This window comes from Lysobacter gummosus, from assembly GCF_001442805.1.
In the GTDB taxonomy this organism is placed as follows: domain Bacteria; phylum Pseudomonadota; class Gammaproteobacteria; order Xanthomonadales; family Xanthomonadaceae; genus Lysobacter; species Lysobacter gummosus.
This window is the reverse complement of the sequence record NZ_CP011131.1, coordinates 1033321-1090991: the sequence shown is the minus strand read 5'-3', so window position 1 is coordinate 1090991 and position 57671 is coordinate 1033321. Positions and strand designations below refer to the sequence as shown.

Below are 57671 nucleotides of genomic sequence, written 5' to 3'. Positions count from 1 at the left end.
ACATCTGGCGCCGGGCGTATTCGATCTTGAATTTTTCCCGCAGCAGGCTGCCCGGGTCGTCGGGCACGCGCTTGAGCCAGGCGTCGTTGGCCTGCCGGCGCTCGCGCTGCGCCGGCGTGCGCGCCGGTTCGCGTTCGCCCTTGGGCCCCTTGTCGCCTTCTTTAGCCTGGCGTTCGAGCTCGCGCTGCATGCGCTCGCGCTGCTCGGCGTCGGCCTTGCGTTGGGCTTCCTTGTCGTCGGCCGGCGTCTTGCCCTGGTTTTGCGCCGGATCTTTTTCGTTCTGGCCCTGCGGCTGGGGTTGCGGCTTGCCCTGGTCGGGCTTGGGCGCCTTGCCGTCGTCGGAGGGCTTTTGCTCCTGCGGTTTGTCGCCGGAGGGATTGGGCTGCTTGGCGTCGTCGCCGCCCTTCGGCGGCTTGCGCTTCATCGCCGCTTCGACCGCGCGCTTGTTGGCGATCGCATCGGCCATGCCGGGCTGCTGCTTGAGCGCGCGATCGTACGCCTGGATCGCTTCGGGGTACTGCCCTTGACGCGCCAGCGCGTTGCCGAGGTTGTATTGCGCATCGGCACCCTCACTGCGCTTGTACAGATCGGCGGCCTGTTCGAACTGGCCCTGCTGATAGGCCTGATTGCCTTGCGCGATACGTTGGTGCGCGGCCTGGTCGGCGCGAGTCCACAGCGATTGCGCGTGACCGGGCGCCATCGGCAGCCACAGGCACAGCAGCGCGACCGCGGCGACGCCGCTGCGGCGACGGAACGCCAACAGCGCCAGCAGCATCAACAGCGGCAGCAGCCAATAGCCGTCGTCTTCGCGGGCCAGGCGTTTCTCGCCCTGGGCCGCGCCGACGTCGCCGCGCTCGGGCGCGAGCACGCCGAGTTCGCGCAGATCGCTGTCGTCGCGGGCGATGGTGGCGTAGCGGCCCTCACCTTCGGCGGCCAGCGCGCGCAGCGAGTCCAGGTCCAGGCGCGCCATCACGATGCGTCCGTCCGGGCGCTGGAACGGCGCGCCGCTGTTGCTGCCCAGGCCCAGCACCGAAACCCGGTAACCGTCGCCGGCCGCGGCATTGGCGGCGCTGCGCTCGCGCTTGTCGGCGCGATCGGTGATCAACAAAATCTGCCCGCGCGCGAAACCGCCCTGCTTCAACAATTGCGCCGACCATTTGATCGCGCGGTCGGCGCGCTGGCCGTCGCCGGGCATGATGTCGGGCGCGAGCGAATCCAGGAACACGCTCAGATTGCGCGGATCGTCGGTCAGCGGCGCGACCGTATAGGCATCGTCGGCATACACCACCAAGGCCATCTGGCCGCCGTTGCGACGCGCCAGCAGCGACGACAGCTTGGCCTTGGCCTGCGCCAATCGGGTCGGCGGCAGATCGGCGGCGAGCATGCGGCTGGACAGATCCAGCGCGATCACCAGCGGCGTCTGCCCCTGCCACAGCGGCTGCGCGCTCTGCGACCAGCTCGGCCCGGCCATCGCGATCACCGCGAACAGATAGGCCAGCGCCGCCGCCACCGCGGCGACATTCGAACGCCGGCCGCCGCCGGCTTCGAGCAAGTGCGGCAGCAGATGCGCATCGACCCGACCGCGCCAGACGTTGCGCGAGCGGCTGCGGCGCAGCCACAACCAGCCCAGCAACGGCAGCGCGAGCAAGGCCCACAGCCAATACGGACGCAGCCAGATCAGCGGGGCCAGATGGCCGAATAAATCGTTCCAGGCCGAATTCATGCCGTCCTCCGCCGCGGCCACGCGAACGCCAGCAAGGCGAACACGAACGCGCCGCCCAACGGCCACGCGTAGCGCTCCAGCCGCGGACGCACCGCCTTGCCCGGACGCTGCACCGGTTCCAGGCGATTGATCTCGGCGTAGATGCCGACCAGCTGGGCGGTGTCCTGGGCGCGAAAGAAACGCCCGCCGGTGACTTGCGCGATGCGGCGCAGGGCGGCTTCATCGACTTCCGCGCCGCCGCCGGCGGTGGGAATCTTGATTCCGAACAACGACATCGAGCCGTCGCCGCCGAAGGCGATGGTGTGGATGCGCACGCCTTCGTCGCGGGCGATTTCCGCCGCGCGGATCGGGTCGGCAGTGCCGGGCGTGTTGACGCCGTCGGTGAGCAGGATCAACACGCGCTCGTCGCTGGGTTGGTCGCGCAAGCGCCGCACCGCCAGGCCGATCGCTTCGCCGATCGCGGTTTCCTGCCCGGCCAGGCCGACCAGGCTGTCTTCGAGTTGATCGCGCACCGTGGCCAGGTCCAGGGTCAGCGGTGCGAGCACGTAGGCGTGATTGCCGAACACCACCAGGCCGATGCGGTCGCCGACGCGGCGGTCGAGGAAATCCGCGAGCACGGCCTTGGCCGCGGTCAACCGGTCCACCGCGCGGCGGCCCAGGCTCATGTCGAGTTCGCTCATGCTGCCGGACAGATCCAGCGCGAGCATCATGCCGCGGCCGACCTGGGGCGGTCGGATCGCTTCGCCCAATTGCTGCGGCCGCGCCGCGGCCACGCACAGCAGCGCCCACGCGATCCAGGCCAACGCGCCTGCGCCGGCGCCGCCGCGCAGGCTGCGTCCGCCGGCCGCGGCGACCGTATCCAGGCGCGCGCCGAACGGGACTTTCAACGCCGCCGAGCCGTCGCGCGCGGCCGGCAGCAGCCAGCGCACCAACAGCGGCAACGGCAGCGCCGCCAGCAACCACGGCCAGGCGAACACCTCGCGCCATTCCGAAAGCATCACAGCCAAGCTCGCCATCAGCGCACGCCCATCCATTGCAGGAACCGGCGCCGCGCGATCTCGCGCAAGGCCGCGGCCTGGGCGGCATCGACCTGGCGCCGATAACCGCCGTCGAGCAGCAGACGGCCGCTGCCGGCGGCGAAATCCTGGCGCTTGCTGCCGCGGTCGAGAAATTCAAGCCACTGCTGGCCCTGCAGGCGGTCGGCGTCGCGATCGCGACGGCGCGCGGCGCGGCGCAGCAGTTCCGATATCGCCGCGACCTCGGCCGCGGGCGTGGCGGCCTGGGCCAGGGTTTGATCGAAGAGTTGCTCGATCTCGCGGCGGCGGCGGGTGCGGCGACGGCGCCACAGATAGGCCGCCATCGACACGATCGCGATCGCCGCGATCAGCGCCCACCAGCCCGGCGCCAGCGGCCACCACGAGGGCGCGGCCGGCAGGTGCACATCGCGCAGAACCAGCGGCGCGGCCATCACGCCACCAACGGCCGCGCGCGGCCCAGCAGCGGCAGCCAGGATTCGCTGGCCGCATCGCTCGACAAGGCCTGCACGCGCACGCCGCGCACCGGCAGTTTTTCCAATGCGACCTCGACCGGCGCGACGAAGCTGTCGTGCCAGCGCTGGCGCTGCGCTTCCACGCCCAGGTCGAGTTCGATCCGCTGGCCGTCGCGGCTGAACGGCAACGTGCCGCGCGGCGGTTGGGTTTCGATCGGATCGGTCAGCAGCAGCACGACCACTTCATGATGCTGCGCCAGCACCGCCCAGCGGCGCTGCGGCAGGGCCGCGACACTGCCCGGGTCGGCCAGCACGATCAGGCGCGAACCGGGCCGCAACAAGCGCGCGGCGTGATCCAGGGCGACGCCCAGGCCGGCGTCTTCGGCCGGCGCCTGTGCGTACCAGCGCACCATCGCATCGAGCACGCGCAAGGCGCCGCGCGGGCCCGAGCCCGGGTTCACCGGCGGTTCGCGCAGACTGCCGCGCAGCGCGGCGATGCGGTCGCCGTCGCGTGCCGCGGCCCAGGCGGCGATCGCACCGGCGCGCGCGGCCTGCACCGACTTGAAGCGCACGCGGGTGCCGAAGTACAGCGATGGAGCGGTGTCGGCGACGATCAGCGTCAGCCGCTCGCGCTCGGCCTGGAACAATTTCGTGTGGGCGCGGCCGGTGCGCGCGGTCAGGCGCCAGTCGATGTGGCGCGCGTCGTCGCCGTGCGAGTACTCGCGCGACTCGGCGTATTCCATGCCGCGGCCGCGCAGCGGCGACAGCGCCTGTCCGCTGACGCCGTGGCGGCCGTGGCGCGCGCTGCGGCGGCCGCTGACGGCGGCGCGCAAGGCGACCAATTCGGCCAAGCTCGGAACGACTCCATCACTCATCAACCGATTCCACGTCCGCTAACGCCGCTGTCCGCAGTGTTCATTCCCGATCCCTGGTCCGGCAGCTCATCGATCCATCCGGCGCCACGCGGGCCGCCGTCACCCATCCCGAATCCCGAATCCCCGCCCTCAAGGCAACGGCACCTTCTTGAGCAGTTCGCCGAGCAGGCGATCGCCGTCCCAGCCTTCGGCGGTGGCTTCGTAGCTGGGCAGGATGCGATGGCGCAGCACTTCCGGCGCGATCGCGCGCACGTCGTCGGGGGTGACGAAGTCGCGTCCGGCCAGCCAGGCGTGGGCGCGCGCGCAACGCTCCAGCGCGATCGAGCCGCGCGGGCTCGCGCCCCAGGCGATGCGGCGTGCGAGCGCGGGGTCGTAGCGGCCGGCGTCGCGCGAGGCGAGCACGATCTCGACCAGATAGCGTTCCACCGCCGGCGCCACGTGCAAGTCCAGCACCGCCGCGCGCGCGGCGAACACGTCGGCCAGCGGCATCCGCGTCACCGGCTCGGTCACCGCCTTGAGCGTCTGCCGCGCGCGTTCGCGCGCCAGCCGCAGGATTTCGGTTTCCGCCGCCGCTTCGGGATAGCCGATGCGCACGTGCATGAGGAAGCGGTCGAGCTGCGCCTCGGGCAGCGGGAAGGTGCCTTCCTGTTCGATCGGGTTCTGGGTCGCCATCACCAGGAACAGCGGCGGCAGCGCATAGGTGGCGCGGCCGACGGTGACCTGGCGCTCGCCCATCGCTTCCAGCAAGGCCGACTGCACCTTGGCCGGCGCGCGGTTGATTTCGTCGGCGAGCAGGATCGGATGGAAGATCGGTCCGGGCTGGAATTCGAAGCGGCCTTCCTGCGGGCGCCACACCTCGGTGCCGGTCAGATCGGCCGGCAGCAGGTCGGGAGTGAACTGCACGCGGGCGAATTCGGCCTCAAGGCGCGCCGCCAGGGCGCGCACGGCGCTGGTCTTGGCCAGGCCCGGCGCGCCTTCCACCAACAGATGGCCGTCGGCCAGCAAGGCGATTAGCAGCCGCTCGATCAACTCGGCCTGGCCGACGATCTCCAGCGAAAGGGCATCGCGCAGATGCTTGAACGCATCGTGCAAGCGGGCGATGTCGACGTCGGCGACGACGGTTTGCTGAGCGATCTGCGGTGCGCTGTCCATCCGGTATCCAGTTGCGAGCGGGGGGCGGGGCGGGAAAGGTTCGGGTCGATTTTGACCGAAGTCGGCCGCCGAGGTTCAACCCGGGGGCACGGTCGGCGGCCGGCGGGCAGGCGGGAGGCTCGATATCGGGCGCGTTCCGCCGGTTTCATTCGGCGCCAAGCGGCTTTGATGCGGGAGTGCCGAAGGTCGTGGCTGGCGGTCGAACCAAGGCGACGGCGGATTCGGTGGATCGCGGCCGGCGCCGGCCGCTCGCGCCTGAACGGCCGAACGCGGCAATCGCTGAGCGCCACAAACGCAAAGAGGGCCCGCAGGCCCTCTTTGCCGAAACGACGCCGCAATCAGCGCTGCGACACCTTCATCACCTTCGGCGTCACGAAGATCAGCAGCTCGGCCTTTTCCTTGCTGCGGCTCTTCTTCTTGAACAGATTGCCGAGGAACGGGATGTCGGCCAGGAACGGCACCTTGGACAGATCGGTGCGGTCCTTGAACTCGTACACGCCGCCGATCACGACCGTCTGACCGTCTTCGACCAACACCGCGGTGTTGATGTTGCGCTTGGCGATCCGCGGCACCTGACCGATCGAGGTGTCGATGAAGCCTTCGACCTCGTCCTTCTTGACGTTCATGTTCAGGAACACGCGGCCGTCGTTGGTGATGGTCGGGTTGACCTTCATCTCCATCAGCACGTCCTTGAACTGCACGTTCGGGATCGGAATGCTGTTGCCGCCCTGCTGCGGCGAGATGGTCACGTAGCCGACTTCCTGGCCCTGGCTGATCACCGCTTCGCGCTGGTTGCTGGTGACCACGCGCGGGTTGGAGACCACTTCGCCGCGACCTTCGGTCTGCATCGCGCTGAACTCCATGTCCAGGTTCACGAACTTGCCCAGGATGGTGAACGCGAGCGCGCCGCCGGAAGTGGCCGCGGGGAGGTTGGTGTTGAGGCTGGCCGGGAACAGGAACGCCGGGTTGGTGATGGTCTGCAGCAGCGAGCGGGCTTGATCGCGCAAGCTAGTGGCTTTGGCGTTATCGACGCCGTCGAACAATCTCGCGTCATCCGTCAGCTTATTGGCCTGTTGCGTGATCAGGCTGTTCTTGGCGGCGGTATTGCGATAGTTGTTGATGCTCTCCAGCGTACCGCTGGTGATCACGTCGCCCTTCTGGCCTGACACGCCGAAACGCGCGCCCAGATCGCGGGCGAAGCTTTCGTTGGCGATGACGATGCGGGCTTCGATCAGGACCTGATCGACCGGACGGTCGATGACCCGGATCAACTCCTTCATCTGCGCGACTTTCTTCGGAATGTCGCTGATCATCAAGGTGTTGGTGCGCTCGTCGGCGACCAAGCGGCCGCGCGGCGAGAGGAAGCCGTTTTCACTGTTCGCGGTTTCGCCACCGCTGCCACCACTGCCGATGCCCTTGGCCTCGGTCAACGCCTTATAGATCTGCGCGGCATTGTGATAGTTGACCTGCACATACTCGGTAGTCAGGTCGACGCGATTGTCGAGCGCGATGCGCGCGTCTTCGCGATCCTGCTCGTACTTGGCGACTTCGGCCTGCGGCGCGACCCACACCACGTTGCCGCTGCGGCGTTTGTCGAGACCCTTGGCCTGCAGGACGATGTCCAGGGCCTGATCCCACGGCACGTTGACCAGGCGCAGGGTCACGTTGCCCTGAACGGTATCGGCGGCGACGATGTTGAGGTTGGACTCTTCCGCGACCAGCTGCAGCACCGTGCGCACCGGCACGTCCTGGAAGTTGAAGGTCACCGGACGGCCGCCGTAAGTGCGGGCGACCGGGGCCGGAGCGCTGATGCTGCCGGAGGTCGGTGCCGCGCCGGATGCCGGCTTGGCGCCGCCGGCGGTGGCCGCCGCGCCTACCGCGCGATTGCCGCTCTGCGCCGTGCGCGGCACCACTTCGACGATGTAGTCGCGACCGGTCTGGTACGCCATCGTGTCGTAGGCACCGCTGGTGTTGAGCACCAGCTGCGCGCCGGTGCCGCTGGTGCGCGCGTCGATGCGCTGCACTGGCGTGGCGAAGTCGGCGACGTTGAGCGGACGCTGCAACGAAGCCGGCAGTTGCGCGTTGCCGACGTTGATCATCACCTGCGCGCCCTGGCTGCGCATGTCGGGCAATGCGCCTTCACCGCTAAAGCGCACGATCAGCTTGCCGGAGCCGCCGTCGCCGCGCTTGAAGTCGATGTTGGCGACCGAAATCGTGCCCGGTAGTTGCTTGGACGGGTCGTTGCTCGGCGTCGGTGCCACGGCCGGCGCGGCCGCGATCGCGGCCGGCGGCTGGACGGCGGGTGCCGTCGGAGCCGTCTGCGGCGCCGCTTGCGCGGCGCTGATGCCGGCCAGCAGACCGACCACCAGTCCGGCCATGCGGGGCCCGGCCATGCGGGTGCCGGAGGCCATGGGGCGTCGGTCCGACGGCATGTTGTTGGCGTTGAATACGATCATCATGCTATCCCCTAATCATTGATCTTCCAGCGCCACGGAAGCCGGACGTTCCAGCCAACCGCCTGCGCCATCCGGCACCAGTTCAACCAAGTCGATGCGTTCCTCAGTCACGGCGGTCACACGACCGTCGTTCTGCCCCATGTACGCACCGGGTCGAACACGATAAGTCACTTTGTCGGGCGCCATGACCAGCGCCACGATACCGCTGCCGCGTCCGAGGGTGCCGACCATGTCGAGACCATCGAGCGGGAACTGTTCCAGCGGCTGCTTGCGTCGCGCCTTCTCCGGACGCGGACCCGATCCGGTGTCCTCGTCGGTGAAGGCGGTGCTGAACGGATCGCGCAGATCCTGCGCGGCGTACTCGAAGGTCTCGAACTGTTGCATGACCGGCAGCGGATCCAGCGGCGGCGCCGGCTTGGCCTTGATCTCGGCGACCCACTTTTCGAGATTGGGCGCCTCGCCGGGCGTGCTGGTGATGCTGCGGAAGCAGCCGGTGCTGAGCAGGGCCAGACCGACCGCGCAGGCGGCGGCGAGCGAAGAGCGGTTAAGCACGAAGGAAGCGCGCATGTCAGGTGCCCTCCTTCTTGTCGCCGGCGGGCGCCGCCTTGCCGTCCTTACCGTCCTCCGGCTTGCTCTGCGCAGCCATCTCGTCTTCATCCAGATAGCGGTAGGTCTTGACCGTGCCGGCCAGCTCCAGGGGGCTGTTCGGGGTGATCCCGCCCAGCGCGTCCTTGCTGTTGCTGCCCTTGGGCTTCAGCGAAATGTCGTGCATGGTCATGATGACCACGCGCGGCAGCGAAGCCACGCCGCTGACGAAGGCGCCGAACTGGTGGTAGGTGCCCACCATGCGCAGCGCGATCGGCTTCTCGGCGTAGAACTCCTTCGGAACTTCCGCGCCGGGCTGGAACAGCTCGTTGGAGATGCCGGTGGCCAGCGCGGTCTGGGAGATGTCCACGATCAGGTCGGGCATCTCGGTCTTGCTGGGCAGCTGGCGCAGCATCTGCTGCAGTTGCTGTTCCATCTGGGTCAGCTGCTGCTTGAGCGGCTCCAGGTTGGCGGCTCGGCCCTGCTTGGTCTCGAAGGTGCCGCGCAGCTCGGTTTCCTTGCGCTCCAGGCCTTCCAGCTCGGTGCGCTTGTCGCTGACGAACAGCCACCAGGCCAGGCCGATGATCACGATGCCGACGACGGCGCAGAAGATGATCTGCGCCTGGCGCGGCCAACCGCCGATGTTGTTGAAGTCCAAGTTCTTCATCGAAGCCTTTCTGCTCACGACGCGGCTCCTGTCTTGGTCGGGGCGGCCGGCGCGGGCTTGGCCGGGGTGGCGGCGGGCTTGGCGGCCTCGGGCGCGGGCTTGGCCGGGGCGGCGGCGGGCTGTGAGGTTCCGGGCTTGGCCGTCGGCGCAGCCGCGGGAGCGGCGGCACCGGCAGGCGCGGCGGCCGGAGCGGAACCGGCCGGAGCCGTACCGCCCGCGGGCGCGGTGCCGGCAGCGGCGGCGGCCGCATCGGCCGGAGCCGCGACAGGCGCATCCGGAATGCCGTCGCCGTCCTCGTCCTTGGGCGCGTTCGGGTTGGCCAGTTTCACCGTCAGCTTGAACTCGTACGGCAGACCCTTACCACCACCATCTTTCGCCTCGATGATGGTCAGGTCCGGCTTGCTCATCCAGCCAGAGACCTCGAGGTTGCGCATGTAGGTACTGACGCGGGCGTTGGACTGAGCGCGACCTTCCAGGGTCAGCGTCTCGGCGTCCTGCTTGATCGCGGTGAGCACCGCGCCGTCGGGAATGGTGCGCACCAGCGAGTCGAACAGGTGCACCATCTGCGAGCGGTTGGACTGCAGTTTCTCGATCACTTCCTTGCGCGCGAGCAGCTTGGCCTTCTTCTTGTCGAGCTCTTCGATCTCGGTCAGCTTCTTATCGACTTCCGCGATCTGCCCTTCCAGGAAGGTGTTGCGGTTCTGCTGGCCGCTGATTTCGCTGCTGTAGTAGAAAACGATCAGCACCGACAGCGCCGCGGCGGCCAGGGCCGACAAGGCCAGGATGGCGCCGAATTCCTTCTGTCGTGCTTTGCGGCGCTCGGCGCGCCACGGGAGCAGGTTGATGCGTGCCATCAGTCGAAGCTCCTCAGGGCCAGGCCGCAGGCAATCATCAGTGCGGGTGCGTCCTGCGCCAGCGCATGGGCCTGGACGCGCGGGCCCAGAGTCATGTGCGCGAGCGGATTGGCCACGGTGGTCGGTACGCCGAGCTGTTCTTCGACCATCTCGGCGATGCGCGGAATCGAAGCGCCGCCGCCGGCCAGGACGATCTGATCGACGCGGTTGAACTCGCTGCCGGCATAGAAGAACTGCAGCAGACGGCTGACCTGCTGAACCATCGCTTCCTTGAACGGCTCGAGCACCTCGGCCTGATAGCTCTCCGGCAACCCGCCCTGGCGCTTGGCCAGGCCGGCTTCCTCGTAGCTCAGCCCGTACCGGCGCATGACCTCGTCGGTCAGCTGCTTGCCGCCGAACACCTGTTCGCGGTGATACAGGCTGCGGCCGTTGCGCAAGACATTGAGCGTGGTCATGGTCGCGCCGGAGTCCACCAGCGCCACCAGTCCGTCGCGCGGACTGCTGAGCGTGTCGGCGAGCAGGGCGAAGGCGTTCTCGATCGCGAAAGCTTCCACGTCCATGACCTTGGGGGTCAGGCCGCCGAGCTCCAGCGCCGAAGCACGGACTTCGACGTTCTCCGAACGCGAGGCCGCGAGCAGCACCTGGACCATGTCCGGGCTGCCCGGCATCGGGCCGAGGATTTCGAAGTCGTGGTTCACCTCGTCGATCGGATACGGCACGTAATTGGCCGCCTCCAGCTCGATCTGCGATTCCAGCTCGTCTTCGTCGAGATCGCTCGGCATGCCGATGACGCGGGTGATCACCGAAGAACCGGCGACCGCGGCGGCGGCGTGCTTCACGCGGGTCCCCGATCGAGCGACAGCGCGTTTGATCGCCTCGCCCACCGCTTCGACCTCGACAATGTTCTTTTCCACCACCGCATTGGGCGGCAGCGGTTCGACCGCATAATGCTCAACGCGGTAGCGATTGCCCACTCGTGAGAGTTGCAGCAACTTTACCGCGGTCGAGCTGATATCCACACCGACCAAGGCCGGCTGGCTTTTTGTGATGAGTCCCACAGTTATCTCCCCATGCCACAAGCGCTTACGCGCACTTCGTGTGGCCCCGGATTAGATAACGGACTTTTCACAGGCTGGCAACCACTTCTTTTGGGTTTGCCAACCCAGTCGTGCTTTTTTGACCCCTGGCGTCACGTGACCACCACCGTCAGTCAACAGGTCAAGTGCCAGATGCAACGAATCCGCCATGAGCCAGCGACATGCGATCGCAATCACGAGACGGGGCGTGCTCGCCAGGGCCCGGATGTCGCTCCAGGCCGCCGTTCATCGATCCTGCAATCGCCGCGCCGCCGCGATCCGTGCCGGCCGCTACAGTTCGCGCGGCCGCCTTATGCGGCAATGCGCGGCCGTTCACAGGTCTAGCAAGGGTCCTGGCAAACCGGTGAGTCTGGGTGAGCTCCGCCCGGCCCGGCGCCGCCACCTCTCCGCCCTGGCCGCGGGCCGACCCGCGCCCGGCCGTCACCGCCCCGGCCCAGCACAGTCTCTGTCCCACACCGATACAAATCGGGATCGGGGTCGCGATCCGCGCTCCTCTATACTTGCCCGTCACGACCACCGACTCCGGAACCCGATTCGATGTCCCGTATTCGCCGTTGGCTGCGCTGGGCGCTCTACGCGTTCATCGGCGTGGCCCTGCTGGGCGCCATCGCGCTCGGCACCTTGTATTACCTGATCGTCCCCAAACTGCCCGACGTCGAAACCCTGCGCACGGTGGAACTGCAGGAACCGATGTACGTCTACGCCCGCGACGGCCGCCTGATGGCGCTGTTCGGCGAGACCCGGCGCTATCCGATCGCGATCGAAGACGTGCCCGAGCGCCAGAAGCAGGCGTTCATCGCGATCGAAGATTCGCGCTTCTACAAGCACCACGGCATCGACTACAAAGGCATCGGCCGCGCGATCTGGCTGCTGGCGACCACCGACGACAAGCGCGTGCCGGGCGGCTCGACCATCACCCAGCAGGTCGCGCGCCAGTTCTTCCTGAGCTCGGAATACAGCTACAAGCGCAAGCTCGGCGAAATGCTGCTGGCCATGCGCATGGAACGCGAGCTGAGCAAGGACGAGATCTTCGAGCTGTACTTGAACAAGAGCTTCTTCGGCAACCGCGCCTACGGCGTGGGCGCGGCGGCGGAGTTCTACTACGGCAAGAAGATGAGCGAGCTGTCGCTCGACGAAATGGCCTCGCTCGCCGGCATTCCGAAGTTTCCCTCCAGCGGCAACCCGCTGAGCAATCCCGAGCGCGCCAAGCTGCGCCGCGACTACATCCTCGACCGCATGGCCGAGCAGCGCTTCATCACCGCCGCCGAGGCCGCCCAGGCCAAGGCCGTGCCGATGCACGCCACCCCGCACGAGCGCCCGGTCGAGGTCTACGCGCCGTACGTGGCCGAAATGGTGCGTCAGGAAATGGTCGCCCGCTACGGCGCCGAAGCGCTGACCAAGGGCTACCACGTCACCACCACCATCGACCCGACGTTGCAGATCGCCGCCGACAAGGCCATCCGCGACGGCCTGGCGGTGTACGACCGCCGCCACGGCTGGCACGGCGTGGAACAGCATTTCGACCTCGCCCCGAGCGAGGACGCCACGGCCGCGCGCGTGCGCCTGCGCGGCATTCCGGCGCAGGCCAACCTGCTGCCGGCGGTGGTGCTGTCGACCAGCGGCTCGCAAGCCACCGTCGTCCTCGGCGACGGCACCGAGCTGACCTTGAGCGACAAGCAGGGCTATGCCGGACGCAGCCCCGGCAGCCTGCTCAAGCGCGGCGACGTGGCCCGCATCGCGCGCCTGGAAACCCCGGCCAAGGCGGTCGCCGAAGCCAAGCCCGGCGACCCCGCCCCGGCCGCGCCGACCGAACCGTCGGTGGTCAGCTACCGCCTGGATCAGCTACCGCAGGCGCAAGCCGCGCTGGTGTCGCTGGAGCCCAGCAACGGCGCCCTGCGCGCGCTGTCGGGCGGCTACAGCTTCGCCGGCGCCAAGTTCAACCGCGCCACCCAGGCGCGGCGCCAGCCCGGTTCGAGCTTCAAGCCGTTCGTGTACGCGGCCGCGTTCGAACGCGGCTACAACCCGGCCTCGATCGTGCTCGACGCGCCGGTGGTGTTCAAGGATCGCCGCGGCCATCTGTGGCGCCCGCAGAACGACAGCGGCAACTTCGCCGGCCCGATGCGGGTGCGCGAGGCGATGGTGCAGTCGCGCAACCTGGTCTCGGTGCGCCTGCTCGACGCGATCGGCGTGGACTTCGCTCGCAAGTACATCAGCCACTTCGGTTTCGAAGTCGAGCAACTGCCGCCGAACCTGTCGATGTCGCTGGGCACCGCCTCGCTGACGCCGCTGTCGATGGCGCGCGGCTACGCCACCTTCGCCAACGGCGGCTTCCGTATCACCCCGTGGTTCATCGACGAGGTCAAGGACCGCGCCGGCGCGGTGGTGTTCAAGGAAAAGCCCGCCACCGCCTGCTCCGAATGCGTCGGCCGCGGCGCCACCGCCTCGGCGGCGTTGCCGGCCAACAACGTCGTCGATGGCTTCGACCTGGGCCCCGCGCCCGGCACCGACAGCGCCGACGCCAAGAAGCCCGCCCCCAAGGACAAGAGCGCAAAGGACAAGGACAAAAAGCCGGCGGAACCGGCGAAGAAGCCGCTCACTCCGGCCGAAATCGCCGCCATCAACGTCGCCCCGCGCGCGATCGACGACCGCATCGCCTACCAGATCATCTCGATGCTGCGCGATGTGGTCAAACGCGGCACCGGCACAGCGGCCAAGGTGCTCGACCGCGAAGACGTCGGCGGCAAGACCGGTTCGACCAACGATCACCGCGACGCTTGGTTCTCCGGCGTCGGCGGCCCGTACGTCACCACCGTCTGGGTCGGCCGCGACAACTACAAGTCGCTGGGCTACCGCGAATACGGCGGCAAGGCCGCGCTGCCGATCTGGATCGACTACATGCGCGTGGCGCTCAAGGATCAGCCGATCCAGCCCAACGAGCCGCCGCAAGGCATGGTCAAGGTCTCGGTGGCCGGCAACGGCGCGCTGATTCCCGACGGCGCCGGCGGCGTGATGGAGTGGGTCAAGGCGGAGGATCTGGAGCGCATGCAGACCTACACCGACTACGGCCACGAAGACGCCGCGCCCTCGGAAGAGTCCTTCGACATCTTCTGACCGCCGCCCGCCGCAACACCGAGAAGGCCGCATGCCCCGCGCATGCGGCCTTTTTCTTTGTCCGCGCGCCGGCGCCGGCGCTCGTGCTTGCCCTATCTGGCGCCTGAATCCCCTGCCCCGGCCTGGACATTGCCGTGATAGACGAACGTGCTAGTTTTGGGGCTGCCGGCTTACCCGGCCGCGGCGAAAGCCCTCGCCGTGCCGTGCCAGCCCGGAGGTCGAGATGCACCAGGCCCGACAGCACGCACATCAGCATGCGCAGACCCGCATCCGCGAGCGCCGTCACCGCCTCGCCCACGAAGCCGCCCGCCTGATCGCCGAAAGCGGCATCCGCGACTACCACCAGGCCAAGCTGAAAGCCGCCGAACGCCTCGGCATTTTCGACGACGCCTCGCTGCCGCGTAACCGCGAGATCGAAGACGCGCTGCGCGAATACCAGCGCCTGTTTCAGCGCGAACACCTCGGCGGCCTGCGCCAGCGCCGCGAAGCGGCCCTACGCGCGCTGGAGTTCTTCCGCGAATTCGAGCCGCGCCTGATCGGCCCGGTGCTCGACGGCACCGCCGATGCGCGCAGCCCGGTCGCGCTGCACCTGTACAGCGACGATCCCGAAGCCGTGCCGATGTTCCTCGAACACCACCGCATCCCGGCCGAAGCGCGTGATCGCCGCCTGCGCCTGGACCGCGAACGCAGCGAAGACTTTCCGGTGTGGGTGTTCAGCGCGGAAGAACTGACCTTCGACCTGACCGTATTGCCGCTGGACGTATTGCGCCAGGCGCCGCTGTCGAACGTCGATGAGAAACCGATGCGGCGCGCGACCGCGAGCCAGTTGCGCCAGTTGCTCGCCGATGAGGAAATTTCAGAATTCGAACGCGGCTAGAGGCTGCCGCCCCGCCCGCGCGGCCCACTACCTGCGGGCAACATCGGCAAGCGAGCACAAGGATGCGCAGCGATCGATCGACGAAAATCCGCGCGAGCCGCGCGGCCACCGCGCTGCGCATCGCGATTGGCCTGTTGTGTCTGTCGGCGCCGAGCGTGGCCGCCATCGCCACGCCGCCGGCGAGCGCATCGGCGGTGCATGCGAACCCGCCTACGCCCGCCGCACCGGCCACGCTCGCCGAACTGATCGCAGCCCTGCGCGCCCGCGCCGCTGCCTCGCAAACCAGTCCCGCCGTGCGCGCCGACTATCAGGCGTTGCTGTCCGCGCAGGGATTGAGCGCGAGCCAGATGCCTTACGCCGACTACGCTTATCTGCGGCTGTTGTTCGAGGCCACGCGCGACGGCGGTTACTGGAACCTGCATTGGACGATCACCGATCGCGAACCCAATTCGGACGCGATCTGGACCCAGTGGCGGGCGCTGCGCGCGATCGGTCCCGGCCGGGTCAGCGCCAACGCGGAATGCGACGAAATCTCCGCGCTGTACGCATTCCTCGCGCGACGCGGCGGAGTGCGCAACGTCGGCCTGTTCTGGCCGACCGGCAACCACACCGTCGCGGTCTGGAGCCTGCCGGGCGCGCCGCGCGAAGCGCGCATCGTGGCGCCTACCACGCAGATTTTCCTCAGCCAGTACGACAGCTTCGGCACCCGCGGCTTCGATCCGTGGAAGCAGCCGCGCATCTACGAGTACGGCCGTCGAGATGTGAGCGACGACCTGCGCCTGCCGCCCGAACTGAGCGCATTCTTCATCGCCCAGGCCGCGCGCTACGCCGACGCCTCGGGCCTGAGCCTGCAGCGCTTGCGCGGATTGCGCGACCGCGTTCTCGACGGCGCGATGAGCCGCGAGGAAGCCGTGCAACACGCGCAGTCGCAACGCCGACGCCTGCCGGCGGGCGCCGATCGGGATCAGTTGGCGTATGCGTATTTCATTCGGGAGATGCGCGAACCGGGATGATCGCTTGCGCTGTGTGCGCGATAGGCGCCGGACTCGAGCGCCGACGCAATTCGGCGACGAATCAGTCGCGTTTCTGCCCTGCACAAAAGAAAACGCCCCGCGAACGGGGCGTTTTCAGTTACCGCGACAGCGAACGTCTCAGCGCTTGTCGGCGGCCACGTAGTCGCGCACGCCGTGACCGGTGTAGATCTGGCGCGGACGGCCGATCTTGTTCTCCGGATCGTTCTGCTGTTCCAGCCAATGCGATACCCAGCCGGCGGTGCGCGCGATGGCGAACATCACCGTGAACATTTCCACCGGGATGCCCAGCGCCTTGTAGATGATGCCCGAGTAGAAATCGACGTTCGGGTAGAGCTTGCGCTGGACGAAGTAATCGTCCTTCAGCGCCGCTTCTTCCAGCTTCATCGCCACTTCCAGCAGCGGATCGTTGACGCCGAGCTCGCCGAGCACATCGTGGGTCATCTTGCGCACCAGCGCGGCGCGCGGGTCGTAGTTCTTGTAGACGCGGTGGCCGAAGCCCATCAGGCGGAAGCCCGATTCCTTGTCCTTGGCCTTATCGACCGCGGCCTTGACGTTCTCCGGACGGCCGATCTCGTTGAGCATCTTGAGCACGGCTTCGTTGGCGCCGCCATGCGCCGGCCCCCACAACGCGGCGACGCCGGAAGCGACGCTGACGTAGGGATTGGCGCCGGTCGAACCGACCAGACGCACGGTCGAGGTCGATGCGTTCTGCTCGTGATCGGCGTGCAGGATGAACAACAGGTCCATCGCCTTGGAGGCGACCGGGCTCAGCTGCAGCGGCTCGCTCGGCACTTCGAACAGCATGTGCAGGAAGCGCGTGGTGTAGTCCAGGCTGTTCTTCGGATAACGGATCGGCCAGCCGATCGAATAACGATGGCAGGCAGCGGCGATGGTCGGCACCTTGGCGATCAGGCGGATCGCGGCCAGGCGGCGCTGCTCCGGATCTTCCAGGTCCAACTCGTTGTGATAGAAGCTCGCCATCGAGCCGAGCATGCCAACCAGCATCGCCATCGGATGGGCGTCGTGGCGGAAGCCGTAGAGGAAGGTGCGGAAGGCCTCGTGCATCATCGTGTGATGCGTGACTTCGTGTTCGAACTTGCTGAACTCGGTCGCCGACGGCAGTTCGCCGTTCATCAGCAGATACGCGACTTCGAGGAAGTTCGAGTTCTCGGCCAGCTGTTCGATCGGGTAGCCGCGATACAGCAGCACGCCTTCGTCGCCGTCGATGTAGGTGATCGCAGACTTGCAGCTGGCGGTCGCGGTGAAACCCGGGTCGTAGGTGAACATCCCGGTTTCTTTCGGCAACTTGGCGATATCGACGCAGGACGCACCGAGCACCGGATGCTGCACCGGCAGGGCGAAGTTCTTGTCGCCGGCGGTCACGGTGACCTGATCGAGGCGGGTTTTGTTGGGGTCTTCGGACACGAAACACTCCTCAGTCTGCTGCCGCGAAGGATGGCCGCGGCAGGAGGGGAACAGGGGGTCGCAAGCACGTTGCGATAGTGAATTATCGCACAACGCTCTCAGAGCCAAAGCTCGGACTTCGCCAGGGCCGGCACCACCGGGGGCACGCAGCGTTTCGCGACCGGGCCGGGAATCCGGGGCGGCCGATCGTTTACGGCGATTATTTGACCGTCCAGTTGCCGGGATGTGGCGGCTGGTCTGCCGGTGGGCGGCGGCGGAGTGGTTTGCGGCTGGATTCGCGCGGTTTCGGGCTGGAACAGGATCGGAACCGGGCCGGCCGCGGAAGTGGCGATGATCGCGGCGGGCGGGTTGCCGGAATGGTCGGCTTTGTTCATCGCCGGCGATCGGGATTGCGGTGGTGAGGGCCCTCAGCAGGACGCGACAAGCGCTCGGCTGGAAGCTGCGCACGTGAACGTGGCGGCTGGCTTCGACCGGATCAGTGGAGATTGGCTCGCGCGAGAGCCGGGGCCGCGTCGATACGCCGGAGCCGCTTGATTCGAGTCAGGCGCGAGCGGCCTGGCGCGGCTTGATCCGCGTCGGTGCAAACGCTCGCGGCGGACCAGTCAGGGCCGAGCCGCACAACGCCTGAAAGCGCGCAAACGCAAACGGCCGCCCTCGCGGGCAGCCGTTGTGCGTGCAGCGATGTGTTCCGAATTGCTTCGGCGACGCGAATTACTTCTGCGCGTAGCGCTTGCGGAACTTATCGACGCGGCCGCTGGTGTCCATGATCTTGTGCTTGCCCGTATAGAACGGGTGCGAAGCCGAAGAGATATCGACTTTGATCAACGGATACTCAGCGCCATCGACCTTGATCGTTTCCTTGCTCGACAGGGTCGAACGGGTAAGGATCTGGAAGTCGGTGGTGACGTCCTGAAAGACGACGTCGCGGTATTCGGGATGGATGCCTGCCTTCATGGCACTCAACCTTAAGGTGTGCGGGAAAGTCGGGCAGTATAGCGGGGGGTTGGGGGGTGGTGCAAGTGTGGGTTTTGAGGAGCGTGGGCTTTGGGCCGCTCGCCCTGCCCGACCGGAGCTGCTGGCAGCCACCTGGACGTCCGGAGCGCCCGTAGAGCCCCTCTCCCGCTTGCGGGAGAGGGGTTGGGGTGAGGGCGCGGGCGGTCGAGGAAGTCCAATAAGAGCACTCGCGCCTGCGGCGCCCCCTCCCCGGCGATTAGCCACTCTCTAGAGGGGCAGATCGCGGCGCCTTGGGAGATTGGTCGGCTTGGTGCTCAGAGCTTGGCTGGGATGACGAAGCGGTGGCGTCTTCGGATCGGGTCGCCGGTCGCCAAACGCCTACGCCGGGGACGCGGATAGAGCGGCCTGGATCAGACGCTCGAATCGCTGTTGATCGTATTTCATCAAGATAGCCGCCTTATCCGGCTTGCCCTCCTGCCGACGCCAATCGACCACCGTCGCGCCGCGGCTGTGAGTGCCGTCCAGCTCGATCGACACCGGCCGCGACTGCACGTCCAGCGCGCCTTCGGGCTCCAGCGCGAACGCCATCGCCAGCGCGTCGGCCGCATGCCAGTGATCGCCGCGGCGGTCGATCGACCACATCCGGGTCTTCTCCGAAATGCGCTCGTAGAACTGCCCGCGCGCGGAGTCGGTCTTGAACCAGCCGACCACGCGATCGTGAAGCAGACCGTGCGCGACCACCGCTTCCCAATCGGCCAGATCCAGTTGCCCGAAGGCTTCGAACACGATGTGCGCGGCTTCCGGATCGAAATAGATGTTGAACTCGGCCGCCGGCGTGATGTTGCCCTGACACGTCACCGCGCCGCCCATCACCACCAGGCGCGCGATGCGTTGCGGCAAGGTGGGATCGAGCTTGAGCGCGAGGGCGACGTTGGTCAACGGCCCGAGCGCGACCAGCAGCAGTTTGCCGGCGTATTCGTGCGAAAGACGGATGATCGCGAGTGCGGCGTGCTCGGCTTCGACTTGCCGCTTGGCGGCCTCATAGCCGACATCGCCGAAACCGTCCTGGCCGTGCACATAACCCGCATCGGGCGAAGGATGCAGCAGCGGCGCGTCGGCGCCGGCGAACACCGGAACATCGACACCGGCCACTTCGCACAGCTTCAGCGCGTTGGCGACGGTGTGTTTCAGGCCGACGTTGCCGGCGGCGATGGTCAGGCCGACCAGCTCATGGCGCGGATCGTTGAACGCCATCAGCAAGGCGAGCGCGTCGTCCACGCCCGGGTCGGTATCGATAAGCAGGGGAATGCGGTCGGTCATGTAGTCACTCGTTCTGCGGAACTGTGCGCAGCGAACAACGCTGCGCCGGCCGGATCGGCCGATGAGGCCGAAACGGCCGGGATGGCGTGCAGCGCGCCTTCGTAGCGCAGCAGTTCGCCGAAGGGAAACAATGAGAACGCGACGGCGAAGCGATAACGCTCGCCGCTTTCGCCGCGCTCATCGCACTCGATGCGTTTGTAGGCGTCGGTGCGCGGAAACAGAAACAGCGGCAACGGCACGCCGCGCACATCGACGCCGAGCAGGCGCCAGCGCCAACCGCCGCCATCGAGATCAACGCCGAGTTTCATCCGCGCCGGGCCGGTGGATTCCAGCCAATGGCCATCGGGATAGCGGCCCACCGGCCGGAAGATCGAGAGCAGCTCGCTGCCGTCGTCGAAGCGTCGGCGCCACTGCATCTGCTGTTCGTCGTGGACGATATCGACCCGGAATCCGCGCCGCGGCCAATCCACCGGAATGCCAAGCTTGCGCGCCAACCGGCGCCCGATGCGTCCGGCCAGTCCCGTTCCGGTGGAGATGGCGATCTCCCCGCCCAGGGTGCCGCCGCTGCGGTGCAGCGCCTGCAGCAAGGGATGCAGCCGGTCGAAAGCCGGGCCGAACCATTGCGTTACCGCGTTTTGAAGGGCTCCCGGCATCCGGGTGGGGCGCTCCAGCTGGCGGGCCACTATGCCAAATATCGGGGCGCTGTGGTAATCGGCCGTACCAGGCCGTTTCACGGCCGTCCCGCGGGGCGCGGCCGCGCGCGACCTATCGCGCAAATCCGAGCCCGCCACGCCGAAACCAACGCCGCCAAAACGACGTTGATCGAATGCGATGGGCATGCAGGACTCCTGTCGATGGCCCGGTTGCATCGGCGGCGGGCGCCGCCTTCCCTGAGCCCCCGTAGCCGTACCATTGGACCCGAAGCGGTTCGCGGACGCTGCGACTGCGCGAGGCCGGCGGCAAACTTCGCCGCGTCCTTCGAAACTCAAGCAGACGCGTAGCGCACCGCTCCGCCCACCCAACGCGACACGATGCGCTCGGCCAGTTCCGGCGAGGTCTTGAGCAAACGCTCGCCGAGCTCCTGCACCAGCGGCAGCAGATCCGCATCGCGGCCCAGGTCGGCGACGCGGAACCCCGCCAGGCCGGTCTGGCGGGTGCCGAGCAGTTCGCCGGGGCCGCGCAATTCCAGGTCTTTTTCCGCGATGACGAAACCGTCGTGGGTCTGCCGCATCGTTTCCAGCCGCTGCCGCGCCAGCCCCGACAGCGGCGAGCGATACAGCAGCACGCAACTCGATGCCGCGCTGCCGCGGCCGACGCGGCCGCGCAGCTGATGCAACTGCGCCAGGCCCAGGCGCTCGGCGTTCTCGATGATCATCAGCGATGCGTTGGGCACGTCCACGCCGACTTCGATCACGGTGGTGGCGACCAGCAGATCCAGCTCGCCGTCCTTGAACGCGCGCATCGTTTCCTGCTTTTCCTTCGCCTTCATGCGGCCGTGCACCAGGCCGACCCGCAACGGCGCCAGTTGCACGGACAGTTCCTCGAACGTGGTCTGCGCGGCTTGCGCGATCACTTCGTCGGAATCGTCGATCAACGTGCAGACCCAGTACGCCTGCCGGCCTTCGGCGCAGGCGGTGCGGATGCGCTGCACCAGTTCGGGACGGCGTTCCTCGCTGAGGGCGACGGTCTGCACCGGCGTGCGGCCCGGCGGCAGTTCGTCGATCGCCGATACGTCGAGATCAGCGTAGGCGGTCATCGCCAGGGTGCGCGGGATGGGCGTTGCGGTCATCACCAACTGATGCGGCACGATCGCGCCCTCGCCGACCGCGCCGCCGGCGCCCTTGTCGCGCAGCGCCAATCGCTGGTGCACGCCGAAGCGATGCTGCTCATCGACGATCGCCAGCGCCAGATCGCGAAAGGCGACGCCCTCCTGCATCAGCGCATGAGTGCCGACCACCACCTGCGCTTCGCCGTTGGCCACTTGCTCCAGCACCGTCTTGCGCGCGCGGCCGGTGACTTTGCCGGCCAACCACGCCACGCGCACGTCCAGGGGTTCGAGCCACTTACGCAAATTATTGAGATGTTGTTCGGCCAGCAATTCGGTCGGCGCCATCAACGCGGCCTGGCGGCCGTGCTGGACGGCCAGCATCGCCGCCAATGCGGCCACCACGGTCTTGCCGCTGCCGACATCGCCCTGCACCAGTCGCAGCATCGGAGAAGGCTTGGCCAGATCGACGCGAATTTCGTCGAACACCCGCTTCTGCGCGCCGGTGAGCTTGAACGGCAGCGACTTGCGCAGACGTTCGGCCAGCGGCATCTGCTTGAGCGGGCGCGCCTTGTGCGCCTGCTGGCTGATGCGCTGGCGGCGCAGGCTGAGGTGATGGGCCAGCAATTCTTCCAGCGCCAGCCGGCGCTGGGCCGGATGGCGGCCGTCGATCAGCGCGGCCACGTCGGCATCCACCGGCGGGCGGTGCACGGTCAGCAGGGCTTCGCGCAGGGTCGGCAGGCGCAGGCGCTCGCGCAGTTCGCGCGGAATCAGCTCCAGCGACGCGTCGTCGGGCAGGCGGTCCAGAGCGAAGCCGATCAGGCGACGCAGCGTCGCCGGGCCGATGCCTTCGATCGCCGGATAAACCGGATCGAGTTGCTCGCCCAGGGCGATTTCGTCTTCGTCCTCAAGCACGCGGTAACTGGGATGGACGATCTCCAGGCCGTTCTGGCCGGGCTTGGGCGTGCCGTACAGGCGCACGCGCGCACCAAGGCGGAACTGCGCGACCTGGGCCGCACGAAAATGGAAGAAGCGCAACACCACGGTCGCGCGCGAATCGTCGCCAACCGCCACGCGCAGCATCGGCCGGTATCGAAAGCCGCGATCCACCGCCTCCACCCGCCCTTCGACCTGAGCCGCGACGCCGGGCTGCAGCAGGCGGATCGGGGTGATCTGAGTGCGGTCCTCGTACTGGCGCGGCAGATGCAGCCAGAAATCCTGCAGGCTCACCAGCCCGCGCGCGGCGAGCTTTTCGGCCACGCTCGGCCCGACCCCGGGCATGCGGGGCAGCGGTTGGGTGTGGAGATCGACGGAGGGCCCGTCCTTACGGCTCGGCATGGCCTAAGGATAGGGCGGGAATCGGGAATGGGGAATCGAGAATCGGAACTCCCGATTCCCGATTCCACACCGTCAGTACCTCGCGGTGAACTCGATCCCGTACGTGCGCGGCTCGCTCACCCGCGCGCCGACCGTGCCGAGCACGTTCTTGCCGTAGGTGCCCAGCGCGTTGATGTACTGGTTGTCGAACAGGTTGTTGCCGTAGGCGGCCAGGCCCCAGCGGCCCTGCGGCGAGGTCCAGCCGACGCGCAGGTCGGTGCGGTTCTGCGCCTCGCCCAGGTCCAGCGCCGGGCTCACCCCGCAGCGGTTCTGCGCGCGCGACTCCTCGCTGCAACGCACCTTGCCGCGATAGGCGTGGCGCAGCGACACGCGCACGTCGCCGTGCTCGCCCAACTCCCACACGTAATGCGCGCCGCCGGCCGCGGACCAGTACGGCAGGCCGGTCGGATCGCCGCTGGCGTCGATGCCGTCGGAGGTCACGTAGTTCTTGTAGGTCGAATCGATGAAGCTGGCGTTGAAGTCCAGGCCGAAGTGATCGGTGGCCTGCCAGCGCATGTCGAAGTCCAGGCCGTAGGCTTCCAGGTCGGAGGTGTCGACGACGAAGCGCGGGATGTCGGTGCTGCTGTCCAGCCGCACCGCCTGGCGGTTGTCGTAGACGTAGTAGAACGCCGATGCGTTGACCTGCAGGCGTTGCGCCGGAAACGCCTTCTTGATGCCGGTCTCGAAGTTCCACACGTCCTCGTTCTCGAAGCTGCTGCCGATCTGCAACGAGTTGAAACCGCCGGCCTTGTAGCCCTTGGCCAGCGACGCGAACACCATGGTGTCGTCGTTGAAGTGGTAATCGGCGACGAAGCGCGGGCTCAGGTCGCTCCAGCTATTGGAGGTGCGGCGCAGGATGCCCTTGTTCAACATCGCTGGCGGGTCGATGAAGGCCACGTCGAACACGAAGGCTTCGCGCGGCAGGCCGACCAGATCGAAGAAGCCGATCGCCTGCAGCTGATCCAAGGTCGCATCCAGCGCCGGCGCGTAGCGCGGCGTGTTGAGCCACGAGAATTTCTTCTCGTCTCGGGTGTAGCGCAGGCCCACAGTCAGGTTGAGCTTGTCGGTGGCGTGCCAGATCACGTCGCCGAACACCGCGTAGGCCTTGGTGTCGAGCGTGTTGCGGAAAGTCTCGTTCCAGCGGTGGCCGAGCAAGGTCAGCGGAATGCCGTTGGCCTGCAGGATATCGTCGAAGAAACCGAACAGGCGCCCATCCGGCGTCGGCGCCAGGCCCAGGTTCTGCACGATGGTATCGACCGAGTCGGTCATCGCATTGACTTCGCTGGTCTGTCGCGCGCGTTCGTCGAAATAGCTGGCGCCGGCGACCCAGTCGAGCTTGTCCGTGCTGCCGGCGAACTTGAATTCCTGGTAGTAGCTGCGGTTGCTTTCGGTATTGGTCGAATCGACGTAGAGATAGCGGCGATTGGTGCCGTCCTCTTCGACCCGGTTGACCGAGTCGTAATCGCGCCAGGACGTGGTCGAAGTGAAGCCGCCCCAGTCGAAGCTGTGATCGACGATCAGGGTCACGCCGTCGAACCGCCGCGATTCTTCGTTGCCTTCCGCGTCGCTGACGGTGGGAATCTTGCGCGGATCCAGGTACGCCGATTCGTCCACCGGCAAGCTCGGCAGGCCCGGCGCCGGCGGCAGGGCGACGATGCCCGTGGTGGCCTGGCCCAGCTGATCCAGGCTCTCGTGATCCCAACTGATCAACGCGCTGGTGCGCTCGCCGAAGCGGGTCTTGAACGCGGCGCGCGTGGCCCAGTTGTTTTCCGGATTGAGGTCGCGGCCGGTTTCGGCGTCCTGAATCCAGCCGTCGGCGTGATTGATCAGGGCATTGAAGCGGAACGCCGAATCCTCGCCGGTCGGCAGGTTCAACATGCCATCGACGTATTGCTTGCCGTGATTGCCGATGCGCAGCCTGGCCTTGACTTCGGTCGCAGCGGTATCGGGTTTGCGGGTGATGATCGAGATCGCGCCGGCGGCGGTGTTGCGGCCGAACAGCGTGCCCTGCGGGCCCTTGAGCACTTCGATGCGTTCCACATCGGTGAACGGCAGCAGCACGCCGCCGCCGCGGCCGGCGTACACGCCATCGACGTAGACGCCGACCGCGGGATCGGTGCCGATGCCGAAGTCGTCCGTGCTGATGCCGCGCAACTCGAATCCGGGCTGGGTCGGCTGCTGGCTGTCCACCACCAGGCCCGGCACGAAGCTGTCCAGATCGCCCAGATCCTGCGCGGCAACGTCGTCGATCAGCTGATCGGTCACCACCTGCAGCGCGATCGGCACGTCCTGCAGTTCCTGCTCGCGGCTTTGCGCGGTGACGGTGATCTTGTCCAGTTCCTTCGGCGCCGACTGTTGCGCGAAGGCGGCCGGCGCGGCCAGGGCGAAGGCGCCTCCGCACAACGCGGTCAGCACGGTGTTGGTCGCGATGACCAAGCGGTGTTTACGCAGCGACATCTCAAGCTCCCCTCTCGTTGTCGTGGATTCGAACGCATGCATCGGTTGCGTTCTTGTTTGATCTTTCGTTGCCCGGATTCCCTTCTAATTACGGTATTCGGCGATAACGCGAAATCTTTTGTGGGAGGGGCTTCAGCCCCGATGCTTTTCGATCAGGGTTGTCGAAAGCCACCTGCGATCGGAGCGAAAAGCATCGGGGCTGAAGCCCCTCCTACAAAAACACCGCGGATTTTTCGCCATGTTGCGATCATCCGCACTGCCCCTGTTGCGCGGCGATCCAGTCGCGGATCAGTTTTACTCCTTCTTCGTGCACGACGCTGCGCCCCAGTTCCGGCATCATCACCGAGGGATCGTCGCTGAGCATGCGGAAGGTCAGGATCGATTCGTCGGGCTTGCCCGGCACCACGTCGTGACGCAGATCGCCGGTGCCCTTGCCCGCCGCGATCGGCAGCTTGCAGCGGCCCAGCCGCAACGGCTCCTGCGTGGCCGCATCCAGCCACAGCCCGGAGGTGTTGCCCGGGCCTTTCGGGTTGTGGCAGTGGCCGCAGTTGATATCGAGGTAAGCGCGGGCGCGCGCTTCCAGCGGCGCGTTCGCGTCGCGCCAGTTGGCGTCGCGTGGCGCCGACTGCGGCGGCGGCGCGCCGTGCAGATAGCCGGCCTGGGTCCAGCGCGCGATCTGGTTCGCCAGGCCGTCGCCGTAAGCGAAATTGCGATTGAGATGGCGCGCGCGCGGGCCGAGCGGATGCAGGGCCTTGGTCTTCATGTCGGTGGCGTGGCAACCGGCGCATTGATTCTGATCGGGCACCTGGTAGTCGGCGCTTTCGCGCTTGCCGCCGGCATCGACCAGTTCCAGCGATACCAGTTCGCCGCCGCGCATCAGCCGGGCCCGGGTCTGCTGCGCGTTCCACACGTACGGCAATGCGAACCAACCGTCCTTGCGCCGCAACAGCAGGCGCGTTTCCACCAGCCGCACCTTGCGCAGGTCGAGGCCGCCGCCGCGCAGGTCCGGGCCGTCGTCGGCGCTGCGCAGCACGCTGTCGCCTTCGCCGCGCGGGTAGTAGAAGGTCTTGCTGAAGACGGTGCCGACCGGAAAGTCGAACTCTTGCTGCGGGTCGTACGCCGCCGCCTGTCCCTTCGGCATCCACACCGTGCGCAGCTTGTGCGCGTAATCGGAAAACAGCGGCGTGTTGAGGTCGTAGGGCAAGACGCCGGAATTCAATTGCAGGCGGCCGCCGGCGATTCGCAGCACATTCCAGTCGGCCAGATCGTCCGGCTGCCCTTCGGCGAAGAAATGCACCGGCTGCCAGGGCGAATCCGCGGCGATGCCGGCGGGCGCCCGCGCCGCCGGTCCGGTTTCGTCCGCAGCCGGTTTAGCGCAGGCCGCGAGTAACGCCAACAACAAGATCGCCGCGTGACGCATCGTGATCAGGCGCATCGATCAGCCGCGCTTGAGGTCGATCGCCGGCAGCTTCGGCAGATCGCAGGCATAGGGCTTGGTGTCCTGACTCGGGCTCTTGTAGCCGCCGGGACCGTCGGCGTTGACCACGCCGGACACGTCGCGGATGCAGATCTGCGGGCCGGTCTTCAACGCCGCGTTGGCGTAGCCGTCCCACAACACATCGGGGAAGTGCCCGCTCAGGCCGTAGATCGCGGTCTTGAGCGCTTTCAGGTCCAGGCCGTCCGGAGAATCGCCGCCGCCTTTCAGGCGGTTGCCGTAGATCGAGATGCGCTCGGGATACGGATCGAAATCCTTCGCCGCCTTGTCGTCCTTGTAACCGGTGGAATAGACGCTGGAGACGATGATGTTGGTGGTGGCGTTGTCGCTGATGTCGTTGTCGAAGATCTCGACATCGTCGTTGGAATTCACCACCACGCCGCTGCCGGCCGGCACACTGGCCACCGGCGTGCCCTTGGCGCCGAAGTTGGCGGTGTTGTTCTTGAACACCTTGTTCTTGAACACCCGGATCGCCCCGCCCTGCTGCGACAGCGCCGGCATGTTGAACACCAGGATGCCGCCGGTGTTGTTGGTGGCGACGTTGTCGTACACATCGGCGTTGATGGTGTTTTCGATCTCGATGCCGGCGACGTTGAACTCGGCGCGGCTGTTGCGCACGATCACGTCGCGCGACTGGCCGACGTAGATGCCGGCATCGGACGCGCCGATCGACACCGAATTTTCGATCAGCACGTTGCGGGTCTTGACCGGATACAGGCCGTAGGCGCCGTTCTTGGTGCTCGGGCCGCCGGTCCATTCCACGCGCACGTTGCGGATGGTGATGTTTTCCGCTTCGTTGACCTTCAGGCCGTCGCCCTTGCTGTCCTCGATGGCGATGTTTTCCAAAGTGAAGTTGCTGGCGTTCACCAGCAACCCCTCGGCGCCGGCCTTCTGGCCCTTGAAGCTCAGCACCGACTTGTCCGGACCGGCGCCGCGGATGGTCACGCCGTCCACGCGCAAGGTCAGGCTGCGGTCGAAGGTGTAGCGGCCGGCCGGCACTTCGATCACCTCGCCGGCCTTGGCGTCGAGCAGGCGGGCGCGGAAGCTTTCCGCGAAGGCCGCGTCGCCGGCGGCGACCTGCGCGGTCGGCGTGTGCTGGGCCTGCTCGGGACCGCAGCCGGCGGCCAGGGCGGCCGCGGCGGCAACGGCTAGGACGGAAGCACGGATCGGCTGGGTCGGCTGGCTCATGGGGTCCCCGTGATGTTGGCGATCGGGCGCGGCCGCGCGGGTTGCGGCGCGCGACGGCCCGAAGGTGGCTGAACGACGAGTCTCCGCCGCCGGGGTGAGCGCGCGTGAGGGCGAATGCGGCACACTAAGGGGGCATTCGCGGTCAACCGTGCGGGCAAGTATCGTGAGGGGCGATGCCTCAGCCATCCGATCCGGACAACACCAGCGTCAAGGGCGACATCTCGCTGATGTCGCCGAACCTGCTGTGGGGCTTGTTGGAGACCGCGGACCGGATCGGCGCGCCCAGCGACGACTGGTTCGTCGGCACCGGCCTGAGCCGCGCCCAGGTCAGCGACCCCGGCGTGCGTCTGCCCGACCGCCCGACCGCGGTGGCGATCGAGCGCGCGCTCAAGGTGCTGCCGCCGAGCATCGGCCTGGACATCGGCCGCGGCCAGCACGTGGGCAATTTCGGCCTGCTCGGCCTGGCGATGACCACGGCGGCGACCTTCGGCGAAGCCTTGCAGATCGGCCTGCGCTTCACTCCGGTGGTCGGCAGCCTGATGCGCTTCGTCGAAAGCGCGTCGGAGGCCGGCACGCTGGCCCTGGCCGGGCAGATGACCCTGGCGTTCCCGTCGATCCACCGTTTCGTCGCGGAAGAATTCTTCAGCAGTTGCCTGGCGCTGGGGCGCGGGCTGGTCGGCGACAAACTGCGGCCGCTGCGCCTGGAATTCAGTTATCCGGCGCCGGAGTACCGCGCCAGTTATCAGGACGTGTTCGACTGCCCGATCGCCTTCGATCAGCCGCAGGACCGGCTGGTGCTGGACGAGGGCTGGCTGATGGTGCCGTTGCCGACCCACAACCCGATCGCCTCGAAGCAGGTGCTGGCGCTGTGCGAAGCGCAAATGCCGCGCGGCCCGGTGCCCGGCGAAGTGTCGGCGGCGGTGGAGCGTCTGCTGCGCGCGCAGTTGCCGCAGGACCCCAAGCTGGCCGGCATCGCCGCGCAATTGCATGTCAGCGAACGCACCTTGCGCCGGCAACTGACCGGCGAAGGCAGCAGCTTTCACGAGATCCACGACCGCCTGCGCATCGACCGCGCCTACGCGCTGCTGCGCGAACGCGGCCCGACCATCGCCAGCGTCGGCGCGGCGATCGGCTACAAGGACCCGCGCGATTTCCGCCGCGCGTTCAAGCGCCTGACCGGGGAAACGCCGCGCGCGCTGCGCGAGCGTTTGTGGGTGGAGATGGCGCGCGAGCGGAAGTAGGTTCGCGTAGCGAACCGGTGTCTAACGGGAGGAGTTCAGCCCCTCCCACAAGGACGCTTACGCTGTGAGCGAGCGCTGACTCAGCGCAGCACCATCACCGCATCGACTTCGAACGCGACGCCGCGCGGCAACGCCGACACTTCCACGGTCGAACGCGCCGGGTACGGCAGATTGAAGTACTCGCCCATCACCGAGTTGACCTTGCCGAACGCGCCCAGGTCGGTGAGGTACAGGCCCAGGCGCGCGATGTCGGCCAGCGAACCGCCGGCGGCTTCGCACACCGCCTGCAGGTTGCGGAAGGCGCGATGCGCCTGCGCTTCGATGTCGCCTTCCACGACCAGCCCGCTGGACGGGTCGAGCGCGATCTGGCCGGACAGATACACGGTGTCGCCGACGCGCACAGCCTGCGAGTACGGGCCGATCGCGGCCGGGGCTTGGTCGGTTTGGATGATTTCGCGGGACATTTGGGGGCCGGGATTGGGGATTCGGGATTCGGGATTGGAGATTAGCAGCAGCCAGAGCAAAAGCGATTGACGCATCGCGCCAGTCACAACGCAACCACGACAAGCCCGCTTCACCAATCCCGAATCCCGAATTCCAAATCCCGTCGGCGGCCACAGGCCGCCGAACTACATCCGCTGCACACCCAGCACCACCGCCAGCCTGCGCACCCGCCGCATCACATCGGCCAAGTGCTTGCGATCGTGCACTTCGATGGCGAAACGCATGATCGCGATATTGGCGTCGCGTTCCAGGTATTCCACGCGGTCGATGTTGGATTCGGCTTCGGCGATCGCGGCGGCGACCTGGGCCAGCGAGCCGGGGCGGTTGTCGACTTCGATGCGCAGCGCGGCGGCGAAATCGCCGGAGACCTGACGGTCCCAGCCGATCGCGACCCAGCGGTCGGGCGATTTGCGGTAATCGGCGAGGTTCGGGCAATCCATGCGGTGCACCACGATGCCCTTGCCGGCGGTGTGGTAGCCCATGATTTCGTCGCCCGGCAACGGCAGGCAACAGTTGGCGAAGCTGATCACGCCGCGCTCGGCACCGGTGATCAGGATCTTGTCTTCGGGCAGGCGCGGACGGTCGATGGCGCGGCCGCGGGTCTTGCCCGGCGCTTCGCGCGCCAGCGCCAGCGCGACCTGGTTGGGCATGCGGTTGCCCAGCGCGATGTCGGCCAGCAACGCTTCCAGGCGCGGGTAGCGGTTTTCGCTCAGATACACCTCAAGGCGCAGCGCCGAGATGCGGTCCAGCGAGGTTTCCAGTACTTCCAGCGAGCGGTCGAGCATGCGATGGCCCAGCTGCACCGCGTCTTCGTGTTCGAGCTGCTTGAGCTGCTGGCGGATCGAAGTGCGCGCCTTGCCCGATACCACGAACTCCAGCCACTGCGGCTTGGGCGTGGACGACTTGGCGGTGATGATCTCCACGCGCTGGCCGCTGGCCAGCTTGGTGCGCAGCGGAACCAGCTTGCCGTCCACGCGCGCGGCGACCGCGCGGTTGCCGACGTCGGTGTGCACGGCGTAGGCGAAATCCAGCGCGGTGGAATTGCGCGGCAGCGACATGATGTCGCCCTTGGGCGTGAACAGGTAGACCTCGTCCGGGAACAGGTCGACCTTGACGTTTTCGAGGAATTCCAGCGAGGAACCAGTCGCGCGCTGCGACTCGACCAGGCTGGCGATCCAGCTGTGCGCGCGCGACTGCGCGCTGTTCGGGCCTTCGCCGCCATGCTTGTACGACCAGTGCGCGGCGATGCCGCGTTCGGCGATCAGGTCCATGTCCTCGGTGCGGATCTGCACTTCCACCGGCGAGCCGTAAGGGCCGAACAGCACCGTGTGCAGCGACTGATAGCCGTTGGCCTTGGGAATGGCGATGAAGTCGCGGAAACGCGAATCCAGCGGCTTGTAGGCCGAATGCACGACGCCGAGTGCGTGATAGCAGTCCGGCACGCTCTTGACCACGACGCGGAAGCCGAACACGTCCATCACCTGGGTGAAGCTCTTATGCTCGTGGTGCATCTTGGTATAGATGCTCCACGGCGATTTCACCCGGCTGATCAAGCGATGTTGAAGCTTCTCCTTCGCCAGCCGCTGGGCCAGATGCGCTTCGATCTGCACCAGCGACTCGCGCCGCACCACCGGCTGGGTGCGGATGCGTTTTTCGATGACCGCGTGCCGCCACGGATGCAGGGCGCGAAAGCCCAGGTCCTGCAGCTCGGCCTTGATCAGGTTCATGCCCAGGCGCTGGGCGATGGGCGCATAGATCTCCAGCGTCTCGCGGGCGATGCGCTCGCGCGCTTCCGCGCTCTGCGCGCCGAGGGTGCGCATGTTGTGCAGGCGGTCGGCGAGTTTGATCAGGATCACGCGCAGGTCGCGCGCCATCGCCAGCAGCATCTTGCGGAAGCTCTCCGCGGCGGCTTCCTGGCGGTCGCGGAACTGCAGCTTGTCGAGCTTGGTGACGCCATCGACCAGTTCGGCCACGGTCGGGCCGAACTCGGTGGCCAGGCATTCGCGCGTGACCGGGGTGTCTTCGATGGTGTCGTGCAGGATCGCCGCGACCAGGGTTTCCACGTCCAGGCCCTGGTCGGCCAGCACCTTGGCCACCGCGACCGGATGGGTGATGTAGGGCTCGCCGGACTTGCGCGTCTGCCCGGCGTGCGCGGCCGCGCCCACGGCCCAGGCGCGGCGCAGCAGCAGGCGCTGGGTTTCGGGCAGGTAGTGCGCCGCCAGCTCGAGCTCGCGCACGTAGTCCGGCAGCTCCGTTTCCTCGGCAGCGGCGGGATAGGTGTTCAACGCGGGCTCGGCAGGTGTCATAACGGAAATTTACGCGTGCGGCAGCGCATGTGGCAACGCATTACGTACTTTGAATGTGGCGGCGGCTCAGGTCGGCGCAAGTACGCCGTCACGGCTTGCGCAGTTGGGGGCTGTCCGGTTCAGGCGGGCAAGGGCTGCGCCGGGATGCGCGGACGGGATGCGGGTGCGGCGGAATCGCGGATTGCGCTTCAGGTATACAGCAGGCGGGCGCTGGAAGTCGCTGGGAAGCGTGCCTGGGCTTCTTTTGTGGGAGGGAGGCCTTTTGTGGGAGGGAGCTTTAGCCCCGATGCTTTTCGCTCCGACCTAGGTGAGGTTTCGGGCGACTTGAGCCAAAGGCATCGGGGCTGAAGCCCCTCCCACAACAGCCCTCGCGGCTGCGCGCCTTGACGGGCGCGCAAACGAAAACGGCCCCGCCGAGGCGGAGCCGTTTCGGTACCGCGGCCCGCGCGGAGCGCGGGACGGGTGGTTCAGTCGTCGCCCTTGGACAGGTCGTCGTCGGCGACCACTTCGGCCGCGGCCCATTCCAGGGCTTCGCGTTCCTTGCGCTCGCGCTCGGCCTTCTCGACCGCGTCGATGTATTCGGGGTTGACCTGACGCGCGGCGATTTCGCGCAGCGCCAGCACGGTCGGCTTGTCGTTGGCTTCGCTGTTGTCCAGCTGCGGCTCGACGCCGTTGGCCAGCTGGCGGGCGCGCTTGGCGGCCAGCATGACGAGTTCGAAGCGGTTATCGACCACTTCCAGGCAATCTTCGACGGTGATGCGGGCCATGGGGCTCCTGCGGCCGGTGCGGCCGTCTTTAGTGACGCGGATGGGGACCGGGAAGTTTAGCCACTATGCGAATCCATGGCAAGATTTACGGTCTTTAGACTTTATGAATCAGCCACTTAACGATCCGAAGGCTGGGTCGCCCGGGGCCCGCGCACCGAATTGGCGACTCCGGTGGCCGCCAGGGCCGCCCGCGCGGCGATCCGGCCCCGCCCCTCAATCGGCCAGCAGCGCCGTGATCAGCCGCGAATGCCGCGCCACTTGCGGCTCCAGGCGCAGGCGGCTGGCCTGGAAGATCGCGCACATCTCGTCCACCGCGGTGTCGAAGATCTCGTTGACGATCACGTAGTCGAACTCGCTGTAATGCGACATCTCCTCGCGCGCGGCGGCCAGACGCTGGCGGATCACTTCCTCGCTGTCCTGCCCGCGCGAACGCATGCGCGACTCCAGCGCCTGCCGCGACGGCGGCAGGATGAACACGCTGACCGCGTCGGGCACCTTGGCCCGCACCTGGCGCGCGCCCTGCCAGTCGATTTCCAGCAGCACGTCCTTGCCGGCCGACAGGAACGGCTCCACCGACTGCCGCGCCGAGCCCTTCCAGTCGCCGTGCACGCGCGCGTGCTCGAAGAAATCGCCGGCTTCGACCATCGCCTCGAATTCCTGCGCGCTGACGAAGTGGTAGTGCTCGGCATGCCGCTCGCCCGGACGTGGCTGGCGCGAGGTGAACGAGATCGACAAGCGGATATCTGGATCGCGCGCGAGCACCGCGTTGACGATGCTGGATTTTCCGGCTCCCGAGGGAGCGGCGACGATGTAAAGGGTTCCGCGCATGTAGTTGGATACGTCGCTATGAATGGACTAAACAAGAGAAACGAGTGCGCAGAAGTGAGTAACGAGTAAACGCACTCGTTCCTCACTCCTCTTGACTCGTTACTCGATGTTCTGGATCTGCTCGCGAACCTGATCGATCAGCACCTTGAGCTCGACCGCGGCGGCCGAACTGCGCGCGTCCACCGACTTGGAGCCCAGGGTGTTGGCTTCGCGATTGAATTCCTGCAGCAGGAAATCCAGGCGCCGGCCGACCGCTTCGCGCAGCTTGAGCACGCGCCTGGCTTCGGTGACGTGCGAGTCGAGGCGGTCGAGTTCTTCGTCCACATCGAGCTTCTGCAGCCACATCACCAGTTCCTGCTCGAGGCGGCCGTTGTCGGCCGGCTGGGCCAGATCGGCCAGCCGCGCTTCCAGCTTGGCGCGCTGCCCGACCCGGATCGCCGGCATCATCGTGCGCACATCCGAAGCGATCTTGGCGATCGCGTCCACGCGCTCGCCGATCACCGCCGCCAGCTTGCCGCCTTCGCGTTCGCGCGAGGCGACGAATTCGTCGAGCACGCTGTCCAGCAGCGCCAGCGCCTGCGCCTGCAATTCGGCCGGATCGGTGCTGGGCGCCTGCAGCACGCCGGGAAATTGCAGCAGGTCGGTGAACTCGGTGCGCAGCGCCGGAAAGCGCGCCGACAGATCGATCGCCAGATCGCTGAGTTCGCGCAGCCGGGTCGGATTGAGCTGCAGCGCGTCGCCGCCTTCCGGCGGACGCAGGCGCAGGGTCAGATCGAGCTTGCCGCGGCCGATGCGCGCGCCGATGCGTTCGCGCAACGCCGGTTCCAGCACGCGCAACTCATCGGCCAGGCGCACGCCGAGCTCGAGAAAGCGGTGATTGACCGAGCGCAACTCGCAGCCGAGCGTGCCCCAGGGTGTCGCGCGTTCGCCGCTGGCGAAGGCGGTCATGCTGCGAATCATTCGCGAATTCCGAGCCTACAGGGAGCGAATGGTAAACTCGCCGGCCCTCAAACGGTAAATCCGCGCTTATGACCGGTCCCAAAGCCGCACCCGCCCAGGCTCCGGCCGGCCCGCTCGCACGCCCCAGCGGGCGCGTCGCGGACCAGATGCGCGAGGTCACCATCCAGCGCGGCTACACCCGCCACGCCGAGGGATCGGTGCTGGTCAGCTTCGGCCAGACCCAGGTGCTGTGCACCGCCAGCGTCGAAAACAAGGTCCCCGGCTTCCTGCGCGGCAAGGGCGAAGGCTGGGTCACCGCCGAGTACGGCATGCTGCCGCGCGCCACCCACACCCGCAGCGACCGCGAGGCCTCGCGCGGCAAGCAGGGCGGCCGCACCCTGGAAATCCAGCGCCTGATCGGCCGCGCCCTGCGCGCCTGCATCGACCGCAAGGCGCTGGGCGAACGCACCATCACCCTGGACTGCGACGTCTTGCAGGCCGACGGCGGCACCCGCACCGCGGCGATCACCGGCGCCTACGTAGCCCTGGTCGATGCGGTGCGCTGGTTGCAGGCGCGGCGCGAGATCACCCGCGATCCGATCTTCGGCGCAGTCGCGGCGGTGTCGGTCGGCGTGTACCGCGGCGTGCCGGTGCTGGATCTGGACTACGCCGAAGACAGCGACTGCGACACCGACATGAACGTGGTGATGAACGACGGCGGCGGTTTCATCGAGCTGCAAGGCACCGCCGAAGGCCATGCCTTCCGCCGCGAAGAACTCGACGGCCTGCTGGCGCTGGCCGAAGCCGGCATCGCCGAACTCGTGCTCAAGCAGCGCGAAGCGCTGGCGGTTTAAGCGCACGATATCCGCGAGCGGATCGGGACGCTTCCCGATTCGCTTCGCGGCGCACGGCGCATTTCCCACGACACACCACGCAAGCTTCGAAGCCTCCGGCGCGACAGCGTCCATCCCGCATCCCGCATCCCGAATCCCGAATCCCGAATCCCGTTTTCAGCACAAGCCCCGATCACGCGCGCTCACATCCGCGTAATCCGTCGCAAATTCCGCTGCCCGCGCTGAACTTCCCGCCGCTTGCGCGATCATTGTCGCAAGCCGTTCGACACCTCCTCGATCCGGCGCCGCTTCGACGGGGCCGGCACGGCCTCGCGTTTTCGACCACAACCGCCGCCGACCGCGCGACGGGCGCGGTCCCGCACGAGAATCGTCATGAATCGCAGCATCGGCAGCATCACCCTGGTCGTCGCCGACTACGACCAGGCCATCGCCTATTACACCCAGTCGCTCGGCTTCGTGCTGCTGGAAGACATCGACCTGGGCGGCGGCAAGCGCTGGGTCCGGGTCGCGCCCGCCGACGGCGCGCAAACCGCCTTGCTGCTGGCGCGGGCCTCCGGCGAGAGACAACAGGCGCGCGTCGGCGACCAGACCGGCGGCCGGGTCGGGTTTTTCCTGCACACCGACGACTTCCATCGCGACCACGCCGCCATGCTTAAACGCGGCGTGCGCTTCATGGAATCTCCACGCGTCGAGACCTACGGCACGGTCGCCGTATTTGAAGACCTGTACGGTAATCGCTGGGATTTGCTGGAACTTAAGGCATGAGATTAGTGCTGGCCAGCAGTAACGCCGGGAAGCTGGTGGAACTGCGCGACCTGCTCAGCGACACCGGCATCGAACTGGTGGCGCAAACCGATCTGGGGGTCGAAGACATCGAGGAAACCGGCAGCACGTTCGTCGAGAACGCGCTGCTGAAGGCGCGCCATGCCTGCGCGGTCACCGGTCTGCCGGCGCTCGCCGACGACTCGGGCATCTGCGTGGATGCGCTGGGCGGCGCGCCGGGTCTGTATTCGGCGCGCTATCACCGCCACGGCGACGCCCAGGGCAATATCGACAAGCTGCTGAGCGCGCTCAAGGACGTCCCCGACGATCAGCGCGGCGCCCATTTCTATGCGGTGATCGTGCTGCTGCGCCATGCCGGCGATCCGCGTCCGATCATCGCCGAAGGCATCTGGCATGGGCGCATCCTGCATCAACGCCAGGGCGATCGCGGCTTCGGCTATCAGCCGGTGTTCTTCGATACCCAGCATCAGGTGTCGGCCGGCGAAATCGACGACGCGCTGAAAAACCGCGTGAGCCATCGCGCGCTGGCGCTGGCGGCGTTGCGCGGCAGGCTCGCCGAGGTCGCGCGATGAACCGGATGCTGCGCGCCGCCGCTCCGCCGCGCCGGGCCTTCCGCACCGGCGGCCACACCGTGCTGCTGGTGGCGGTGCTGTACCTGATGGCGCTGCCGATCGCGATCTGGATCCGCCAGGACGGCCTGCGCGCCGGGGTCAACAATTTCAGCACCGAGATCGAACTGGCCCTGGGCCTGCTCGCGGTCCTGGTCGGGCTGATCGCGGCCGCCGCGGTCCAGCGGGTCAGCGTGGACGCCTCCGCGGGCGGGCTGATCCGCTACGCCAATATCACCAGCGGCCATCGCGGCCGCGCCTTCGAGCCGCACGAAGTGGTCGGCATGTCCCTGCACCGGGCCAAGGACGGGCGCCTGCGCCTGACCTCGACCCTGGAGCTGCGCCTGGCCCCGTCGGAGCACCGGGGCTGGACCACGGCGACCATTTTCGACGGCGACATGTCCGGCGACGGCCGCGCCGAGCCGCTGGCCACGATCATGCGGCTGGTGGTCCAGGCCCGTCCGGACGTATCCCTGGACGCCAATCTGCGCGCCCTGCTGGCCGCCCGCCGCTACGGGGCGGCGCTCGACCGGTAAGCTATCGGCTCCCCTCCGACCGATACCGGGCCCTGGCGCCCGGCCCCGCGCTGTTGACTCCTGCCCTGACCACCCCGCCGCTGTCGCTGTACGTGCACCTGCCCTGGTGCGTGCGCAAATGCCCGTATTGCGACTTCAACTCGCACGAGGGCCGCGGCGCGCTGCCGTTCGACGCCTACGTCGATGCCCTGATCGCCGACCTCGAACACGACCTGCCGCTGGTCTGGGGCCGCACCGTGCACGGCGTGTTCTTCGGCGGCGGCACCCCGAGCCTGTTCCCGCCGGAGTTCATCGACCGCTTCCTGCAGGGCGCCAGCGCGCGCCTGCGCTTCGCGCCGGGCGCGGAGATCACCCTGGAAACCAATCCGGGCACCGCCGAGCACGGCCGTTTCGAGTTGTACAAGGCCGCCGGCGTGAACCGCCTGAGTTTCGGCATCCAGAGCTTCGACGACGGCTGCCTGAAGCGGCTGGGTCGCATCCACGACAGCTTGGATGCCGATTCGGCGGTGAAGCTGGCCCAGGACGCGGGTTTCGACAATCTCAATCTGGACCTGATGTACGCCCTGCCCGGCCAGACCCTGGCCATGGCCGAGACCGACCTGCAGCGCGCGTTCGCCCTGGATCCTGCGCACATCTCGCACTATCAGCTGACCCTGGAACCCAACACCGTGTTCGCCGCGCGGCCACCGCAGGACATTCCCGACGAAGACGGCGCCTGGGACATCCAGGAGCATTGCCAGGCCCTGCTGGCCGAGCACGGCTACGGGCAGTACGAGGTCAGCGCCTACGCCCGCCCCGGCCGGCGCTGCCAGCACAACCTCAATTACTGGCGCTACGGCGATTACCTCGGGATCGGCGCCGGCGCCCACGCCAAGATCACTCTGGGCGCCGAGCAGGACATCCTGCGGCGCTGGAAGCTCAAGCATCCGACCCAGTACCTGGCCGCGGCCGGCACGCCGGCGGCGATCGGCGGCGACGATCGCATCGCGCCGCAGCGGCGGCCGTTCGAATACATGCTCAACGTGCTGCGGCTGGTCGAGGGCTTCTCGCTGGACTCGTTCGAGTCGTGCACGGGCCTGTCGCGCCAGGACATCGAGCCGCAGTTGCAGGCGGCCTATGCCCACGGCTGGCTGGAACGCGACGGCGACCGGGTGCGGCCGACCGAACTGGGCCGGCGTTTCACCAACGATGTGGTCGGGCTGTTCCTGTCGCAGTAGTTCTGCCGCGTAGCCTCGCCTGAACGCCGCAATCGGCCACGATCGCGCCTGGACGCCCCGCCGCACCAGCGCCGTGGAATCACGGCCTCGCCACGGTGCCGTGGCCAGACTGCGGTGTGGCCGTTGCACGCACCTGAGAACGTAACTGCCAATGGCCGCCTCCCGTCGGCTGCACGCTGCGCCCGAACCTTTCGGGCTGGCCTGCGCCGGGGAGGCGTGGTTATATCTCGCGGTCGTCAGCACCGAAATCCCATGTCCGTCACGTTCGACCCACTGGACGCTTCACCGCGGGCCACCTTGGCCACGGCCGCATTGCCTCGCCGCGTTCGCCGTTTGCTGGAACAGCTGTACGCGCTGGTCAGCGACGAAACCGCGCCGCAACTGGAGCGGATGCTGGCCGAGTTCGAACAGCAGTTGTTCCGCCAGGCCGATCAGGCGCGCAATCCCGGGTTGCAGTCGGGTTATCTGGAAACCTTGCGGCTGGTGCGGTTGCGGCGGTCGGATCTGATTCCGCGTTATCTGCTGGCGCTGGAGAGCTCGCTGACTCGGTTGCGGGATCCTGGGAGAGATGCGGCGGGAGGAGTTTCGCGCCTTGCCGCTAATGCCGCGCCTGTGTTTCGTGAGCTTCGGTTGGTGGACGACAGCGAAGTGGACGAAAGCACGGTGCTGCGCAGCATCGCCAGCCGCCACGAATCGCGCGCCGGGCTCGGCCTGCTGCTGTTGGGCCAGCGCTTCGGCGTGCTCGCCGGCGCGCCCGCGTTCGACAGCGAGCGTTTGCCGGTCGGGCCGCAGCGGCTGATCCGCAGCTTCGCCGAGGCCTGCCAGCCGCTGCAGATCAGCCTGGAATCGCGGCTGGATCTGTACCGGGTGTTCGACCAGCAGGTGATGCTGGGCTACGCGGCCCTGGTCGAATCGATGAACGCCCTGCTGACCCGCGAGAACGTGCTGCCGAGCCTGTCGTTCGTGCCGCTGCGCGCGCGTCCGGCCGCTCAGACGGCGGCACCGGCCGCGGCCGAAATCGCGCGAACCGAACCCGCCGCCGGCAGCCCGCCGCAAACCCCGGCCGCAGCCGCGACCGGCGCGGCGCGCCCGCACACCGCCTGGTCCGGCCAGGCCGGCGCGACGCCCGCCGCCGACGCGCTCGACTTCGCGACCTTGCAGCAATGGTTGTCCGAACGCCGCGAACTGGTCGATAAGCTGCGTCCGCGCACGCCGGCCGCGCCCACGCCGGCGCCGGCAGAACCGCTCGACACCGCCGAACTGCTCAACGCGCTCAACCAGATCAAGGAAGAAGGCCCGCGCGGCCCGCAGCCGCTGCGCAAGATCGCCGACCTGCGCCAGGCCTTGATCGCGCGCAGCCGTCCCACCGACGGCGCGCCTGCTCCGGCCACCTTGTCGCGCGAAGACGGCGACGTGTTCGAACTGCTCGGCCTGCTGTTCGAGGAAATCGACCAACGCCTGCGCGGCGACGCGATGATCTCGACCCTGCTCAACCGCCTGCAGGCGCCGCTGTTGCACGCCGCCTTGCAGGACCGCTCGCTGCTGGCCCACGACGGCCATCCGGCGCTGCAACTGCTCAACACCGTCGCCGAAGCCGGCGCGCGCTGGACGCCGACGGAAGACGTCGATCCGCAACTGCACGAGCCGCTGCGGCAGGCGGTCGATCACGTGATCGAGCATTACCGCGGCAGCCCGGACGCGTTCGACTCGGCCAACCAGCGCTTGCAGGACCATCTGCAAACCCTCGCGCGCAAGGCCGAGGTGACCGAGCGCCGCCACGTCGAGGCCGCGCGCGGCAAGGAAAAACTCGAACTGGCCAAGCGCCGCGCGTTCGAAGCGCTGGAAGCCAGCACCGCCGACCAGCGCCTGCCGCGCTTCGTCCAGACCTTGCTGAGCCAGGCCTGGGCCGACGTGCTCACCCTGACCTTGCTGCGCCACGGGGAAGAATCCGAAGCCTGGAAGCGTCAGCTGGAAATCACCCGGCAGATCGTCGCGGCCAATCACAGCGGCGCCGGCATCGCCCCGCCGCGCGGCCTGGGTGCCGATATCGAACACGCGCTGACCCTGGTCGGTTATCACGCCGACGATGCCGGCGCGATCTCGCGCCAGCTCACCGTCGGCCCGGCCCTGAACGATGAAGCCGCCTCGCGCACCGAGCTGGCGATGAAACTGCGCCAGCGCAGCCGGCTGGGCGAAGACAGCCCGCCGATGGCGCGCGCGCCGATGCCTTCGCGCGATGCCCACGAGCAGGAATGCTGGGAGCGCATCCGTGCGCTGCCGTTCGGGACCTGGTTCGAATTCGTGCAGAACCAGCAAGGCGATGCGGTGCGACGCCGGCTGTCGTGGTTCAGCCCGGTCACCGACAACGCCTTGTTCGTCAATCAGCGCGGCCAGCGCGTGGGCGAGCAATCGCTGGACAGTCTGGCGCGGATGATGGCGCGCGGACAGGCGCGGGTGGTCGAGCAAGAACGCAATCGCCTGGTCGATCGCGCCTGGCACGCCGCGCTGGACGTCCTGCGCGGCTTCGGCGGCGCGCGCAAAAACGCCGACGCCGACGGAGCGCGGACATGAACGAAGAATTCCGCCGTACCCGTCGTCGCCGCATCGTCGAGACGGTGCAGGTCGTGGACACCATGACCGAGACCGTGATCGGTCACCTGGGCAATCTGTCCGAGACCGGGATGATGCTGATCGCCAGCGCGCCGCTGACCGACGATGCGCTGTACCAACTGCGTTTCCACCTGCGCGACGCGCCGCAGCACGCCTCGCCGATCGAAGTCGGCGCGCACCTGCTGTGGCAGGACCGCGCCAGCGTGCCCGGCCAGACCTGGACCGGTTTCCGTTTCATCGCCATGCCCGAGGACGGGATGCTGCATTTGCGGCAGTGGCTGGATTCGCCTGGGGCGAGTTACGAGTAGGGCAGGAACGAGTGCAGAGGAGTGAGGAGTGAGTAAAACCGCCCTTAACTCACTCCTCACTCCTCTGCACTCGTTCCTCCTCTACCCCCCGGCCAGAATCCTGCAAAATAGGCGCGTTCCCCTCAGGCCCGCCCGCATGAACGCCCCCGCCCGCACCGCCGATTCTTCTGCGTCCGCCGCCGCCATCGACGCCCTGTACGCGCAGCACGTCGCCGAGCTGCATCGCCGCACACTCGAAGCGCTGAGCCGCGGCGGCTTCGATCATCTGCTCGTGCCCAGCGGCAACCTGCATTACCAATTCTTCGACGATCGCGACTATCCCTACGCGGTCAACCCGCAGTTCAAGGCCTGGCTGCCGCTGACCCGCAATCCGGGCAGCTGGCTGATCGCCACGCCGGGCCGCAAGCCCACGCTGATCTATCTGCAGCCCTTCGATTACTGGCACGTAGTGCCGCAAGCGCCGAGCGGCTATTGGATCGAGCACTTCGATGTGATCGTGATCCGCAAGCCCGAGGAAGCGCTGGCGCATCTGCCCAAGGACGCCGCGCGTTGCGCGATCCTCGGCGAGCCGCAGAGCGCGCTGGGCGACTATGCGCCGAACAATCCGCAGCCGGTGGTCGACTACCTGGAATACCACCGCGCCTACAAGACGCCCTACGAAGTGGCGATGATGCGCGAAGCCACGCGCAGGGGCGTGCGCGCGCACCGCGCCGCCGAGGCCGCGTTCCGCGCCGGCCTGAGCGAATTCGACATCCATCTGGCCTACTGCGGCGCCGCGCGCCAGGACGCCAACGACCTGCCCTACGGCAACATCATCGCGCTCAACCAGAACGGCGCGGTGCTGCACTACATGGAGCTCGACCGCGAAGCGCCGGCGCAATCGCGCAGCTTCCTGATCGACGCCGGCGCCAGCCATCACGGCTACGCCTGCGACATCACCCGCACCTATGCGACCGATGCGCGCGACGAATTCCAGGCGCTGATCGATGCGGTCGATGCCGCACAGCTGAAGATGTGCGATCAGGTCCGCGCCGGCACCGACTACAAGCGCATCCACCTCGACGCGCATCTGGCGCTGGCGGGCATCCTCAAGGATTTCGGCGTGCTCAAGACATCGCCGGAAGCGGCGGTGGCGACCGGCGTCAGCGGCGTGTTCTTCCCGCACGGCATCGGCCACGGCATCGGCCTGCAGGTGCACGAAGTCGCCGGCTTCGCCGCCTCCGATCGCGGCGGCCGCATCGACAAGCCCGCCGGCCATCCGTATCTGCGCCTGACCCGCGTGCTGGAGCCCGGCATGGCGGTGACGATCGAACCGGGTTTGTACTTCGTCGATCTGCTGCTCGACGGCTTGCGCCAGGGCGAGCACGCCGACAGCGTGGATTGGAACCGCATCGACCGCTTCCGCCCGTTCGGCGGCATCCGTATCGAGGACGACGTAGTCTGCACCGACGCCGCGCCGATCAACCTGACCCGCGACGAATTCGCCGCCACGGCCTGAATCGCGCATGCGCCGGGTTCTGTTCGTGTGCAGCCAGAACAAGCTGCGCAGCCCGACCGCCGAGCAGGTGTTCGCCGGCCGCGGCGACCTCGATGTCGCCTCGGCCGGCCTGAATCACGACGCCGAGCAACCGCTCGGCGCCGAACTGGTCGAGTGGGCGCAGCTGATCTTCGTCATGGAAAAGGCCCAGCGCAGCAAGTTGCAGCACAAGTTCAAGCCGCAGTTGCGCGGCAAGCGCGTGGTCTGCCTGGATATTCCCGACGACTACGAATACATGGCGCCGGCGCTGGTGGAGTTGTTGCTGGCGCGGGTGCCGAAGCATCTGTAATCGCCCGCCGTGGCCTGTCCGTCGCGAACTTCCTTGTAGATCCACGATCCGTCCACCACCGGAGCACTGGCATGACCGACGCGCACGATCCCGTCCTGCACACGCTGCAAGCCTACGCGGCCGCGGTATTGGCCAAGGATGTCGAAGCCCTGGTCGCGCTCTACGACGACGACGTGCACCTCTTCGACATGTGGAGCGACTGGTCGATGCGCGGCATCGAGCCGTGGCGCGCGATGGTGCGCGACTGGTTCGGCTCGCTCGGCGATGAACGGGTCGTGGTCGGCATCGACCAGGCTCAGGCGACGCTCGGCGCCGATCTGGCGATCGGCCACGCGATCCTGAGCTACACCGCCTTCGCCGCGAACGGCGAACGGCTGCGCTCGCTCAACAACCGCATCACCCTGGGGCTGGCGCGGCGCGACGGTGGTTGGAAGATCGTTCACGAACACACGTCGGCGCCGATCGAGCATCGGACTACGAAGGCGATCTTGCAGCGCGAGTGAGTCGTCGAAGCGGCGCGGGCCGCGGCGGGCGGGCGAAGTCGCGCGTTCTCGCAAACATCGCGATGACCTTGTCCGATTCCGGCGAGCGCCGCCTCGGGGCGCCGACTAGCCTGACGCGAACCCGTCAGGAGCGAGTCCATGTCCCGTCCTTCTGCCCTCGCAGGCGCTTGCCTGTTCGCCGCGCTCCTCGCATCGCCGTTCGCGGCGGCCGAGCAGCGCGAAGACCTGGCCGCACTCGAAGCGCTCGACATCCGCTACCAAGCCGCGGTCAAGGCCAACGACGCGGCGACGATGGCGAACATCCTTCACGACGATTTCGTTCTGATCAGCGGCCGCGGCCAGGTCAGCGACAAGGCCGCTCTGCTGAAGGAAGCGCGCGAAGCTCGCACCGTCTACGAACGCCAGGACGCCAGCGAACGCCGCGTGCGGGTGTGGGGCGACACCGGCGTGGTTACCGCCTTGCTGTGGCTCAAGGGCAAGACCGATGGCGTGCCGTTCGAATACCGGCTCTGGTACAGCGACACCTACGCGCGCACCGCGCAGGGTTGGCGCTACGTGCTCGGGCAGGCGTCGCTGCGCCTGCCCGATGCGCCGTAAGCGCGATCACCAGACCTTGAACACGCGTCCGCTCTGGATGCCTTCGACGCTGCGCTGATACGCCAGCGCCGCGCGCGCGGCGGTGACCGGTTCGAACCCGGGGAAGAACGCGCCGTAAGCCTCCCACGATTCGCTCAACACGTTCGGGCTGACCGCGTTGATGCGCAGATCGCGCTTGAGTTCCAGCGCGGCGCCTTGCACGAAGCCTTCCAGCGCGCGATTGACCGCGCTGGCGTTGGCGCCGGCGCGGATCGGCTCTTCGGCGACGATGCCGGTGGTCAGGGTGATCGAGCCGCCGTCGTTGAGGTGATGCTGGCCCAGCAGCGCCAGGCGCACCTGGCCGAGCAGCTTGTCGTTCAAGCCGATGGCGAAGTCGGCCGGGCGCATCGATTCCAGCGGGCCGAAGTGCAGCACGCCGGCCGCGGACACGATCGCATCGAGCTTGCCGGTCCTGGCGAACAGCGCCTCGACGCTGGCATCGTCGGTGATATCGACCGGGTAGTCGGCGCTGCTGCGGCCGGCGGCGAGGATTTCGTGGTTTTTCAAAGTGTCGGCGATGGCGCGGCCGAGGGTGCCGCTGGCGCCTACGAGCAGGATCTTCATGGAGGTAGTCCGGGTTGAGAAAGCAGGCGCTCAGTCTGCGCGCCGGGGCGTGCACGGTGAATGCGCTAGGATTTCTCGCTCCCCTAACTCCGGGTTAGCCCACGTGGACAAGTTGCGCAGCATGGCCGTGTTCGTCGCCGTGGCCGACACCGGCAGTTTCGCCGCCGCGGCGCAGGCGCAGCATCTGTCGGCGGTGATGGTCGGCAAGCACATCCGCCAGTTGGAAGAACACCTGGGCGCACGCCTGCTCCAGCGCGACACGCGCAAGCAGCGGCTGACCGAGGTCGGCGTGGCGTTTCTGGATGAGGCGCGACTGATTCTGGAACAGGTCCGCCGCGCCGACACCGTGGCCGAGCGTCTGCGCGACGACCGCCGTCCCAGCGGCCACCTGCGCGTGACCGCGCCGCTGACTCTGGGCGGCGCGGCGATCGCGCCGGTGATCACGCAGTTCCTGCGCATCTATCCGGAGGTGTCGCTGGATCTGGCCCTGGCCGACCGCATGTCCGACCTGATCGCGGAGGCGTTCGACGCCGCGATCCGGATCGGGCCGTTGCCGGATTCCGATCATCTGATCGCACGGCCGCTGCGGCCGTACCGGATGACCGTCTGCGCTTCGCCGGACTATCTGCGCGAGCGCGGCACGCCGACCGATCCGCGCGAGCTGGTCGATCACAGTTGCCTCAACCATCTGCTGTGGCATCGCGACGCGGGCTGGCGTTTCGGCAGCATCGGCCCGGAACCGCTGCGGCTGAGCGGGCGGTTCGCGTCCAATCACGGCGAAGCGCTGCGGCGCGCGGCGCTGGACGGGTGCGGCATCGTCCTGCAGCCGGAGGTGCTGTTGGCCGACGATATCGCCGCGGGACGATTGGTGCGTTTGTTCGAGCACGACTTGCCGCCGCCGCGGCCGGTGCATCTGCTGTATCCGCGCGATCGGCAGCCGTTGCCGAAGCTCAGCCGGTTTATCGAGTTCGTGCTGGAGCGGTTGGGGCCGGAGGTTTAGGCGTAGGAGTCGTTGCGCCCCCGCCCGAAGGATTCCTCCCTTTGAAAAAGGGGGGCCAGGGGGATTTGCTTTTGCTTTTCGCTTTTGCGAGGAGCAACAACAACGGCAAAAGCGAATCCCCCCTAACCCCCCTTTTTCAAAGGGGGGGAACTGCATTCGCAGGGGGGGATTGCATTCGCAGAGGGGCTGCATTCGAAGAGCGTCGGAGATCTCAACTCGGACCTCCTACCAAGCAATCAAGCCGCCCGCCGCCGCCCCATCAGAGCCTCAATCTCATCCGCACTGCGCGCCAGCTTGTCCGTCAGCACGTCATGGCCATCCTTCGTGATCGCCACATCGTCCTCAGTGCGTATTCCGATCCCGCGCCACTTCGCATCGACGCTGGTGTCGTCGGCCGCGATGTACAAACCCGGTTCGATGGTGAACACCATCCCCGGCTCCAGCAGCCGCGAATCGCCGTCGATGCGGTACTCGCCGACATCGTGCACATCCAGGCCCAGCCAATGCCCGGTCTTGTGGCGATAAAAACGCTTGTAGCTGCCGTCGGCGAGGTTGCGTTCCAGCTTGCCCTTGAGCAAGCCAAGACGCAGCAGCCCTTCGGTCAAAGTTTCCACCGCCGCCTGATGCCCGGCCTCGTAGGCCACGCCCGGGCGCGCCTGCGCCAGCGCCGCGGCCTGGGCGGCGCCGACCAGGTCGTGCAGCGCGCGCTGCGGCGCGCTGAAGCGGCCGTTGACCGGAAAGGTGCGGGTGATGTCGGCGGCGTAGCCGCGGTACTCGGCGCCGGCATCGATCAGGATCAGGTCGCCGTCGCGCGAGGTCGCGGCGTTGGCGCGGTAATGCAGCACGCAGGCGTTGGCGCCGGCGCCGACGATGCTGCCGTAGGCCGGATCGGCGTCGAAGCTGCGGAACACGCATTCGATCTGCGCCTGCAGCTCGTACTCGCGCATGCCCGGGCGCGCGGCGCGCATCGCGGTTTCGTGCGCGAGCACGCTGATGTCGGCGGCGCGCTGCAGGAACCGTAACTCGTCGCGGTCCTTGAACAGGCGCAGTTCGTCGAGCAGATGGCCCAGTTCCAGGAACTCGTGCGGCGGCTGCGCGCCCTGGCGCACCATCGCGCGCACGCGGTTGAGCCAGCCGATCAGCTTGAGGTCGAATTCGGCATCGCGGCCGAAGTGGTAGTAGACCCGGGTGCGGCCTTCCAGCAGGCCCGGCAGGATGTCGTCCAGGTCGGTGATCGGATAGGCATCGTCCAGGCCGAAGGCCTCGACCGCGCCTTCCGGGCCGTAGCGCGGGCCGTCCCAGGCTTCGCGGTCGGCGTCGCGCTCGCGGCAGAACAGCAGGGTCTCGCCGTGGACGCGGCCGGGCACCAGCACCAGCACCGCTTCGGGCTCCGGGAAGCCGGTGAGGTAGCTCAGGTCCGAATCCTGGCGGAACGGGTAATGGGTGTCGCGGCTGCGGATCAATTCGTGCGCCGAGGGCACGACCACGATCGCGTCGGGGCCGGCCATCTCCATCAACTGCCTGCGGCGGCGCGCGTAGGCCTTGCCCGGCATGGTCAGTGCCGTGTGCATGTCAGTTCAGCCGTTGCCGGTGCTGCGCCGCCAGGGCGACGTCGCCGTGCAGGCCCAGGGCCACGATGCGGACGAACTCTTCCAGTTCGGTCAGCGCCTCTTCGTCTTCCTCGTCGCCCTCGTCCTGCGGCGCGGTGGCGGCGAACTTGGCCAGGTCGGTCAGCGCCTCGCGGCTTTCCTCGGACAAGGTCGGGGCCGAGCCCGCGGCCAGGCCGAAGCCGCCGAGGAAACCGCGGCACCAGTCGAACAAGGCGCCGCTGCGCTCGGTCATCGAGGCCTCGTGGTCGGGCAGCAGCAGGACGAAGCCGTATTCGGGATCGACCATCTGCGCGGCGCTGACCAGGCGCAGGCGGTCGAGCGCGCCGTTGGCGGGCGGCGTGGCCACCGAGGCGTCGGCGAGCACGCGCGCCGGCCATTCGCGCACCGAGGCGCCGCCGCCGGCGAGCCAGCCGCACAGTGCGCCGTGCAGTTCGGCGGCGGAGGTGCTGAGCGAGAGGTTGCGGCTCTCGGCTTCGACTTCGGAAAACAGGGGCAGTTGGGTCTCGGCCACAGGCATGCAATCGGAGGGGATGGGGCAGTTTAGCAATGCCCGGCGCGCATGGCGTCGAAAGCCGGCGCCGGCAAGCGTGGCCGCTGACGCGCGGCGCGCGCCTGGGCCCGTGGGCGGCGCGAACGGCGCGGCATTCGCGCCGCCGGGCATTCGATCGCCATGACGAGCCGACCGCGCGTTCGCTTACGCGAGCCAAGCGCGGCGGCCCTGCGCGCAACGCACGGCACTGCGGCCCTCACGCGTTCTACACATGCATGCGCACAACGAAGTACGCCGGCACAAATCGCCCGAGCCCGCACCGTCGCCGCGTTCGAATCGTCCCGCATCGCCGAAAAAGATGAGTCGCAGTGCTTGTTGCCGCCACGACCGCCTGCCTACACTGCGGCTCTTGCGCCTCACGCCACGGTGTCCGTGCGTCACTCGTCCCTCGCCCGTCTGCTGCTGACTGCCGGTCTGCTCGCCTCGCTGTGCTGGGCCGCGGCGTGGCCGCAGCGTGCGGCGGCGGCGACGCGCGACTTCTATTTCTCGCGCCTGGGCAGCGAGCTCGGGCTCAGCCAGAACTCGGTCACCGCTTTCACTCAGGACGCGCACGGCTTCGTCTGGGTCGGCACCCAGGGCGGCCTGCATCGCTACGACGGCCAGCGCTACGTGCCGTACCGCCACGATCCGCGCGATCCGGCCAGCCTGCCCGACAGCTACGTCACCGCGCTGGCCCTGGACGGTCAGCGCGCGCTGTGGATCGGCACCCATTCGGAATACCTGGCGCGGCTGGATCTGGCCAGCGGCAGCATCCACCGCTACGGCCCGCCCGATTCGCAGGCCGGGCGCCAGGTGGTGGCGCTGATGCCGTGGCGCGATCAACTGCTGATCGGCACCCTGGCCGGGCTGGAGCGGCTGGACCCGCAGACCGGCGCGCGCGAGCTGATCCTGGCGGTGCCCGGCGAACCCAGCCGGCAATCGCCCTGGCAAGGGCTGGCGCAAGGCCGCGACGGCAGCGCCTGGTTCGCCAGCGCCGCCGGCCTGCACCGGATCGCCGGCAACGGCCGGATCGACCGCATCGGCGCGCCGATCGCGCTGCGCAGCGTGATGATCGACCACCGCGGCCGGCTCTGGGCCGGCGCCGCCGAGGGCCTGTACCGGCTCGACGGCGGCACCGGCGTGTTGATCAAGGTCGAGGACGAGGCCCTGTCGGCGCTGCGCGATGCGCGCGCGATCGTGCAAACGCCCGACCGGCGGATCTGGATCGCCGGCTACGGCAACGGCCTGTACCGGCACGATCCCGACAGCGGCCACAGCCAGCGCGTGCATGCGCAGTCCGGGGTCGATGCAACCTTGCCCGAGGACACCATCGATACGCTGATGGTCGATCACGGCGGCCTGCTGTGGGCCGGCGGCCAGTACCGCGGCGTCGCAGTCGCCGATCCGCGCGGCACCCGCTTCAGCTACGTGCTGGACCTGGACGACAACCGCACCAACGGCGTGAGCACCGGCGCCGGCGTGGCGTCCGACGCCAGCGTGCGCAGTCTGGCCCAGGACGACAGCGGCGCGATCTGGATCGGCACCGACAACGCCCACCTGCGCCGCTACGACTTGTCCGGCGATCACTTCCAGGACATGAGCGCGATGCTCCCGGCCGGCACTGACGTGCGCCGGATCACCGCGATCGCACGCGAACCGCAGATCGACAACGCCCCCGCGCCGCACCCCGGCGACGCCAAGCCGCTGCTCAAGCCCTCGCCCGGGCGGCTGTGGCTGGCCACCGGGGCCGGCCTGCTGCGCCTGGAGCCGGGCACCCAGCGCATCGAGAGCGTCGATCTGCGCGGTTATCGCGACGCCGCGCTGCGTTCGCTGACCTTCGCCCGCGACGGCAGCCTGTGGCTGGGCGGCGACGATGTCGGCGCCCTCCACTATCTGCCCGAATCCGGCGTGCTGGTGCGCTACGCCTACCGCGAGGGCGATCCCAAGGGCCTGAGCCATCCGCGCGTCAACGCGATCCTGGAAGACCGCAAGGGCCGGGTCTGGTTCGGCACCGGCGACGGCCTGGATCTGCTCGACCCCAACACCGGCTACCTGCGCCACTACCGCCACGTCACCGACGAGGCCGACAGCCTGCCGGGCAACTTCGTGCGCGCGGTGCACCAGTCCGCCGACGGCGCGATCTGGGTCGGCACCCAGGCCGGCCTGAGCCGGGTGGTCGAATTCGGCGACGGCCGCATCCGCTTCGAGCATCCGCTGGCCGAAGTGCTGGGCGATCACCCAGTGCCGGTGGTGTTCTCCATCGCCGAACGCCCCGCCGGACGGCTGTGGCTGGGCACCGACGCCGGCATCCTGCGCTTCGACACCGGCGCCTCGCTGGTACGCCGCTACGGCCTGGCCGACGGCCTGCAGGATCTGGAATTCAACGCCGGCGCGGTGGCGACGCTGGCCGACGGCCGGCTCGCCTTCGGCGGCGTGCGCGGGCTGAACCTGTTCGATCCCAACCGCATCATCGATTCGCGCTACACCCCGCCGGTGCGCCTGCTCGGCGCCTGGATCGGCTCGGACACCAGCGCCGGCTCCAGCGCGCTGTGGCAGTCATCGCGGCTGGAAATACCCGACGGCGCCGGCATCCTGCGCCTGCGCATCGGCGCGCTGGATTTCGGCCCCAACACCGGCATCCGTTATCGCTACCGCATGGACGGCTTCGACCGCGACTGGATCGACAACGGCCCGCGCCAGGACATCACCTACACCCGCCTGCCGCCGGGGCACTATCTGTTCCGCGCTCAGTCCACCAATCGCGACGGCGTGTGGAACACGCAGGAACTGCGCATCACCGTCAGCGTCGATCCGCCGCTGTGGCGGCATCCGCTGGCGATCACCGCCGCGGCCCTGGCGGCGTTGGCGCTGCTGCTGAGCTTCGGCTGGCGTTGGCATCGCGCGCGCCAGCGCGAACGCGGCTACTTCACCCAGATCCGCGAACGCGAAGAACGCCTGAAGCTGGCGCTGTGGGCCTCGGGCGAACAGTTCTGGGACTACGACCTGCAACGGCGCGAGCTGCACCGCATGCGCGTGGACGACCACAACGCGCAGTCGCCGGAAATCGGCGTGCAGGCCGACATCGCCGACGATCACGAGATCCATCCCGACGACCTGCCGCGCGTCACCGAGCTGCTGCGCAAGCATCTCAAGGGCGACGCCGCGCTGTTCCTGTCCGAGCACCGCATGCGCACGCCGCGCGGCGACTGGGGCTGGGTACGCGCGCGCGGCCGGGTGGTCGAACGCGACGGCGAAGGTCATCCGGTGCGCGTGGCCGGCACCGGCCGCGACGTCACCGCGGTGCGCAGCGCCGAGCGCGAGCGGCGCATATCCAGCGAAGTGCTGCGCTCGATGGCCGAGGCGGTGGCCGTGTTCGATCGCGACTTCGTCTTCGTCTCGATCAATCCCGCGTTCTCGCGCATGACCGGTTATCCCGAGAACGAAGTCATCGGCCAGACCACCGGCCTGCTCGACAGCCGCCAGCACGATCCGGAGTTCTATTCGGACATGCGCGACGAACTGCAGCGCAGCGGCCGCTGGTCGGGCGAGATCTGGCAGCAGCGCAAGGACGGCAACGAATTCCTGTGCTGGCTGCAGGCGTCCATCGTCCTCGACAGCAGCGGCCAGCGCGGCCACTACGTCGCCGTGCTCACCGACATCACCGACCAGAAGCGCGCCGAACAGGAACTGCGCTATCTGGCCAACTACGACACCCTGACCAGCCTGCCCAACCGCACGCTGCTGTCGGAGCGGCTGTCGCGGGCGATCGTGCGCGCGCGCCGCCACGGCCACCGCATCGCCTTGCTGTTCCTGGATCTGGACCGCTTCAAGGACATCAACGATTCGCTCGGCCACGCCGCCGGCGACCGCATCCTGCGCGCGGCGGCCGTGCGCCTGCAGGAAACCGTCGGCGCCGAGCACACCGTCGCGCGCCTGGGCGGCGACGAATTCACCGTGGTCCTGGAAAACCTCGACACGCCCGAGCAGGCCGAGGACGTCGCCCGCCGCCTGATCAAGGCCTTCGAAGCGCCGCTGGATTTCGATCAGCGCCACGACGTCGCCATCTCGCCGTCGATCGGCATCAGCATCTATCCCGATCACGCCCAGGTGCCGACCGACCTGCTCAAGCACGCCGACACCGCGATGTACCAGGCCAAGGCCGCCGGCCGGCGCACCTTCATGCGCTACACCGAGGCGATGGACATCGAGATCCGCCAGCGCGCGACCATCTCCGCCGCGCTGCGCAAGGTGCTCGATCGCGGCGAGCTGCGGCTGGTGTTCCAGCCGCGCCTGTCGCTGCCCGAAGCGCGCATCACCGGCGTGGAAGCGCTGCTGCGCTGGCAGAGCGCCGAGTACGGCAACATCCCGCCGACCCAGTTCATCCCGCTGGCGGAAGAAAGCGGGCTGATCCTGGAAATCGGCGAATGGGCGATGCGCGAGGCCTGCAACCGCCTGCGCCTGTGGCGCCTGCAGGGCCTGGACCAGCTGTCGATTTCGGTCAACGTCTCGGCGATCCAGCTGCTGCGCGGCGATCTGCCGAAGATGGTCGCGCGCGCCCTGAGCGAAAGCGCGATCCCGCCGTGGCGGCTGGAGCTGGAACTGACCGAGAGCGTGGTCATGTCCAACGCCGCGCACACCTCCAACACCATGCAGGCGCTGCGCGAACTCGGCGTGGCGCTGGCGGTGGACGACTTCGGCACCGGGTATTCCTCGCTGGCCTACCTCAAGCGCCTGCCGATCAACACCTTGAAGATCGACAAGGAATTCATCGGCGACCTGACTCGCGACCCGGACGATGCGGCGATCACCAGCACCGTGATCACCATGGCGCATTCGCTGGGCCTGAACGTGGTCGCCGAGGGCGTGGAGCTGGAAGAGCAGATGGAGTTCCTGCGCGCCCACCATTGCGACGAAATCCAGGGCTACTGGCTGGCCAAGCCGCTGGAGGCCGACGACTGCCTGGCGTTCATCCAGCAGTGGCGGCCGCCGGAGAGCGTGCGCGCGGCGCTGTAGGGCCGGATTCGGGATTCGGGATTCGAAAACGCTTGCCCGCCGGGGCCGTCCGCGGCGAAGGTCCGGGGCGCCGCCGTGGATACGATCGCGCACGGAATAGACCGGTCGCCCGGCTGCCTGAACGCACCCGGGCCCCTCCGCCGCCCCGGACCCGCCCGCCCCCGCCGTCCGCCTTGACCGCCCCCGCCCCGGCCTGCCATCGTGCCGGGATGGACCGCGCCGAACTCATCGCCGAACTGCAATCCGTGCTCAGCCGCGTCGATGAACTCGGCGAACGCGTGCGCAAGCTCAGCGAAGAGAACCGCAGCCTGCGCCAGCAACAGGAACAACTGGTCGGCGAACGCTCCGCCCTGCTGGCCAAGAACGAACAAGCGCGCACTCGCGTGGAAGCGATGATCGCGCGCTTGAAGTCGCTGGAACAGCACACTTGAAGCCAGTACCCCCGAACTCGCCCATGGGCCTGCCTGTATGAGTACGACGAGCGAAGCCGTCAGCATCCGCCTGCTCGACCGCGAATACACCGTGGGCTGCGAGCCCAACGAACGCGACGACCTGCTCGCCGCCGCGCGCATGCTCGACAGCAAGATGCGCGAAATCCGCGGCAGCAACCGCATGGCCGCGCTCGACCGCGTCGCCGTGCTGGCCGCGCTGAATTTCGCCCACGAACTGCAGCAACTGCGCGGCGACGGCGACAACCGCGATCGCGAAATCTCGCGCACGCTCGACGAACTGCATCGCAAGCTCGACAGCCTGTTCGACGCCGCCATCCGCTGACGCGGCGCGGCTCTCGGCGCGGCGGCGAATACCGCGCCCTATCAGCGCTTCGTCCGCCCGATTGCGACGCCGCGCGACCCACGTCACGCAAGTCCCCGTTCATCCGCGATCGCGCAATCAAGTGCGTGAACCGCAACGCAGCATCGCCGACGAGCGGATTCGCCTGAGCGCGCTCGCGCGCTATACTGCGTGCACGTCCTCTGCTGTGCGCGACGGCGTGCGCAAACATTCGCCTTGTCCCTTAATGACGACACCGGGGGCGCGCCGGAAGCCTGGAGTGCAAGTCCGCCTCGCAGCGGGAAGCCCGAAGGCCTCCAAGCGTTCCCACTTGAACCCTGGGTTCAAGGTCGTTTCGCAAGCATCGCCATTGGCGGAGGACTACTAATCCCGGAACGGGCGCGAGATCACCACAGGTGATTCCGCGCCCGTTTCCGTATGCTCGCGCTTTACGCGCCCCCGCCAGGATCCCCCGATCGCATGACGGACGACCGTTCGACGCTGCGCCGCGCACTGCGCGCACAACGACGCAATCTCCCCGCCGCGGTGCGCATCAGCGGCGCCGAGGCGCTGGCCGCGAACCTGCTCGCGCTGCCGTTCGCGCCGCAATCGGGCTACGTCGCCGGTTACTGGGCGATGGACGGGGAAATCGCCCTGCACGCCTGGCAATTGCGCCTGCCCAAGGACTGCATCTACTGCCTGCCGGTGCTGCACGAGGAACAGCAGCTGCGCTTCGCGCCTTGGCGGCCGGGGGATGCGCTGGTGCCCAATCGATTTGGGATTCCGGAGCCTTCGTTGGCTGAAGCCTCCTTGCTTCTGCCGGAGCAGTTGAGCCTGATTGTCCTGCCGTTGGTTGGCTTCGACGCCCGCGGCCACCGGCTGGGCATGGGCGGCGGCTGGTACGATCGCAGCCTCGCCTTCCGCCAGCGCAGCCCGGCGCCGCCCTGGCTGGCCGGCGCCGGTTACGAGGCGCAGCGCGTCGAGCAACTCGAGGCCGCCGACTGGGACGTCGCCCTGGACGCGGTATGCACCGAAGCCGGCATCCTGGATTGCCGCTCCGCGCTGTACGTTTGACCTTCCCCCGATGCCGCCCCCGCCGCATCCGAACTGAGCCGCCCCGCATGACTGCACGCCGCCGCTATTGGCTGATGAAATCCGAACCCGACGCCTTCTCCATCGACGACCTTGAGCGCGTGCGCACCGAGCCGTGGAACGGCGTGCGCAACTACCAGGCGCGCAACTACATGCGCGACGGCATGAAAGCCGGCGACGGCGTGTTGTTCTACCACTCCAACACCGCCGTGCCCGGCATCGTCGGACTGGCTACCATCGCCGCCGAAGCCTATCCGGACCCGACCCAGTTCGATCCGAAATCCGATTACTACGACCCCAAGAGCACCCGCGAAGACCCGCGCTGGCTGTTGGTGGACGTGGCGTTCGAGCGCAAGTTCAAGCGCACCGTTTCGCTGGACGAGATCAAGGCCCGCGCCGACGAACTCGGCGAGGACTTCGCCCTGACCCGCCGCGGCAACCGCCTGTCGGTGCTGCCGGTGTCGGCGGCGCAGTGGAAGTTGTTGTTGTCGATGGAGTAAGGCCAGGATTCGGCAGTGGAGATTCGGGATTCGCAAAGCCGATCCCTCCCCGCTTCGATCCCCCGACCGCTTTCGTCTTTTGCTTTTCACCAATCCCCAATCACGAATCCCGAATCCCATGTCTGAAGCCAAACGCCTGGCCGGCGAAAAAGCCATCGACTACATCGAAGACGGCATGATCGTCGGCGTAGGCACCGGTTCCACCGTCGCGTTCTTCATCGAGGCGCTGGGCCGGGTCAAGGAACGCATCAAGGGCGCGGTGTCCAGCTCCGAGCAAAGCACCGCGCGGTTGAAGGCGCTGGGCATCGAAGTGCTGGACCTCAACTCGACCGGCCCGCTGTCGCTGTACGTGGACGGCGCCGACGAATGCGATCCGCGCAAGCACCTGATCAAGGGCGGCGGCGCCGCGCTCACCCGCGAGAAGATCATCGCCGAGGCCAGCGCCAAATTCGTGTGCATCATCGATCCGGCCAAGCGCGTGGACGTGCTCGGCAAGTTCCCGCTGCCGGTGGAAGTGGTGCCGATGGCGCGCAGCCTGGTCGCGCGCGAAATCCTCGCCATGACCCGCGGCCAGCCGGTGTGGCGCCAGGACGCCAACGGCGCCGGCGTGGTCACCGACAACGGTAACGTCATCCTCGACATCCACAATCTGGCCATCACCGATCCGGTGGCGATGGAGTCGGCGATCAACCAGATCCCCGGCGTGGTCAGCGTCGGCCTGTTCGCGCGTCGCCGCGCCGACATCGTCATCGTCGGCGGCGAGCCGCCGCTGGTGCTGTAAGCTTCGCCGCGACACGCAACACGGATCTCGCACATCCAGGCTTCAAGCCGCGGCGACGGATGCCGCGGCCTCAACCCGGGCGGAACGCCCCGTAATCTCATGAGCCATCCCACCGAAAGCCGTTACAACTCCAGCATCAGCCAGCAAGTCTGGGACTTCTCCACGCTGGTCCTGAAAACCCGCCTGGCCGACGCGCTGGAACGCGGCGTCAGCCGCTACCCGATCCATCGTTCATTGCGCTTCGCCGCACGCGCCCCGGTCGCCGCCGTGTTCGACGATCTGGCCCTGAACCTGGGATTGAACGCGCAACGCCTGGACGGCGACAGCCTGCTGCTCGACGGCGAGGGCCTGTTCGTCGATGCCCACGCCAGCCGCAAGGCCGATTACAGCTCGTATTACTTCGGGATCTGGGCCGATTCGGTCGAGCGCGCCGAAAGCCTGACCCGCTCGCTGCAGGAACGCGTCGAAACCGTGCGCATCCGCGAGCCGATGTTCTCCATCGACTGGCACTTCCTCACCGGCCGCGGCGAACTGCAAAGCGCGAGCATCGAAGAACTCGCCGACGACGTGCTGCTCGATGCGGCCTATCCGGAAATCGGCGACGTGAAAACCTTCGTCGATCGCTACCTGCGCGCGAAGGAAACCGTACTGGTGCTGCAGGGTCGCCCCGGCACCGGCAAGACCCGGCTGATCCGCGCCATCCTCGGCGAGATTTCGCGCCGCAACGGCGGCAGCGCGCAGGCGCTGTACACGGGCGATAAGAAAGCGCTCGAATGCGACGAGATCTACGTCAAGTTCATCACCGGCGAAGACGAAGCGTTCGTGGTCGAAGACGCCGACCATCTGCTGCGTCCGCGCGCCGAAGGCAACGAACACCTGCACCGCTTTCTCGCCATCGCCGACGGCGTGGTGCGCGCGCAGGGACGCAAGATCATCTTCTCGACCAACCTGCCCAACGTCGGCGATCTCGACGATGCCTTGGTGCGCCCGGGCCGCTGCTTCGCCCATGTGCACGTGCGCGAGCTCACTCTCGCCGAAGCGCAGACGCTGGTCGCGCCGCTCGCCGCGGATCGCGGAGTCAACGCCGCCGAAGTGATGGGCGTGCTGGCGGCCAGCGGCAATCGCAGCCATTCGCTGGCGCAGATTTACCAGGCCGTCGATCGCGCCTCGTCCAACTGAAACCGCGGGCCGGCCGGCGACGCCCGGCCGGCCCGTAACTTATTGATCGAAAAGACTATCTCAGGTACTGCGAACGGTGGCGGCAATGCTGTCGCCTTCGCCCGTGCCCGCGGCTGCATCGTGCCCGCGACAGCGCGATACTGAGCTCCCTTGCGTGGCCCCGCCGTCGTGACCCTGCGCTGTCTGTTCGTCGACTTCAACTCTTACTTCGCCTCGGTCGAGCAGTTCGACCACGAGGCGTTGCGAGGGCGTCCGGTCGGCGTGG

Annotated in this window: 52 protein-coding genes and 1 other RNA gene (2 of these 53 only partly in view); 26 read left to right on the top strand and 27 right to left on the bottom strand. The window is 67.8% G+C overall.

The features are described 5' to 3' along the window. From LG3211_RS04440 to LG3211_RS04395, 10 genes are all read right to left on the bottom strand, one after another. Positions 1–1723: the 5' portion of a VWA domain-containing protein gene (locus LG3211_RS04440; RefSeq protein ID WP_057945268.1), read on the bottom strand. The gene continues 20 nt to the left of window position 1, outside the view; 1723 of the gene's 1743 nt are visible here — the first part of the coding sequence; the start codon lies at positions 1721–1723; its stop codon lies off the left edge, out of view. Continuing rightward, on the bottom strand, positions 1720–2739 hold the full coding sequence (locus LG3211_RS04435; RefSeq protein WP_057945267.1) for a vWA domain-containing protein: 1020 nt from the start codon (positions 2737–2739) through the stop codon (positions 1720–1722). Before LG3211_RS04435 ends, LG3211_RS04440 begins: the two co-directional genes overlap by 4 nt. Beyond that, positions 2739–3194, bottom strand: coding sequence for a DUF4381 domain-containing protein (locus LG3211_RS04430; protein WP_386791823.1), 456 nt, complete (start codon positions 3192–3194; stop codon positions 2739–2741). Before LG3211_RS04430 ends, LG3211_RS04435 begins: the two co-directional genes overlap by 1 nt. Beyond that, on the bottom strand, positions 3191–4087 hold the full coding sequence (locus LG3211_RS04425; RefSeq protein ID WP_057941767.1) for a DUF58 domain-containing protein: 897 nt from the start codon (positions 4085–4087) through the stop codon (positions 3191–3193). Before LG3211_RS04425 ends, LG3211_RS04430 begins: the two co-directional genes overlap by 4 nt. Positions 4088–4216: 129 nt before the next feature. After that, the gene (locus LG3211_RS04420; RefSeq protein WP_057941766.1) at positions 4217–5239 is read right to left on the bottom strand and encodes an AAA family ATPase; all 1023 of its coding nucleotides are present in this window, start codon (positions 5237–5239) and stop codon (positions 4217–4219) included. Between the two features lie 338 nt (positions 5240–5577). Beyond that, complete coding sequence (locus tag LG3211_RS04415; RefSeq protein WP_237049830.1) at positions 5578–7698, bottom strand: type IV pilus secretin PilQ; 2121 nt, start codon at positions 7696–7698, stop codon at positions 5578–5580. Positions 7699–7710: 12 nt separating this feature from the next. Beyond that, complete coding sequence (locus LG3211_RS04410; protein ID WP_057941765.1) at positions 7711–8262, bottom strand: pilus assembly protein PilP; 552 nt, start codon at positions 8260–8262, stop codon at positions 7711–7713. Position 8263: 1 nt separating this feature from the next. Beyond that, entirely contained in the window at positions 8264–8947 is a 684-nt protein-coding gene (locus LG3211_RS04405) for a type IV pilus inner membrane component PilO (protein WP_386793867.1), read from the bottom strand. Between the two features lie 14 nt (positions 8948–8961). Then, positions 8962–9801 (bottom strand): PilN domain-containing protein, encoded by an 840-nt coding sequence (locus LG3211_RS04400; protein ID WP_057941763.1) that lies wholly within the window; start codon positions 9799–9801, stop codon positions 8962–8964. After that, the gene (locus LG3211_RS04395; protein WP_057941762.1) at positions 9801–10859 is read right to left on the bottom strand and encodes a pilus assembly protein PilM; all 1059 of its coding nucleotides are present in this window, start codon (positions 10857–10859) and stop codon (positions 9801–9803) included. Before LG3211_RS04395 ends, LG3211_RS04400 begins: the two co-directional genes overlap by 1 nt. Before the next feature lie 576 nt (positions 10860–11435). On the opposite strand from LG3211_RS04395, the gene LG3211_RS04390 reads away from it, so the two are divergent. The 3 genes from LG3211_RS04390 to LG3211_RS04380 all read left to right on the top strand — a co-directional run bounded on the left by LG3211_RS04390 (position 11436) and on the right by LG3211_RS04380 (position 15899). Continuing rightward, entirely contained in the window at positions 11436–14009 is a 2574-nt protein-coding gene (locus LG3211_RS04390; RefSeq protein WP_057941761.1) for a penicillin-binding protein 1A, read from the top strand. A gap of 223 nt (positions 14010–14232) precedes the next feature. Beyond that, positions 14233–14886, top strand: a complete 654-nt coding sequence (locus LG3211_RS04385; protein ID WP_057941760.1) for a hypothetical protein — start codon at positions 14233–14235, stop codon at positions 14884–14886. Between the two features lie 62 nt (positions 14887–14948). Beyond that, on the top strand, positions 14949–15899 hold the full coding sequence (locus tag LG3211_RS04380) for a hypothetical protein (protein WP_057941759.1): 951 nt from the start codon (positions 14949–14951) through the stop codon (positions 15897–15899). A 138-nt stretch (positions 15900–16037) separates the two neighbouring features. Here LG3211_RS04380 and LG3211_RS04375 read toward each other — a convergent pair whose 3' ends face one another. From LG3211_RS04375 to LG3211_RS04345, 7 genes are all read right to left on the bottom strand, one after another. After that, positions 16038–17345, bottom strand: coding sequence for a citrate synthase (locus tag LG3211_RS04375; protein WP_057941758.1), 1308 nt, complete (start codon positions 17343–17345; stop codon positions 16038–16040). A 98-nt stretch (positions 17346–17443) separates the two neighbouring features. Continuing rightward, positions 17444–17719, bottom strand: coding sequence for a hypothetical protein (locus tag LG3211_RS04370; protein WP_057941757.1), 276 nt, complete (start codon positions 17717–17719; stop codon positions 17444–17446). Between the two features lie 337 nt (positions 17720–18056). Beyond that, entirely contained in the window at positions 18057–18299 is a 243-nt protein-coding gene (locus LG3211_RS04365; protein ID WP_057941756.1) for a type B 50S ribosomal protein L31, read from the bottom strand. Between the two features lie 378 nt (positions 18300–18677). After that, positions 18678–19619 (bottom strand): nucleoside hydrolase, encoded by a 942-nt coding sequence (locus tag LG3211_RS04360; RefSeq protein WP_057941755.1) that lies wholly within the window; start codon positions 19617–19619, stop codon positions 18678–18680. Further along, positions 19616–20458 carry a DUF4166 domain-containing protein gene (locus tag LG3211_RS04355; RefSeq protein WP_187313133.1) on the bottom strand — a complete coding sequence of 281 codons (843 nt, stop codon included), beginning with the start codon at positions 20456–20458 and terminating at the stop codon, positions 19616–19618. The genes LG3211_RS04360 and LG3211_RS04355 overlap by 4 nt, the downstream gene beginning before the upstream one ends. Positions 20459–20604: 146 nt before the next feature. Then, positions 20605–22722 carry an ATP-dependent DNA helicase RecG gene (recG, locus tag LG3211_RS04350; protein ID WP_057941753.1) on the bottom strand — a complete coding sequence of 706 codons (2118 nt, stop codon included), beginning with the start codon at positions 22720–22722 and terminating at the stop codon, positions 20605–20607. A gap of 72 nt (positions 22723–22794) precedes the next feature. Continuing rightward, positions 22795–25218, bottom strand: coding sequence for a TonB-dependent receptor (locus LG3211_RS04345; protein ID WP_057941752.1), 2424 nt, complete (start codon positions 25216–25218; stop codon positions 22795–22797). Positions 25219–25254: 36 nt separating this feature from the next. On the opposite strand from LG3211_RS04345, the gene LG3211_RS27385 reads away from it, so the two are divergent. Next, entirely contained in the window at positions 25255–25578 is a 324-nt protein-coding gene (locus LG3211_RS27385) for a DUF6053 domain-containing protein (protein WP_222837572.1), read from the top strand. Here LG3211_RS27385 and LG3211_RS04340 read toward each other — a convergent pair. Next, on the bottom strand, positions 25466–26653 hold the full coding sequence (locus tag LG3211_RS04340) for an SO2930 family diheme c-type cytochrome (protein ID WP_057941751.1): 1188 nt from the start codon (positions 26651–26653) through the stop codon (positions 25466–25468). The genes LG3211_RS27385 and LG3211_RS04340 overlap by 113 nt on opposite strands. Before the next feature lie 3 nt (positions 26654–26656). Next, positions 26657–27901 carry a parallel beta-helix domain-containing protein gene (locus LG3211_RS04335; RefSeq protein WP_148648740.1) on the bottom strand — a complete coding sequence of 415 codons (1245 nt, stop codon included), beginning with the start codon at positions 27899–27901 and terminating at the stop codon, positions 26657–26659. A 173-nt stretch (positions 27902–28074) separates the two neighbouring features. On the opposite strand from LG3211_RS04335, the gene LG3211_RS04330 reads away from it, so the two are divergent. Then, positions 28075–29142: an AraC family transcriptional regulator gene (locus LG3211_RS04330; protein WP_057941750.1), complete on the top strand. Its 1068-nt coding sequence runs from the start codon at positions 28075–28077 to the stop codon at positions 29140–29142. A gap of 80 nt (positions 29143–29222) precedes the next feature. Here the strand turns inward: LG3211_RS04330 and LG3211_RS04325 are convergent, their stop codons facing one another. The 5 genes from LG3211_RS04325 to LG3211_RS04305 form a co-directional block, all read right to left on the bottom strand. Beyond that, complete coding sequence (locus LG3211_RS04325) at positions 29223–29606, bottom strand: RidA family protein (RefSeq protein WP_057941749.1); 384 nt, start codon at positions 29604–29606, stop codon at positions 29223–29225. A gap of 165 nt (positions 29607–29771) precedes the next feature. Then, entirely contained in the window at positions 29772–31952 is a 2181-nt protein-coding gene (locus LG3211_RS04320) for a RelA/SpoT family protein (RefSeq protein ID WP_057941748.1), read from the bottom strand. Between the two features lie 467 nt (positions 31953–32419). Further along, entirely contained in the window at positions 32420–32719 is a 300-nt protein-coding gene (gene rpoZ, locus LG3211_RS04315; protein WP_036108756.1) for a DNA-directed RNA polymerase subunit omega, read from the bottom strand. Positions 32720–32932: 213 nt separating this feature from the next. Next, positions 32933–33547, bottom strand: a complete 615-nt coding sequence (gene gmk, locus LG3211_RS04310; RefSeq protein ID WP_057941747.1) for a guanylate kinase — start codon at positions 33545–33547, stop codon at positions 32933–32935. Positions 33548–33646: 99 nt separating this feature from the next. Then, a complete protein-coding gene (locus LG3211_RS04305) occupies positions 33647–34507 on the bottom strand; it encodes a YicC/YloC family endoribonuclease (RefSeq protein ID WP_057941746.1) in 861 nt (286 codons plus the stop codon). Between the two features lie 68 nt (positions 34508–34575). Here LG3211_RS04305 and rph point away from each other — a divergent pair, with 68 nt between their 5' ends. The 11 genes from rph to LG3211_RS04250 all read left to right on the top strand — a co-directional run bounded on the left by rph (position 34576) and on the right by LG3211_RS04250 (position 44328). Further along, positions 34576–35340 (top strand): ribonuclease PH, encoded by a 765-nt coding sequence (rph, locus tag LG3211_RS04300; protein WP_057941745.1) that lies wholly within the window; start codon positions 34576–34578, stop codon positions 35338–35340. Between the two features lie 372 nt (positions 35341–35712). Continuing rightward, positions 35713–36105 (top strand): VOC family protein, encoded by a 393-nt coding sequence (locus LG3211_RS04295; protein ID WP_057941744.1) that lies wholly within the window; start codon positions 35713–35715, stop codon positions 36103–36105. Further along, on the top strand, positions 36102–36695 hold the full coding sequence (rdgB, locus tag LG3211_RS04290) for an RdgB/HAM1 family non-canonical purine NTP pyrophosphatase (protein WP_057941743.1): 594 nt from the start codon (positions 36102–36104) through the stop codon (positions 36693–36695). The genes LG3211_RS04295 and rdgB overlap by 4 nt, the downstream gene beginning before the upstream one ends. Continuing rightward, positions 36692–37267, top strand: coding sequence for a hypothetical protein (locus LG3211_RS04285; RefSeq protein ID WP_148648739.1), 576 nt, complete (start codon positions 36692–36694; stop codon positions 37265–37267). The genes rdgB and LG3211_RS04285 overlap by 4 nt, the downstream gene beginning before the upstream one ends. A gap of 53 nt (positions 37268–37320) precedes the next feature. Next, positions 37321–38484, top strand: a complete 1164-nt coding sequence (gene hemW / locus LG3211_RS04280) for a radical SAM family heme chaperone HemW (RefSeq protein ID WP_083512302.1) — start codon at positions 37321–37323, stop codon at positions 38482–38484. Positions 38485–38736: 252 nt separating this feature from the next. Then, positions 38737–41055: a DUF1631 family protein gene (locus LG3211_RS04275; protein WP_083512301.1), complete on the top strand. Its 2319-nt coding sequence runs from the start codon at positions 38737–38739 to the stop codon at positions 41053–41055. Then, entirely contained in the window at positions 41052–41402 is a 351-nt protein-coding gene (locus LG3211_RS04270) for a PilZ domain-containing protein (RefSeq protein WP_057941739.1), read from the top strand. The genes LG3211_RS04275 and LG3211_RS04270 overlap by 4 nt, the downstream gene beginning before the upstream one ends. Before the next feature lie 136 nt (positions 41403–41538). Beyond that, positions 41539–42900, top strand: coding sequence for a Xaa-Pro dipeptidase (gene pepQ, locus LG3211_RS04265; RefSeq protein WP_057941738.1), 1362 nt, complete (start codon positions 41539–41541; stop codon positions 42898–42900). A gap of 7 nt (positions 42901–42907) precedes the next feature. Next, positions 42908–43228 carry a low molecular weight protein tyrosine phosphatase family protein gene (locus LG3211_RS04260; RefSeq protein ID WP_057941737.1) on the top strand — a complete coding sequence of 107 codons (321 nt, stop codon included), beginning with the start codon at positions 42908–42910 and terminating at the stop codon, positions 43226–43228. A 71-nt stretch (positions 43229–43299) separates the two neighbouring features. Continuing rightward, the gene (locus LG3211_RS04255) at positions 43300–43731 is read left to right on the top strand and encodes a YybH family protein (RefSeq protein WP_057941736.1); all 432 of its coding nucleotides are present in this window, start codon (positions 43300–43302) and stop codon (positions 43729–43731) included. Between the two features lie 138 nt (positions 43732–43869). Then, complete coding sequence (locus tag LG3211_RS04250; protein ID WP_057941735.1) at positions 43870–44328, top strand: nuclear transport factor 2 family protein; 459 nt, start codon at positions 43870–43872, stop codon at positions 44326–44328. 6 nt (positions 44329–44334) lie between these two features. Here the strand turns inward: LG3211_RS04250 and LG3211_RS04245 are convergent, their stop codons facing one another. Then, a complete protein-coding gene (locus LG3211_RS04245) occupies positions 44335–44931 on the bottom strand; it encodes a short chain dehydrogenase (protein ID WP_057941734.1) in 597 nt (198 codons plus the stop codon). A 103-nt stretch (positions 44932–45034) separates the two neighbouring features. On the opposite strand from LG3211_RS04245, the gene LG3211_RS04240 reads away from it, so the two are divergent. Next, positions 45035–45931: a LysR family transcriptional regulator gene (locus LG3211_RS04240; protein WP_057941733.1), complete on the top strand. Its 897-nt coding sequence runs from the start codon at positions 45035–45037 to the stop codon at positions 45929–45931. Between the two features lie 236 nt (positions 45932–46167). Here LG3211_RS04240 and LG3211_RS04235 read toward each other — a convergent pair whose 3' ends face one another. Both LG3211_RS04235 and LG3211_RS04230 read right to left on the bottom strand, forming a co-directional pair. Continuing rightward, positions 46168–47502, bottom strand: coding sequence for an aminopeptidase P N-terminal domain-containing protein (locus LG3211_RS04235; protein ID WP_057941732.1), 1335 nt, complete (start codon positions 47500–47502; stop codon positions 46168–46170). Between the two features lies 1 nt (position 47503). After that, positions 47504–48052 (bottom strand): UPF0149 family protein, encoded by a 549-nt coding sequence (locus LG3211_RS04230; RefSeq protein WP_235111316.1) that lies wholly within the window; start codon positions 48050–48052, stop codon positions 47504–47506. 411 nt (positions 48053–48463) lie between these two features. Between LG3211_RS04230 and LG3211_RS04225 the strand changes: the two genes are divergently transcribed. The 9 genes from LG3211_RS04225 to LG3211_RS04190 form a co-directional block, all read left to right on the top strand. Then, entirely contained in the window at positions 48464–53083 is a 4620-nt protein-coding gene (locus LG3211_RS04225; RefSeq protein WP_187313132.1) for an EAL domain-containing protein, read from the top strand. A 209-nt stretch (positions 53084–53292) separates the two neighbouring features. Continuing rightward, positions 53293–53514: a TIGR02449 family protein gene (locus tag LG3211_RS04220; RefSeq protein WP_057941729.1), complete on the top strand. Its 222-nt coding sequence runs from the start codon at positions 53293–53295 to the stop codon at positions 53512–53514. Positions 53515–53551: 37 nt separating this feature from the next. Then, a complete protein-coding gene (locus LG3211_RS04215) occupies positions 53552–53857 on the top strand; it encodes a cell division protein ZapA (RefSeq protein ID WP_057941728.1) in 306 nt (101 codons plus the stop codon). Positions 53858–54051: 194 nt separating this feature from the next. Beyond that, positions 54052–54238: non-coding RNA, 6S RNA (ssrS, locus tag LG3211_RS24700), on the top strand. A 96-nt stretch (positions 54239–54334) separates the two neighbouring features. Further along, positions 54335–54928, top strand: a complete 594-nt coding sequence (locus LG3211_RS04210) for a 5-formyltetrahydrofolate cyclo-ligase (protein WP_057941727.1) — start codon at positions 54335–54337, stop codon at positions 54926–54928. 47 nt (positions 54929–54975) lie between these two features. After that, a complete protein-coding gene (locus LG3211_RS04205; protein ID WP_057941726.1) occupies positions 54976–55446 on the top strand; it encodes an EVE domain-containing protein in 471 nt (156 codons plus the stop codon). 118 nt (positions 55447–55564) lie between these two features. After that, positions 55565–56227: a ribose-5-phosphate isomerase RpiA gene (gene rpiA, locus LG3211_RS04200; protein ID WP_057941725.1), complete on the top strand. Its 663-nt coding sequence runs from the start codon at positions 55565–55567 to the stop codon at positions 56225–56227. 99 nt (positions 56228–56326) lie between these two features. Further along, the gene (locus LG3211_RS04195) at positions 56327–57406 is read left to right on the top strand and encodes an ATP-binding protein (RefSeq protein ID WP_057941724.1); all 1080 of its coding nucleotides are present in this window, start codon (positions 56327–56329) and stop codon (positions 57404–57406) included. 150 nt (positions 57407–57556) lie between these two features. After that, on the top strand, positions 57557–57671 hold the 5' portion of the coding sequence (locus tag LG3211_RS04190) for a DNA polymerase Y family protein (protein ID WP_057941723.1). 1406 nt of this gene lie beyond the right edge of the window; 115 of the gene's 1521 nt are visible here — the first part of the coding sequence; it begins with the start codon at positions 57557–57559; its stop codon lies off the right edge, out of view.

Bases quoted from the DNA above. Each gene is read 5' to 3' on its own strand.
- LG3211_RS04435 (WP_057945267.1), bottom strand. From the start codon at position 2,739: ATGGCGAGCTTGGCTGTGATGCTTTCGGAATGGCGCGAGGTGTTCGCC.
- LG3211_RS04425 (WP_057941767.1), bottom strand. From the start codon at position 4,087: ATGAGTGATGGAGTCGTTCCGAGCTTGGCCGAATTGGTCGCCTTGCGC.
- LG3211_RS04420 (WP_057941766.1), bottom strand. From the start codon at position 5,239: ATGGACAGCGCACCGCAGATCGCTCAGCAAACCGTCGTCGCCGACGTC.
- LG3211_RS04415 (WP_237049830.1), bottom strand. From the start codon at position 7,698: ATGATGATCGTATTCAACGCCAACAACATGCCGTCGGACCGACGCCCC.
- LG3211_RS04410 (WP_057941765.1), bottom strand. From the start codon at position 8,262: ATGCGCGCTTCCTTCGTGCTTAACCGCTCTTCGCTCGCCGCCGCCTGC.
- LG3211_RS04405 (WP_386793867.1), bottom strand. From the start codon at position 8,947: ATGAAGAACTTGGACTTCAACAACATCGGCGGTTGGCCGCGCCAGGCG.
- LG3211_RS04400 (WP_057941763.1), bottom strand. From the start codon at position 9,801: ATGGCACGCATCAACCTGCTCCCGTGGCGCGCCGAGCGCCGCAAAGCA.
- LG3211_RS04390 (WP_057941761.1), top strand. From the start codon at position 11,436: ATGTCCCGTATTCGCCGTTGGCTGCGCTGGGCGCTCTACGCGTTCATC.
- LG3211_RS04385 (WP_057941760.1), top strand. From the start codon at position 14,233: ATGCACCAGGCCCGACAGCACGCACATCAGCATGCGCAGACCCGCATC.
- LG3211_RS04380 (WP_057941759.1), top strand. From the start codon at position 14,949: ATGCGCAGCGATCGATCGACGAAAATCCGCGCGAGCCGCGCGGCCACC.
- LG3211_RS04370 (WP_057941757.1), bottom strand. From the start codon at position 17,719: ATGAACAAAGCCGACCATTCCGGCAACCCGCCCGCCGCGATCATCGCC.
- LG3211_RS04365 (WP_057941756.1), bottom strand. From the start codon at position 18,299: ATGAAGGCAGGCATCCATCCCGAATACCGCGACGTCGTCTTTCAGGAC.
- LG3211_RS04360 (WP_057941755.1), bottom strand. From the start codon at position 19,619: ATGACCGACCGCATTCCCCTGCTTATCGATACCGACCCGGGCGTGGAC.
- LG3211_RS04355 (WP_187313133.1), bottom strand. From the start codon at position 20,458: ATGCCCATCGCATTCGATCAACGTCGTTTTGGCGGCGTTGGTTTCGGC.
- recG (WP_057941753.1), bottom strand. From the start codon at position 22,722: ATGCCGAGCCGTAAGGACGGGCCCTCCGTCGATCTCCACACCCAACCG.
- LG3211_RS04345 (WP_057941752.1), bottom strand. From the start codon at position 25,218: ATGTCGCTGCGTAAACACCGCTTGGTCATCGCGACCAACACCGTGCTG.
- LG3211_RS27385 (WP_222837572.1), top strand. From the start codon at position 25,255: ATGCATCGGTTGCGTTCTTGTTTGATCTTTCGTTGCCCGGATTCCCTT.
- LG3211_RS04340 (WP_057941751.1), bottom strand. From the start codon at position 26,653: ATGCGCCTGATCACGATGCGTCACGCGGCGATCTTGTTGTTGGCGTTA.
- LG3211_RS04335 (WP_148648740.1), bottom strand. From the start codon at position 27,901: ATGAGCCAGCCGACCCAGCCGATCCGTGCTTCCGTCCTAGCCGTTGCC.
- LG3211_RS04330 (WP_057941750.1), top strand. From the start codon at position 28,075: ATGCCTCAGCCATCCGATCCGGACAACACCAGCGTCAAGGGCGACATC.
- LG3211_RS04325 (WP_057941749.1), bottom strand. From the start codon at position 29,606: ATGTCCCGCGAAATCATCCAAACCGACCAAGCCCCGGCCGCGATCGGC.
- LG3211_RS04320 (WP_057941748.1), bottom strand. From the start codon at position 31,952: ATGACACCTGCCGAGCCCGCGTTGAACACCTATCCCGCCGCTGCCGAG.
- rpoZ (WP_036108756.1), bottom strand. From the start codon at position 32,719: ATGGCCCGCATCACCGTCGAAGATTGCCTGGAAGTGGTCGATAACCGC.
- gmk (WP_057941747.1), bottom strand. From the start codon at position 33,547: ATGCGCGGAACCCTTTACATCGTCGCCGCTCCCTCGGGAGCCGGAAAA.
- LG3211_RS04305 (WP_057941746.1), bottom strand. From the start codon at position 34,507: ATGATTCGCAGCATGACCGCCTTCGCCAGCGGCGAACGCGCGACACCC.
- rph (WP_057941745.1), top strand. From the start codon at position 34,576: ATGACCGGTCCCAAAGCCGCACCCGCCCAGGCTCCGGCCGGCCCGCTC.
- LG3211_RS04295 (WP_057941744.1), top strand. From the start codon at position 35,713: ATGAATCGCAGCATCGGCAGCATCACCCTGGTCGTCGCCGACTACGAC.
- rdgB (WP_057941743.1), top strand. From the start codon at position 36,102: ATGAGATTAGTGCTGGCCAGCAGTAACGCCGGGAAGCTGGTGGAACTG.
- LG3211_RS04285 (WP_148648739.1), top strand. From the start codon at position 36,692: ATGAACCGGATGCTGCGCGCCGCCGCTCCGCCGCGCCGGGCCTTCCGC.
- LG3211_RS04275 (WP_083512301.1), top strand. From the start codon at position 38,737: ATGTCCGTCACGTTCGACCCACTGGACGCTTCACCGCGGGCCACCTTG.
- LG3211_RS04270 (WP_057941739.1), top strand. From the start codon at position 41,052: ATGAACGAAGAATTCCGCCGTACCCGTCGTCGCCGCATCGTCGAGACG.
- pepQ (WP_057941738.1), top strand. From the start codon at position 41,539: ATGAACGCCCCCGCCCGCACCGCCGATTCTTCTGCGTCCGCCGCCGCC.
- LG3211_RS04260 (WP_057941737.1), top strand. From the start codon at position 42,908: ATGCGCCGGGTTCTGTTCGTGTGCAGCCAGAACAAGCTGCGCAGCCCG.
- LG3211_RS04255 (WP_057941736.1), top strand. From the start codon at position 43,300: ATGACCGACGCGCACGATCCCGTCCTGCACACGCTGCAAGCCTACGCG.
- LG3211_RS04250 (WP_057941735.1), top strand. From the start codon at position 43,870: ATGTCCCGTCCTTCTGCCCTCGCAGGCGCTTGCCTGTTCGCCGCGCTC.
- LG3211_RS04245 (WP_057941734.1), bottom strand. From the start codon at position 44,931: ATGAAGATCCTGCTCGTAGGCGCCAGCGGCACCCTCGGCCGCGCCATC.
- LG3211_RS04235 (WP_057941732.1), bottom strand. From the start codon at position 47,502: ATGCACACGGCACTGACCATGCCGGGCAAGGCCTACGCGCGCCGCCGC.
- LG3211_RS04220 (WP_057941729.1), top strand. From the start codon at position 53,293: ATGGACCGCGCCGAACTCATCGCCGAACTGCAATCCGTGCTCAGCCGC.
- LG3211_RS04215 (WP_057941728.1), top strand. From the start codon at position 53,552: ATGAGTACGACGAGCGAAGCCGTCAGCATCCGCCTGCTCGACCGCGAA.
- LG3211_RS04210 (WP_057941727.1), top strand. From the start codon at position 54,335: ATGACGGACGACCGTTCGACGCTGCGCCGCGCACTGCGCGCACAACGA.
- LG3211_RS04205 (WP_057941726.1), top strand. From the start codon at position 54,976: ATGACTGCACGCCGCCGCTATTGGCTGATGAAATCCGAACCCGACGCC.
- rpiA (WP_057941725.1), top strand. From the start codon at position 55,565: ATGTCTGAAGCCAAACGCCTGGCCGGCGAAAAAGCCATCGACTACATC.
- LG3211_RS04195 (WP_057941724.1), top strand. From the start codon at position 56,327: ATGAGCCATCCCACCGAAAGCCGTTACAACTCCAGCATCAGCCAGCAA.